The organism is Streptomyces beigongshangae, from assembly GCF_019710745.1.
In the GTDB taxonomy this organism is placed as follows: Bacteria; Actinomycetota; Actinomycetes; order Streptomycetales; family Streptomycetaceae; genus Streptomyces; species Streptomyces beigongshangae.
On the sequence record NZ_JAHKJW010000009.1, the window covers coordinates 1 to 57,671 of the forward strand.

Sequence of the window (57,671 nt, forward strand, 5' to 3'; positions counted from 1 at the left end):
GGGCGCCCGCGACCTCGGCCGCGTCCGGGCCGGTCAGGTCGCCGCCGGGCAGCAGCCAGCCGGCCAGCGCCAGGCAGGGCGCGACCAGCAGGGCGAGCACGGTCGCGGAGAGGCGGTCGCCGACCGCGCGGCTGGCCGAGCCCGCGCCCGCGAGGAGCAGCAGTCCCGTCACGGCCGCGAAGGCGACCTGGAGGCGGCCGGAGGCGGTCGCCCCTGGCCAGAGCACCAGGGCGAGGGCGGCCGCCACGGTCGCCGCCGCGGTGCCCGCCAGCAGTCCGCGGGCCGCCCCCGGGTGCCAGGTGTGCAGCTTGCGGCCCGCGGTGTCGGCTATCCCGTCCACCAGGTCGTCGAGCCGGGCCTCGGGCAGCGCCTCGGTGTGCGGGCGCAGGTAGAGCACGGCGCCGTCGAAGAGCCCGGCGCGGGCGAGGGTGGTCTCCTCGTCGAGCGGGGCGTCACCGAGCTGCTGGAGCACCCAGCCGGCATGGTCGAGACCGGCCTCCTCGGCCTCCTCGCCGACGTAGCGGAGCAGGGTGGGCAGGAGATCGGCGACCGGCACGTCGGCCGGCACGGCCAGATCGACGGAGACGCTCGGCGCACGTACGGTCAGGCGGCACAACTCGGCCACCGCACTGTCGGTCATCAGCTGAACACTCGTCTTCCGTGGGGGCTTTGACAGGAGGACTTCCCCGGGAGAGGGGACCAGCGAAGAGTACGGAAGGCCGACGCGTTCCGGAACGGGGGGTACCGGGAAAGTGGAATATGGGGTCCGCGCGGCCGGCGGCCGCCTCTTCCGCATGGACAGGCCGTGTTCCGTGAATGCAGACTACTGCCTGAGCCCGACGGATCGCGCTGCGGACCGGACTCGTCGTCCGGCATGGAGTTGTCCTTCGCGGGAGTTCACCGTCGCCGCTGTCCGCCCGAAACATTCACCCCGGCGTTCACCGCGTCACGCGGCACCCGGAGAATCAGCTCGGCGCGGCCTTTTCCGCCGCCGGGCGTGCCGGTATTCGGCGCGGGCCGGAAAGCCAGTGAAACCGGAGGTTCTGTTCCTTGAGCGTGGTGCTGTTTCGCCGGCCGGCCCGCAGACGCGGACCGGAGATGCCCGAGGGTCAATTGACCCTGCAGGAGCCACCGGTCCTCGCCGAGACGGTGCCCGACACCTCGGCGATATGGACCTATCTGCCGATGGCGCTGATGTCGGTGTCGATGATGCTGATGTTCCTGCGCCCCGGTGGCGGGAACGGCGTCTTCATGTACCTGGCGATGGGCGTCATGGCGCTCTCCGCCGGTGCGATGCTGCTGGGGCAGCTGATGCGCCGCTCCAGCGAGCGCAAGCAGCGCCTGAAGGGCGAGCGCCGCGACTACCTCCGCTATCTGGCGCAGACCCGCAAGCGGGTCCGGTCCACCATCGTGGAGCAGCAGCGCGCCCTCGCCTGGCGCCATCCGGACCCCGCCTCGCTGCGCTCCCTGGCCCGCACCTCGCGGCTGTGGGAACGCCGCCCGGCCGACGAGGACTTCGGCGAGGCCCGGCTCGCGGTCGGCGAGCAGCAGCTCGCGCTCACCCTGCAGCCGGTCTCCACCCGTCCGGTGGAGGACCTGGAGCCGCTCTGCGCGCACGCCCTGCGCCGCTTCATCCGCGCCTACTCGACCGTCCCGGAACAGCCTCTGGGCCTCTACCTGCGCTCCTCCGCCCGGATCCTGCTGCGCCCCGAGGAGGCCGCCGCTCCGGCGTCCGCCGAGCCGGGTGTCCCCGCGCACGGGGAGCAAGGCGGGGCGGGCGCCCCGGCCCAGGACCCGACCGACGCCGTACGCGCCCTCGTGCGCGCCGCGCTGGCGCAGCTCGCGGTGTTCCACGCGCCCGAGGAGCTGTGGCTCGCGGTCTGCGTCAGCGACGAGCGGCGGCCCGACTGGGAGTGGGTCAAGTGGCTGCCGCACGCGCTGCATCCGCAGGAGGAGGACGGCGCGGGCCAGGTCCGCCGGATCACCGCCGACCTCACCGAGCTGGACGACCTGCTCGGCGCCGAGTTCGCCGAGCGCCCCGGCTTCGACCCGGACGCCCGCCCCGGCCGTGACGAGCCCTACACCGTGATCGTCCTGGACGGTGTCACCGTGCCCGAGGGTCACCGCTGGGAGGGGCACGGCTACCGCAACGCCGTGGTCCTCGACGTCTCCGGGTCGCTGCGCTGGCGGCCCGGCCGCAACACGCTGCGGCTGACCGCCGGTCCCGACCGGGTGAGCCTGGTGCGCACCGACCGCAGCCGCAAGGAGCGCTCCGTGCCGCTCGGCCGTCCGGACCGGCTCGGCCCGCTCGGCGCCGAGTCGCTGGCCCGGCTGCTCACGGCCCGCCGGATCAGCCTGGGCACCGACATCGCGCAGCCGCTGGACGCGGACGTCGAACTGACCACCCTGCTCGGCATTCCCGACCTCCACCGGCACGACCCGGCCACCCTGTTCGCCCGGCACACCGGCTCCGCCCGGCTGCGGGTCCCGGTCGCGGTCGGCGTGGACGGCCGCCCGGTGGAACTCGACATCAAGGAGTCCGCGCAGGGCGGCATGGGGCCGCACGGCATGCTCATCGGGGCCACCGGCTCCGGCAAGAGCGAGCTGCTGCGCACCCTGGTCCTCGGCCTGGCCCTGACCAACTCCTCGGAGACCCTCAACTTCGTCCTGGTCGACTTCAAGGGCGGCGCCACCTTCCTGGGCCTGGAGGAACTCCCGCACACCTCCGCCGTCATCACCAACCTCGCCGACGAGGTGGCCCTGGTGGAACGCATGCAGGACGCCCTGCACGGCGAGCTCATGCGCCGCCAGGAGCTGCTGCGCGCCGCCGGCAACTACACCTCCGCCCTGGAGTACGAGCGGGCCCGCGCGGCGGGGGCCGATCTCACCCCGCTGCCCAGCCTGTTCGTGGTGGTCGACGAGTTCAGCGAGCTGCTGTCCACGCACCGGGAGTTCATGGACCTGTTCGTGATGATCGGCCGTCTGGGCCGCTCCCTGGGGGTGCACCTGCTGCTCGCCTCGCAGCGCCTGGACGAGGGCCGTATGCACCAGCTGGAGAGCCATCTGTCGTACCGGATCGGCCTGCGCACCTTCTCCGCCATGGAGAGCCGCGGTGTGCTCGGCGTGCCGGACGCCTACGAGCTGCCGGCCCAGCCCGGCAGCGGCTACCTGAAGTCCGGTGTGGAGGCCCTGACGCGCTTCCGGGCCGCCTACTCCTCGGGTACCTACCGGCGGCGTACCGGCGCGGTGGTGCAGGCCCGGGTGGCCAGCCAGGTGGTGCCGTGGACCAGCGGCTGGGTGGTGCCCCGCACGCTGGAGGCGGCACCGGAGCCGGAGCCGGAGCCGGAGACCGACGAGGACGAGGAGACCCTGCTCGCCGTGGCCCTGGACCGGCTGCGCGGCTCGGGCCCCGACGCCCACCAGGTGTGGCTGCCGCCGCTGGACGAGCCGTCCCCGCTGGACGCCCTGCTGCCCGGCGTCGCGCCCGACCCCGAGCGCGGCCTGACCGCCACCGGCTGGGCCGGCACCGGCAGGCTGCGGGTCCCGGTCGGCCTGGTGGACAAACCCTTCGAGCAGCGCCGCGACCCGCTGGTCGTGGACCTGTCCGGGGCCGGCGGCCATGTCGCCATCGCGGGTGGCTCGCAGAGCGGCAAGTCCACGCTCACCCGCACCCTGATCGGTGCCCTCGCGCTCACCCACACCCCCGCCGAGATCCAGTTCTACTGCCTGGACTTCGGCGGCGGCGGACTCTCGCAGCTCGCCGCGCTGCCGCACGTCGGCGGTGTCGCGGCGCGGCTCAACCCGGAGCGGGTGCACCGCGCGGTCGCCGAGGTGATGACGCTCCTGGCCCGGCGCGAGCAGTTCTTCGTCGACCACACCGTCGACTCCATGCAGTCCTACCGCCGCCGCCGGGCCGCCGGGGAGTTCCCCGACGAGCCGTTCGGCGACGTGTTCATGGTGGTCGACGGCTGGTCCACGGTCCGCCAGGACTACGACGACCTGATCCCGAAGTTCAACGAACTGGCCGCCCGCGGCCTCAACTACGGCATCCACCTGCTCATCACCACCACCCGCTGGGTGGAGCTGTCCGCGCAGGTCCGCGACCAGTCCGCCACCCGCCTGGAGCTGCGGATGGGCGACCCGATGGACTCCGAGATCGACACCCGCAAGGCCCGCTCGGTGCCGCGCAGCGGCGGTCGCGGCATCACCGCCGACAGCAAGATGCACTTCCTCGCCGGCCTGCCCCGCCTCGACGGCAGCGGTTCCCTGGAGGACCTCGGCGAGGGGGTCGCCCACCTGGTCTCCGAGGTCGCCCGGCACTGGCCCGGCGCGCCCGCCCCGCAGGTGCGGATGCTGCCGCACCGGCTCCCGCTCGCCGAGCTGCCCGCCCCCGAGGCCACCGAGGGCGGCGGCATGCGCCTGCCGCTCGGCATCGACCAGGACGCCCTGGAACCGGTCTGGCACGACTTCAGCCGCACCCCGCACCTGATCGTGGTCGGCGACACCGAGAGCGGCAAGACCAACCTGCTGCGCGGCATCACGGCGGGCATCACCGCCCGCTACTCCCCCGCCGAGGCGAAGATCATCGTGGTGGACTACCGCCGTACCCTGGTGGACACCGTTCCCGAGGAGTACCGCATCGGGCACGTGATCTCCCTGGACAACCTCAAGGAGACCATCGAGGGCGCGTCCCGGGCGCTGAAGACCCGGGTCCCCGGGGCCGACATCGCGCCCGGCCGCATGCGCAAGTGCGACTGGTGGACCGGCCCGCGGCTGTTCATCCTGGTCGACGACTACGACATGGTCTCCGGCAGCTCGTTCCAGAGCCCCATGGAGCCCCTCTTCGAGTACCTGACCCTCGGCTTCGAGATGGGTCTGCACCTGGTGGTCGCCCGCAGCGCGATGGGCGCGGGCCGCGGTCTCAGCGACGGCCTGATCCGGCGCCTGGACGAGGCCAACAACCCGGCCGTCCTGCTCTCCTGCCCGCCCACGGAGGGCCGCCTGTTCGGCAACGCGAAGCCCCGCAACCTTCCGCCGGGCCGGGCGCTGCACATCGCCCGCCGCCGGGCGAGGCTGATGCAGACGGCACTGGTGGAGGAGACCGGCTGAGGGAACGTACGGAAGCGGCGGTGGGGGCCACCTCCGGGTGGCCCCCACCGCCGCTTCCCGAGGGGCGCGGGGAAACGCGCGACAGGCCGCGACGCTCCCGCACCCGCCCGACGGCCGCGCGCCTCAGTCCTTGCCGGCTCCCGGGTCCGCGACCGGGCCCGCGCCCGCCGGGCGCCAGCCCCGTGCGCGGGCCCGCGGAAGGACGAAAGCGCCCCACAGGACGGCGAGGACGCCGCCGGTGCCGAGGAGGACGAAGACCACGGCCCGGTCGGTGGCCCGGTCTGCGGCGGAGGTGTCGCGGACGGCCACGGGCTGCGCGGCGCGCCCGGCACCGGCAGCCGTACGCGAGTCGCCGAGGACCGTGGTGACGGCGGCGTACGGGTCCAGCTGGGGGATGTCCGCCGGATAGGCGGTGGCGGTCAGCCGGCGTGCGACGGCGTCGGGCGAGTCGCCGGGGCGGACGGACCGGACCGCCGCGGCGGCCCCGGCGGCGTAGGCGGCGGCCACCGAGGCGCCCGCGCCGAGGTAGTGTCCGTCGCCGCGCGGGCCGGTTCCGACGACCCCGGCGCCGGGGGCGACGAGGTCGATGCCGCCGGTGGGCAGGGCGTCGTCCGGGCGGACGCCGGCGGGCAGCATGTCGGCGACCGAGAGGACGCCGGGTTCACCGGCCGGCCAGTAGGTGCGGGAGGGGATCTCGCCGGTGGCGCCGCGCGGCGGGTCCGGGGTGGCCGCGGCGACCACCAGCGCGCCGGCGCGGCGGGCGTCGGCGACCGCACGGGTCAGTTCCGCGTCACGGGCCGGCAGGGCCGCCGCGACCGCGATCACGCCGGCCTTCGCCGCGGTCGCCTCGCGCAGCGCCTGCGCGACCAGCGCGGCGCTCGCCCGCCCGCGCTCGTCGGTGCCGCGCAGGGCCAGGATCTTCGCCTCCGGGGCGACACCGGTCAGGCGCGGGGCGCCCTCGCCGGTCCCGGCGATCAGCCCGGCCAGGAAGGTGCCGTGCCCGACGCAGTCCACGGCGGCCGTGGACTGCGCCGTGACCCGGTCGTCCAGCCCGGCGGCGTCCGGGACGACACCGGTGCCGATCAGGGCCACGGTCACGTCCGCGCCGGTGCTGTACCGGTGCAGCCGGTCCAGGTCGAGGCGCTGGCGCGACCAGTCCTGCTTCTTCGCCTTCTCGCGGGAGGCGGGGGTGCAGGTGACCGCGTCGGCGTCCGGGTCGAGCGCGGCGGGCATGCCGGGCAGTTCCTGTCCTTTCCCCCCGTCGGCCGCCGGAGGGCGCGCCGGGGGTGCCGTCGCGGGTACCGCCTGGACCGGGACGGCCGTGGGCAGCAGCAGTGCGGCGGCGAGGCCGGTGCCGGACAGCAGGCGGGCGACCCCGCGGACGGGCGTCGTCATCGGGGGACCGCCTTCGGGGCCGCGGACACGACGTCCTCGGGGAGCAGGATGCGCAGGTCGTCCAGGGTGGGCGTGGCCAGCGAACTGAGCCGCCGCGCCTGGCGGGTGACCATCGACTCGACGACCTGGCGGGCCAGGCGGGCGTTGCCGAAGGAACGGTCCCGGGGCACCGAGTCGAAGTACTCCTTGAGCAGCGGGCCGGTGCCCGCCCCGCACTCGTACCCCATGCCCGTCGCCTGGGCGCGCACGATGGTGACCAGTTCCTCGGAGGAGTAGTCCGCGAAGGAGATCCGGCGCGGGAAGCGGGAGGACAGGCCCGGGTTGGAGGCCAGGAAGCGCTCCATCTCGTCGGTGTAGCCGGCGACGATGACGACCACCTCGTCCCGGTGGTCCTCCATCAGCTTCAGCAGGGTGTCCACCGCCTCCTGCCCGAAGTCCGCGCCGGCGCCGCGCGGGGTGAGGGTGTACGCCTCGTCGATGAACAGCACGCCGCCGCGGGCCTTCTCGAAGACCTCGCGGGTGAGCTGGGCGGTGTGCCCGATGTAGCGGCCCACCAGGTCGGCGCGGGCCGCCTCGACCAGCTGACCCCGGTCGAGGATGCCGAGCTGGGTCAGGATCTCCCCGTAGAGGCGGGCGACGGTGGTCTTGCCGGTGCCGGGCGGGCCGGTGAAGACCAGGTGGTTGCTGAGGGAGGGCACCGGCAGTCCGGCGGCGGCCCGGTGGCGGGCGGTGGTGATGAGGTTGACCAGGTCCGCGACCTCGCGCTTCACCTCCTCCAGGCCGATCATGTCGCCGAGGCGGGTCAGCGGGTCGTCGGCCGGGGCCGCGGGCTGCGCGGCCTTCGTGGCGGCGGTGGCGGAGACGTCCTCCGGCAGCAGCAGCCGCAGGTCGTGCTCGCCGACCTGCGGCTGGGAGGCGAGCCGGACGGCCTGCCGGTCCACCATCTCCTCGAACACCCCGCGCGCGGCACGGCCGTTGCCGAAGCCGCTGTCGCGCGGCATCGCCTCGAAGTGCGCGGCCAGCGCCGCCGCGGTGCCCTCACCCAGCTCGTACTGGTGCTGGGCGCACATGTTCTCCATGATGGCGACCAGCTCGGGCACCGAGTAGTTCTCGAACTCGACGGTCCGCGAGAAGCGGGAGGCGAGGCCCGGGTTGGAGCCGAGGAACGCGTCCATCTCGCGGGAGTAGCCGGCCGCGACCACCACCACGTCGTCGCGGTGGTCCTCCATCAGCTTCAGCAGGGTGTCCACCGCCTCACGGCCGAAGTCGGCGCCTCCGTTGCCGCTGTCGGAGGAGAGCGTGTACGCCTCGTCGATGAACAGCACACCGCCGAGCGCCCGCTGGAAGGTCTCGGTGGTCTTGATCGCGGTACCGCCGACGACCTGCGCGACCAGGTCGGCGCGCGAGACCTCCACCAGGTGCCCGCTGCGCAGCGAACCCAGTTCGGCGAGGATCGACCCGTAGAGGCGGGCGACGGTGGTCTTGCCGGTGCCGGGCGGGCCCGCGAAGATCAGGTGCCGGCTCATCGGCGGGGCGGACATGCCGAGCTGCTCGCGGCGCTGCGCGAGCTGGGTCAGGTTGACCAGCGTACGCACCTGCTGCTTGACGTTCTCCAGGCCGATCAGCGCGTTGAGGGCGCCGAGCGGGCCGTCCGCGCGGTCCGGCGGGGGCGCGTCCGCGGCGCCGGAGCCGGCCGGGTCGGTGTTCTCCGCGCTGCCGGAGCCCCAGGCGTCCCGCTTGCCGTTGCCGGTGCTGTTCAGTCCGTCCACGGCGAGCCGGTCGCCGGGCGCGGTCTGCACCAGGCCGCCGCCCTCGTTCTCCCGGGCGAGGCAGTTCACCAGGGAGACCGGCGCGGTGGACTCCACCCGGAAGCCGTCCTGGGCGCCGCCGGACACCTCGCAGCCGCTGAGCGAGGCGAGCGCGCCCTCGCGGAGCAGGAAGCCGTGGCCCTTGGGGGCGTGCACGGTGGTGCGGTTGGCGGTCAGTTCGCCGCCCGCGGCGACGACCACGCCCTCCTCGCCGGACACCTCGACGCGGAAGTCGCGGACGGTGACGTTGCCGCCGTCCTCCACGACCAGGCCGTTGGTGGCCGTGTCGGAGACCCCGCCGCCGGCCAGGTAGAGGGTGCTGCCGGCGGCCACGCGGACGCCCGCGCCCTTCGGCCGGACGATCTCGCAGTCCTCGGCGCGGCCGCGGGCGTCCTTGGTGGCCGCGATGCCGTCGCCGTCGGGTTCCGTCAGCCGGGCCCGGCGCAGCAGCGGGTTGGCGCCGCCGCGCACCAGGATGGCGGGCGCGCCGCCGATGATCTCCAGGCGGTCCAGCTCGGGCGCCGAGTCCTCCTCCAGGAGGAGCGCGGTCTGATTGCTGTCACGGACCGTCAGGCCGGTCAGGGCCGGGGAGGCGTTCCCGGCGACCCGCAGGGCCGCGCCCTGCGCGCCGTCCACCCAGCAGTCCTCGAAGGTGCCGCGCGCCCGGTCGGTGACCAGTACGCCGTGGCCGCGGGTGCGCGAGACGCGGCAGCGGCGCAGCACGGGGTCGGTGCCCTGGGCCAGCGTGATCCCGTTCCCGGACGCCCCGGTGACGCGCACGTCCTCCAGCGTCGTGCGGCCAGCGCTGCTCAGGTGCACACCGGTGCTGGTGTCGTGCACCACGGTGCGGACCACCGAGAGGGAGCAGTTCTGCTCCAGGGCGATGGAGGGCTTGTCGGTGGAGGAGATGTCGCAGTCCTCGACGGTGCCGCGGGTCTCGCCGTTGGCGAGCAGGCCGTTGCCGCGGGCGTCGCGTACCGTGCAGCCGCGGATGCGCGCCTCGCCCTGCTCGGCGAGGACCAGGCCGCTGGTGCCCAGGTGCTCGAAGGTGCAGGACTCCACGGTGGTGGGGGTGGTCGAGGTGACCACGATGCCCGCGCCCTGCGGATTGCTCACGCGGCACTCGCGCAGCGCCAGTGAGCCCGTTCCGCCGGCCAGCATCGCCGTCCAGGCGGCGCCGATGATCTCGCAGCCGTCGAGCGCGGCCTGTCCGCGCCGCACGTCCACGGCCGGCAGTTCGGCGTCGCCGCCGCGCAGCGTCAGTTCGGAGAGCATCACGGCGTCGGCGCGCAGCGCTATCACGCTGCCCGAACGCGGCCGGATCTCCACGGTTCCCCGCCCTTCGGCGGCGGTGAGGGTGACCCTGGTGCTGATGACCAGGTTCTCCGCATATGTCCCGGGCCGGACGCTGATGAGTGCGCCGGTACGGGCGACCGCGAGTGCCTCGCCGATCGTCCGGTAGCGGTCCCGGTCCCCCGGACCGACGGTCAGTACCTGGCGCGACACGCACCAACCTCCTTGCCACAGGGGCGTCTTCAGTGGGGCGCCCCCTCACCCGGGGGCGCGTGCCGGCGAGCCGACAAGTCACATCATGCCTCGTCCGCGGGGCGGGACCGATGGCGGGAGCGGTGCTCCGCCGTCCAGGGGCGTCCTGCCGGACTCCCGTGCGGGCGTCCTGCCGGACGTTCCGTGCGGGCGTCCTCCGCGGGCGTCCTGTCAGACACCCCGTTCCCGGCCGTCGGTCCCCGCGCCGCCCCGGAGCCGCGACCGGGTTCCGCCGTCCTGGTCGCCGTCCTCGGCGGTGTCGGGGCCGGCGGCGAGCCGGGCTCCGGACCCGCTCTCCGTCGCGACCCCGACCGGGGCCTGCGCCCCGGCATCCGCCCCGACACCCGCCCCGGCGCCCGGCGTACGTACCGGACCGCCGGTGTCCGGTGGACGTACGGGGCCGTCGGCGTCCGGCGTACGCACGGGGGCGAGGAGGCTGTCCGCCGGGACGAGCAGGGGGGCCGCGGCTCCGGCGTTGGCCAGCAGCCGGGTACCCGAACCGCTCAGCGACCGGGCCAGTTCGCGCGCCGGGAGCCTGCCGTGCCGAAGCGTCTCGGACAGGAACTCATGGACCGGTGAGGTGAACACGAGCACCACCGGCGCCCCGTCCCGGCCGGTGGCCGTGAGCGGTCCGCCGTCCGCCGCGCGCACCACGGTGACCTCCGCCTCCGCGAGCGCCTCGATCGCCTCGTCCACCGGGCCGTAGCCGGTGGCGGCCCGCTGGGCCGCCGCGTCCACCGGGTCGGTGGGCTCCGGCCAGCCGAGCACCCGGGCGGAGGGACGGTACGCCGGGTTGGCGCGGTAGTTCCCCACGCCTCCGTCGTCGTCCGACTGCCACTCCCCCACCACGGCCCACTCCGGCGGCGTGCGCTCCTCGGTCCACTCCGGATCGACCATCCCGATCCAGTGCCCCGGCGCCCGGCGCGCGGCGGCCCGTACGGCTTCGGGTATCCCGGGCAGGTCGGCGGCCTCGGGGGCGGACGGGGCGTCGCGCCCGCCCTCTTGCCGTTCTCCGGGCCGCATCTCCACCTGAACTCTTCGGTCCGTACGGATGCCGGGGCGCCGCACGACATGCGTGCACACCGGCATCGACCAGAGCTGCCAGGATGCCACACGAGCCGAATCCGCGGACGGCCGGACCGGGTCCGCGTCGGACCCCGACGGGCCCGTTCACCTCGCGTTCCGGGAACTTTTGGGGAGCAGTAAGGCGTGGAGGGACAAAGCAGTGGGACGGTTGGGACAAGGGGTGCTGCTGTTGCCCCCGTGACGGGCTAAGTTGGGTATGCCATCGAACCCGTCGGGCCCGTCCACCCGACAAGTGCCTTCCGCCCGGACGTCCGGACCAGGGCCGCACGGAACCCGGCGGCCCGAACGGCAGCCGGTCCGGACCGGCTGCCGTTCGGGCCCGTGCCCGTCACCGACAGCTCCGCCACCGAGGAGTACCGCATGTCCCCCCAGCACGAGACCCCCGGCGCGAACGCGGAGGCGAAGCCCGCCGCCCGCGCGGAGGCGGCGGAGACCGGGTCCGCACCCGGGACCTCGACACCGGACGGGCCACCGGCACCGGGCCCCGCCGCGGTCCCGGGGGCGAAGCCCGCCACAGCCCCGGAGGCTGAGTCCGGGGAGGCCGCTGTCACCCCCGAGGGGAAGTCCACCGCGTCTCCCCCGGCAAAGGCGGGCGCCGCCCCCGAGCCGGAACCCTCCGCCGGATCCCCCGAGTCCGGGGAGGCCACCGCCCCGCCCCGGTCCTCCCCCGGGACCGCCGAGGAGCCCGAGGGGCGGGTCGCCGTGGCGGCAGCCGCCGTGGCGCCGCCGGGCATCAAAGCCGGCACCGGCGTCGGCACCGGACGTCCCCGCAAGCCGGTCCTGGCGGGGGCCGCGATCGCCGGCGCCGTCCTGATCGCCATACCGCTGCTGCTGGCCGGCAGCGCGAACGACGAGCGGCCCGACTCCGCCAAGGGGCTGGCCGCGGACGCCGACACCGTCCTGAACGCGACCTCCGCCCCCGCCGCGCTCGGGGACTACGTGGCCGAGAAGCCCAAGTCGTCGCCGAGCAAGGCCGAGCCGAAGAAGAAGACCGAGGCCCCGAAGGTCGCCGTCGCCCAGCCCGTCGCGCCCTCGCCGGAACCGGAGGCGAGCAGCTCGCCCGAGAAGAAGCCGAAGGTCGAACCCAAGCCGAAGCCCGAGCCGAAGCCGAAGGCGTCGGCGAAACCGGTCTGGGGCACCAGGACCGTCTACGCGAACAGTGTCCTGCGGGTGCAGCAGTCCTGGTCCACCAACCGCATCCGCATGGTCATGCAGGCCGACGGCAACCTCGTGGTCTACAACGAGGAGGACAAGCCCGTCTGGGCCTCCATGACCTTCGGCACCGACCACCGGGCGATCTTCCAGCAGGACGGCAACCTCGTCATCCACAACGGCGACGACCGCCCCATCTGGGCCTCCAAGACCCACGGTCACGAGAACGCCCAGCTGGTCCTGCGGGCGGACGGCAAGGTGGTCGTCCTGCACAACGGCGGGGTCATCTGGTCGACCTGACCCCGGGTCCTGGGCCCAGGCGGTGCCGGGCGGTGCCGCAAGGTGCTTGTGCGGGCGGCAGGAGGGCATTCCCCGGGAGGGGAGCGGGGACGGCATCCGGGCCGGCCTCCAGATCGGGGTGGCCGCCCTGGTCACCGGACTGCTGGTGTCGTCGGGCGGGCCCGAGGCGGTCGCCTCCTGGTGGGACCGGATCTGGCGCACGGTGTCCTCCCGGCGGGGCGGAAAGGGGTCAGCCGTGCGCGCGTCCACCGGTCACCGGACGGCCGGGCCGCGCTTCAGCCGGGCGCCCACCGGACTAGACCAGCGTGGTCCTGCCGGTGCCACCCGTTTCCCACGCTGCCGCGAGGCTGTCGCCCGGTTCGGGCTCACGCGGGACGGAGACGAACGCGACGCCGGGCAGATCAAGGAGGTCCGGGCTTGTGACGCGGGGGCAGAGAGCGCACGTTTCCCGGGCGTCACGCCCCCATGGGGCGGCTGCGGTGGTCCTCGGCGGTCCGGGCCCTGGTCATCGACCGGTTCCGGGCTGAGGCCGTGGTCACGGAACCGGCCGCTGTGCCGGCCGGCAGCTCCGCATCGGAGCCGCCTCGCGACCGACGAGCCGTACACGGCCGCAGGAGGCCACCGCCCGGCGAACCCGTCAGGCGGTGTTCCCGGCACGCCCTGAAGCGAGCAGCTGCGTCTCCCAGCCGAAGGCGATGCCGGTGGCGCCCCCGTGCTGGAGCAGGACCTCGGTCATGTCCGGGAAGGTCTTCTCGCGGGCCCAGTCGCGCTGCCACTCCGCCGCGACGGCCTGCCAGGTGATCGGCACCACGCCCGCCTGAACCATGCGATGCACGGCCATCTCGTGAGCTTCCTTCGAGGCGCCGCCCGAGGCGTCGGTGACGACGAACACCTCGAAGCCCTCACCCGCCGCCTGTATCGCCGGCATCGCGACACAGATCTCCGTCCACAGACCGGCGATGATCAGCTTCTTGCGGCCGGTCGCCTTGACGGCGTCGACGACACGCTCGTCCTCCCAGGTGTTGATGAACGTGCGGTCGATCGGCTTCTGCTCGGGGAACACATCCTGCAGCCCTTTGACGAGGTAGCCGCCACGCTCCTCCAACACGGTCGTCAAAAGAGTCGGGACGTCGAACGCCTTGGCGGCCTTGGCGAGCCCGACGACGTTGTTCACGATCATCGTGGGCTCGTGGCTGTTCAGGTTGGCGAACTGAAACGGCTGGTGGTCGATCAGGACGACGACGCTCTCCTCGGGCGTCAGCAGTGCCTGCAGTCCGGACTTCGTTTCCTTGCTCATGGGATCCCTTTCCGGGTACTTGTCCTCGCGTGCTCGGGAGGCTCGGACGGACGCCGTCGATCTCGATGCCGGAATACGGCCGTACACGTCCGCGCAGGTGGCTCTGGGACCGAGTCGGCCGACCACCGCGCCGAAGCGGTCGGTGTCGCACCCCGGACAGACTCCGCTTCCGCAGCGGCACGGTCACGGCACCTAGGTCGGCCTGCTCGATCAAGTAGTTGACTCGTCACCCACATTAGCAGCGACGGTGGACGTGTCAACTAGCTACCCGGCGGGCGAAGTTCACCCTTTCGCGGCCCCGCGGCCGTACGCGTGGAGGCACACCTGGTCCGCCGGATGAAGGAGCGGTGGATCACGCCGCCCTCGGCGATCACCGGGAGACGGTCGTCCCGGGGTCTTGCCGCCCCGGACACGGCGGGCCCTGCCCCGCCGGGGGCGCCCCACCGGCCCCTGCACGCGGACGACCGACAGACGCCCTCGTTGAACTGCTTCCATGGACGCACCGCCGCGCCGGCTCGCCGGCTCGCCGGGGAAGAGAAAGCCGCCTGGGACAACTTCATCCGCATGCAGGAGAAGCTCATCGGACGGTTGTCCCGCCACGTCCGGTCCGAATCCGGAATGTCCGCATCCGACTACGTCGTGCTCGCCGGCCTCACCGAAAGGGGCGGCGGGCGGATACGCTTGCTGGATCTGGCCAGGAAGGAATGCCCCGACGACGGACGCGGCGCATTCATCGTCGCCACCCCGGCCGGCCACCAGGCGACCACAGAGGCCGCGGGCCATCACGTCGAGCACGTCCGCCGACTGTTCATCGATGCCCTGACACCAAGTCAACTCAAGGCACTCGCCCGCATCTCCGAGCACGTCCTGGCGCACATGGAGAAGCAGTCGGACTGACCGGGTGAGGGGACGCGCTCGAGCCCGGCCGGGGCGAGGCACGGACCACGCCCACGCAGCGTTCCGGCACCGAGGACGAACGGGGCCTACGGGGCGCCGGGGCTTGGGGCACCGGGGCGGGGATCCGTCGATCGAGCGGCTCTTCCGGGACTTTCACAGACGGTTGTTGTGCGCACGTCGACCGTCCGGACGTCACCGGACGGGACCGTCGTACGTACTCCTGCGACTCTCCCCCCGCCCTCACCTGCTACCGGGGCCGTACGGCCGGGCCGCTGCTCCGGGGCGAGCGTGTCGGCATCCTATCCGAGGAAGCTCAACCGCACCTGACGGTCGGGATTGTCCTTGTTGGTGTCCACCAACCTCCGTTAAGACAACCTGAGAGTAGCTCGCGCAACAAAGAGAGGCTGCTCCGATCCTTGCTCCTACGGGAAGCCTCCACTGCTGACCTACGTAGCACGGGTATGTTCCAGCTTCCACCCAACGTCCCGCGTTCGACGTAATTTGTCGCTTCCTGGAGGCACGAAGTGCCCGCTGAACTGCAAACTCTCCACCTGCGGCTCGAATCGCCCATTTCTCTAGACATAGAGAAACGGGCAGGTCAGCGGCCTGGCCAATCGGGCCAGCGGCCCAACAATGGGCACAACAACAGTGGAGGCAAACCCTTCTGAAGCGGGGCAAGTTGACGGCTGCGGGGCGAGGTCCGTGATCGGGGCTCTATCGTCGATCGCGGGGCGGCTTGGAGACGATGTCGGCCCAGGCCCTCAGAGAGCGCACCCGAGAGCCTCGCCACCTGCGGAATCGCGAGCACCTAGAGAAACGACCTGCGGCAGCCGAGAAGGTGCAGCCGCAGGCCAGCGGGTGCGCCGTTGCTCCAGAGGCTCCGAATTACGTCGCACCCAGGACCGTGCTAACCGTCTTTGCCAAGCGCCAGGGCCTTGGTGGAACCATCGCGCACAGGCAACCCAGCCAGCGCCGCGTACGGGTTCAACTCAGCGGTCGGAGTCGGCCAGCGACGATACGGGTGCGGTAGCGCAAGAGCGGCTCACGCCGCATGAGACGCCAGGCGGCCTCGGCTCGCCTGAACAACCGACTCTGTCCGTGCTCATGCTGCTTCAAGCGCAAAGAGCACGGCTGCAATGACTTCTACCCTCAGCACCGCCACACATAGGGCACGCTTAGCACACAGAGACATATCGACCCGGAGGAACCATATGCGGTCATATTTAAGATTCACCACATATCACGTGGACGTCCTCCCTCACAGATCTGTTGTTACGTCTGATCACCCCCAAGCACGATTCGTAGTATCTTGTCTGCTTCAGCTTTAGGAATGGCCTTGCCGCAACTAGGCGTATGGTGTGCAGCCCTTGGTGCGGTGAGAGCGATGGGGGGACATCGTGGGTGCCGCGCCGCGTTTCATGGCCGCGAAGGCTCGTCCGTTACCGGTACTTGTACTGGCGGACGTGAGCGGAAGCATGGGGGAACCCCGGGAGAAGATCGATGTACTCAACGAGTGCATCCGCCACATGCTCGACGATTTCGCTACCGCCGATGTCGGGCGAGGCGCCATCCACGTCGGCGTGATCGCCTTCAGCCAGAACCGGGCCGAATTGCATCAAGATATGGTGCCCGCGGCCGAGGCTTCCTGGAGCGACATGGAAGCCCAGGGGGGCACCCCGCTCGGCGCGGCTCTCGGACTCGCCGACGAGGTGCTGCGCGACGAGTCAGCCGTCCCGGCCCGCTCCTTCTCTCCCACTCTCGTTCTCGTCTCCGACGGAATGCCCACTGACGAGTGGGAAGAGGCCCTCGACCGTTTGCTTGACTCCCCCAAGGGTTCTCGAGCCAACCGGCTGGCTGTCGCTATCGGTCCCGACATGACTGAACAGGCGAAGGCCGTACTGCGCCGTTTCGTCAGCGACGAGGCCAACGGCGTGTTCGAGGCACATGACGTCGGACGTATTCAGCAATACTTCCGCTGGGTCACGGTCACCGTCACTCAACAGGCCCGAAGCACTCGTCCGGACCGGGCACCGGTATTGCGCCCCGACGATCTGTCCGACTTCGGCGCCTGACCCTGTCGAAGAACGCAGCGAGAGGAAGCACCCGTGGCATCGCGCTGGGATCTCGGCGGTCTGCTGCGGCCCATCGAGGACGAGTACCACCAGCTGTGGCCGCTGTCCCACTCGATAGGTGCCGGTGGCCAGGGCGAGGTGTGGCTGGCCCGTGGCGGACGTACCGCCATCAAGATGATCGCTGCTCCGACTCAGGAAGCAGCGGACGCCGTTCACACTCGGCTGCGCCGCATCCAGCGTCTGCCGCTGGACGGCGTTCCGTTGGCCGGCGTCCTCGCCCTGCTCGCTCCGCCGAAGCTCGGTTATGTGATGGAACTCGCCGACGAGATGGTCCCGCTGGACACCTTGTGTGTGCCCGACGAGGAAGACCTCGCGGCCTGGTACCTGCGCACCGGCGGCCTGGAACGCCGACTGCGGCTGCTCGCCAAACTCGCGGATGCCGTCGCCCGGCTTCACTCACGCGCCATCGTGTACCAGGACCTGTCGCCCTCGAACGTGCTGGTCTCCGCAGCTCCCGAGCAGCAGGAGATCCGCCTTATCGACGTGGACAATCTCGGCCTTGTCTCGGCTGTCGCATCTGCGCCGGTGCACACCCCGGGATACGGGGCACCAGAAATCGTGTCGGGACGCAGTGGGGCCACGACGCTGGCCGACGCGCACGCACTCGCCGTCCTGATCTTCGAGACCCTCACGGCAAGCCACCCGTTCCGGGGCGACGAGGTTCTGGACTCCGATCCCGCCTACCAACAGGAGTACGCGGACTGCTTCCGCCTCCCCTGGATCGACCATCCCACTGACCGCACCAACGAGTGCACCTTGGGCATCACGCCGCGGGAAGAGGTGTTGTCCGGTCAGCTGTGGGGCCTGGCCACCCGGTGCTTCGTGGGCGCCGTGACCGATCCTTTGGTCCGGCCGTCGGCTGCCCGGTGGGCCGCGGCACTGCACTCCGCAGCGGGACAGACAGTCGAGTGCCCGGAGTGTCGCTGGAGCTACCGTGCCGCCGCCTCCTCCTGCCTGGCCTGCGGAAAGCCCCGAGACCGGGTCTGGCTGCTGCGCCACGGACTGACCGGCCCGGTCGGTACCGAGCCGGGAGACCGGTCAGGGAATGATGACGACCCTCCCCTTGTAGAGCTAGCGGAGGTGCCTCTGCCCGACTTCACCGTACTGCGCCCCGATAGCGAGACGACACTGACCGCCCGTCACACCTCTCCTGCTCCGGACCGACTCGATGCGGTGGTCGCGCAGTTGCGGTGCCAGGGCCGGGACGTGACTGTGTCGAACCTCTCGCGCAACAGTCTCTGGCTCGACCACCAGGACGGTCGGCCGTGGCGTGAGATCGGCCAGGGAAGCCAGGCAACTGTGCCGGTCGACGGCCGTTCCTGGACACTTCACTTCGGCAGACAGGGTGTGATCCATCGCTGGGTACGTCTGATGGCGCTGGAGGCGAGCAGGTGAGCGCGCGCCCCAAACAGCCAGCCATGCCGGCCCGTATGCCGGGCGAACCCGTGCTCGTGTCCTTCCTCTGGCATCGAGTACCACAGGGGTTCACCGACCAGGTGATCCCCGACGGCAGCGAGGTCCGCCTCTATCACCGGCCCACAGGCCAACTGGACCTGGTCACCGATTCCGCTACGTTCGGGATCAAGCCAGCGACTCCGGAGGACGAGCGGAAACTCGATCGGGTCCAGGCGGCCGGAACCACTTGTGTGACAGTCACCGCACATCCGGTCCGCCCGCAGCCGCCCACGCCCGTCCCGTCGCCTCGACGCCGTACCGGAAACCCGCATCAGTCCTCGTCGGCGGCCGACAGTCCTTTCACCTTGCGGGTTCACATCTACGCCCCTGCCGCAGGACTCGCGGTACCGCTCACCACCGGGCTGCTCCTCGATGTCGATGACGCCGTGCTGGAGGACGCGACCAAGTACGCGGACCGCACGGACAACGTCAACGTCGGTTCACTCATGGAGTTCATGGCACGCGAACTCCTCCTGGAGCCCCGTCCCGGGGCTCCAGCGGACGCAAGGCGCATGGTGGTCTCGGCCGGACCGGCCGGAAGCTTCGCAGCCGGCTTCCGGGTGCACGGACCAGGGCTCATGGCTGATGTCGAGAAACACAGTGCCGGCTACCGCATCGTCCGCTTGCTCAGATCGGTCCACGATCGGCACGGCACCGTTCAGAAGGCACTGGCCGTCGGGTCCATCGAGTTCCGCGACATGACCGCCAGGCAGCGGGACCGCGAGAGGATACAGCAGGGCCTCGACCTGGTGGCCAGCCAGAACGGCTACCTGGCCATGTGGGACAGGTACCAGGAGCTGGAGGCGCGCCACATCAGGAGACGCCTCCGTGACTTCGGAACCATCCGCTACACCGACGTCAAGGTCGAGTCCGACGGCCGCTGCGCATTCACTGTGGACCTCAGCCGGGCCCTGCCCCGTACCCGAGCCGCGTTAGAGAACACAGCTGCGGCCGAACGCGTCGAGCTCGAGGCTGCTGAGAGACTTCCGGCCTCCGTGACGGACACCGCGATGACCGACCGGGAGTGGCTCGTCGCATCCCGCGCGCAGAAGGTGAAGGCCTGGGTCGGTGAACCGCTCGGATACGACAGTGTCACCGAGGTCCTGAGGCTCACTGCGACCCTCAACAACCAGCAGGACCCGCCCCCTCAAGGGTGGCTCTACCTGGCGCACCGCGGTGATCAGCGTCGGCTCGACCGGCGCGAAAAGGCCATGCAGCAATTGCGCACCGACGGAACGCACATTCCTGCGCTACCGACTCTCCTGGAGGGAGGTGCCTGGCCGCAGTCGGCACGACAGCGGATCACAAAGCTCTCCCCTTCCGCACTCAGCTGCTTCGCTCCTCACGGACCGACGCCGGCCCAGCGGGAGGCGGTACTCACCGCCCTCAACACTCCAGACGTCGCGATCATCCAAGGACCACCGGGCACCGGCAAGACTCAGGTGATCGCTGCCCTGGTCAACCAGCTGGGCGACCTCGCCCAGGGAGGAGATGTGGCCGGGAGCACCCTGTTGACGAGTTTCCAGCATGCGGCGGTGGACCACCTCGTCACTCGTGGCTGGGTCTTCGGGCTTCCACCGCTCAAGGTGGATTCCCGCGGCCGGGGGAGCAAAGTGGCACTGGATACCTGGCGTATCGAGGCAGCCCGCGCTGCCGACCTGCGGTTGCGTGAGCGCCCGGCAGGGCCTCATCTGGCTGCTCGGCGAGCCGCCACCGAGCTGGCCGCCACCTATCGGGCGGCACCGGTCCCGCCCGAGTTCCTGCCGCGCTTCCTGGACCAGGTGCTCACCCAGGTCGGGGACATCGCCGAACCGTCCCTGGTCGGTGAATTCCGCAGTCACAGGGATCGGGCCGAACAGCAACGCATGCGAGCCGCCGCCATGGCCGACCCCGACGTGCGCGCGGATCTGCTGCCTTACATCCGGTCGCTGCGCTGCACCGTAACCGGATTCCACGATGACGGGCCCCGCACAGCCCGGGCGCTGTTGACACGGCTAGAACTCGCCGACAGTCCGCTGTTCGACGGCATCTCGTACCAGGAACCCCTGCGCGCAGCGATCGGCGCCACCACACCACATACCGAACTGCTCAACGCGCTTACCGCGTTGCGCGACGCCCTAGTCGACCGTCTCACCGCGCGCATCCGGCTTCCAGAGGTTACCGTGGCCGATCCCACGATCGTCGACCTCCTCGACCGGCTCGCAGCACAGCTCGCGGAGGCGGTGACCCGGTCACCCGATGCCATAGCCGCGGCACTGCTGGATTACCGGGATGATCTGCGCAGCGATCCAGAAGGTGTCGACGACACACTCCGCGCCTACACCGTCTCGCTGGCCTCGACCTGCCAGCAGGCCGTTTCCAAAGCCATGGTCGATGTCGGCGGTCGGGATGGAGCGTTCGAGTCGGTCGTCGTCGACGAGGCAGCGAGGGCCAACCCGCTGGATCTCCTCATCCCCCTCGCCCAGGCCCGCCGCCGGATCGTGCTGGTCGGCGACCACGCCCAGCTTCCCCACATGCTGGAGCCCGACGTGGAGCGCGAGCTGAGTTCGCTCGGAGACGACGTCCGTGACCGGCTACAGGAGAGTCTGTTCCAACGACTGGCCCGTCAGTGGGAGCACGGCTCATCCGATGGACACTCCCGGTTCGTCCGCCTCGACACCCAGTTCCGCATGCATCCGGTACTCGGCAACTTCGTCAGCGACAACTTCTACCAGGGACAATTGCGCAACGGCCGTGAGGCGAGTGACTTCACCCACGGGATCGAACGGTACGGTGAAGTTCCCGCAGTATGGCTTCCCGTGCCGCAGTCCGTCGGCGGTGAGACCCAACGGGGAACGAGCCGTGCCCGTCGCGCCGAAGCCGTCGTCATCGCCGCGGAGATAGCCGCGCTGATCGAGCGATACCCGAGGATGACCTTCGGTGTCATCTCGTTCTACGCCGCACAGGTCACCGAGGTATGGAAGGAGCTGAAGAAGGCCGGGCTCGCCGAGTTCACCGATGCGGGCGGGTGGCGCCCCGTGCCCCGGCTCAGCCGTGATGAGGACGGCACACCGCTCGACCGATTGCGGGTCGGCACCGTCGATGCCTTCCAGGGCATGGAGTTCTCGGTCACCTATCTGTCCACTGTGCGCAGCTGTGCACCAGCCGCACGGACCGACGCCAAGCGCGCTTACGGGCACCTGACCGTCGCCAACCGACTGTGCGTGGCGATGAGCCGCCAGCAGCGGGTGCTGGCCGTGGTGGGCGACGACGACATGTTCGGCCCCGGCAGTCCGGAGGCGGTCAAGCCTCTTGCCGCGTTCCTGGAGCTGTGCCGGAAGGGAGTGGACGGCTGTGTCATTCGACCGTGAGACCCCTGTCTTCCAGCTGGCCCTCCCGCCCCGCCAACGGTACCGGCCTGTTCTGCTGCCCGTGTGGGTTCACCAGGCAACGGCACCGACCGGCTACTCCCGGACACTGGATGTCTTCCAGACCGTGGTGCTGCGCCTGTGTGCCGCCGGGGTCCGAGACGTCAGTGACCTGTCCCGGTTGATCGGGCTGGACACTGCCCTGTGCCGCACGGTGACTGCCCGGCTCGTGGAGGGGCAGCTGATGGCACAAGGGCTGCAGCTGACCGAGGCGGGGCGGCGCACCGTGGCCGAAGGCGAAGTCGCAGAGACGGAGCCCCGGCTCGTCCGTGTCTTCCAGGACCCGGCCACCGGAATGCTGTTGCCTCGTATCCTGGTCGCCGATCCCGTACGCGCTGACCTGCGAGCGCATCGCGGCCGCTGGGTCACCATCCAGTTCGGTACTGCTGGTGCCTCCCGGGAAGTCAGCGCGCTGACGCTCCGGGCCGACGGCTCCTGGATGCGTCCGTCGGAACGTGATGTCCTCGAAGCCTGCAAGAGTCACGATCTGGCGGCGCGGGGCCTGCTCGGTGCTTCCCGCGATCCGGCCGGCTCCGTGGGGGCGGCCCGACGGATCGGATTTCACGGTACGGCGAACCCAGCCCATGTCGTGTGCTATGTCGTCGAGGGCAACGACGGGTCCGGGCGTATGTGGACCGTAGAGGACCCGTTCGCGGTGGGCGACGGACGTTTCTTCGCAGATCTTTTGGCCGCCCGTGCAGAGGCTGACGAGCAGTTGACCCGGCTGATCGACGACATGCTCGGAAAGGGCCGCCGCGACCGGACCACCGCCGCGCGCAAGGTCGACCGGGAGCTCGCCGAGGATGCCCGCGCCGACGTGGTACGTATGCTCGGCGAGGAGGTCCGGAATCACTCGGAAGTGTTGACCCACCTCGCGGACATCGAGCTGGCGCTGCTGAAGGACACTGCGCGGGAACGGGAGAACGCCGCACGCAACGCCATTCGCGTCTTCGAGTGCATACTCCCCGAACTCAACGAACGATTCCCCGCCCGGATCCCACCGTCCAGGGAGCCGGGGGTGCGGGAGCGCACGTTCGTACTGACCGCCCAGCGCCTGGGCGCCACATCCGTGCCGCCGGAGATGCGCAAGTACTGCTCCAGACCGGCCGGCGGGCTGGCCGGAGACATCATTAGAGCCGTCTGGGCGGCCGGGGAGAACGCGCAGCATCCGTTCGCCGCGTTCATCCGCGAGCGCCCCACCCTTCTGGAGGATCTCGACCGGTCACGCATCCTGCGCAACAACGCGACGCACGGACCGACCGGCGCCCCGGCCCCTGATGAGCTGGAGCACATCCGAGCTCTCGCTTACGACGCAGCCCGCCACTTGCTCGGTCTGAGCAGCGGCCGAACCACAATCAGCAAGAGGGTGAACTGACAACATGGGGAAGAGGCAGACACGACCGCGTCAGAAGGGCAAGGGGACGGTCTGGCCGGGGCAGCCGCCCGCTCCTAAGCGCACCGAGGCCGCCCATGCCCGTCAGCCGGCCCCGATGGCTTCCCCCACCGGCCCAAAGAGCGCCGACGACACGGCGGCGCTGCTGGCGGAGATACAGCAGGTCGCGAACGAGGCCCAAGTGGTGGTCGCGGCGGGGGCCGGGTCCGACGGCGCGAGCTCCGACCTCGCGTCGGCCTGGCAGCAGTACCGTGCACTCGCCGAGCACCAGGCAGACGCAACGAACGCGTTGTCGGTGCAGGCGGAGGCGCTCCGTGCCGAGCAGGAGGAACTCACTGCCGCGGCCGCCCTACGGGCCGAGGAAGCCGCAGCCCTGCAGGAGAGGAGTGCCGCGCTGGATGCCCGCGCGGAACTCCTCGACCGCAAGGAACGCGATCTGTCCGACCGCGAGCAAGCGGCCGAAGCGGTATTCACCGAACGCCGCCTGGAGGCAGGCCGAGAGCTGGAGGCCTGGCTGACGGAGCAGCGCCGAACGGCAGTGGCCGCCATCGACACCGAACGCCAGGACCGACAGGCACGGTGGAGCGAGGAGCAGCGTCGCCTGGCCGACACGCAGACGGCCCTGGACCAGCGGGAGAGTGAACTCGCCCAGCGCGAGAGAGATCTGCGATCCGCCCGGCTCCGGCTGGACGACGAACGTGAGGACATCGCCCACCTCAAGGCCGCCCTCAAGGAGCAGCAGGCCACCCGTGCGGAACGGTTCGAACATGAGGTGACGAGCCGCACCGGCCAGTTGCTTCAGCAGATGGAGGAGAGCCGGCGCAAGATTGCTGTCCTCACCGAGGGGAGCGAACGTCTGAGCGCCCGACTCAACAAGTACGACGGCGCACTGGCGTGCCTGGGGGGCATGACCCTGGAGCAGGTCGTCGAGCGCCTGACCGAGCTTCGCGCCGAGAACGCCCGTCTCCTGGAGGAGAACGCCGCCGCGCCACAAGCCGACGCCCTCCTGCTCGAGCAATTGCGGCAGCGAGTCACGCGCCTCGCCGCCGATAACGAAGAGCTGGTGCGGGAGCGCGGGGAACTGGAGTCCGCGCTCCAACGTGATCGCATCGCGGTCAACGAGCGTCAGAATTACGTCGAACACAACAACTGGTTGCGCGCTGCCAACGACCAACTGCAGCAACTGCTCAACGAGGAAGCAGCCAAACTCCGAGCCACGGCCCAGGTCGGCAAGGAAGGTCAGGCTTTTCCGGCCTGCTCGTACATGGACCGGGAGTTCGGCACACCCCGGCCCTTCGACACACGTACGCCGGCTATGCCCGAGCTGGTGCACCAGATGCAGGCGGTCATCCGCCGGCAGACCGGACTCTCCTACCGCCTGTCCGACCTGCGCCTGGCCCTGGCGGGCATGGCGATGAGCCGTCTCCATCTCTTCCAGGGCATCAGCGGGATCGGGAAAACCGGTCTGGCCCGCGCGCTTGCCGTCGCCTTCGGGAGTGACACCAGTGCCGCCGTGGTGCCCGTCCAGGCCGGCTGGCGCGACCCGCAGGACCTCATGGGCTACTACAACAGCTTCGACCGGATCTTCTACGAATCCGAGTTCACCAAGGCTCTTTACCGTGCCCAGTGCCCCGCTTTCAAGGACCGGCCCTTCTTCATCGTCCTCGACGAGATGAACCTCTCCCATCCCGAACAATACTTCAGCGGAGTACTGTCGGCCCTGGCCATCAAGGATCGGCCCAGTCTGGCACTGACCACGGCACCGGTCAGAAACCCTGCCAACCTGATCATCGGCGGAACGCACATAGCCGTCCCGGACAACGTCTGGTTCATCGGTACCGCCAATCACGACGAGACAACCGTCGGCTTCGCCGACAAGACCTACGACCGGGCCTTCGTCCTGGAGCTGCCCTGGCAGCACCCGGACGTGCCGGAGACGGCACCCGTATTCCCGGAACCGCTCGGCCATCAGGGTCTCACCCAGTCCTTCGACAAGGCACAGGCCACCTACGGCGCGCAAGCCGACGGCATCATCGAATTCCTCGACACCCACTGGCGCGGTCGCCTCGCGGAGGAACTGCGCATCGGGTGGGGCAACCGGCTTGAGAGGCAGATCAGGCAGTTCGCACCCGTCGTGGTCGCCGCCGGAGGCAGTCCGGGTGAGGCATTGGACCATCTTCTGGCCACACGCATCCTGCGCTCGGTCCGCGGACGGTACGACATCCATACCGACACCCTCGACACACTGCGCACCAACCTCGTCGAAAGCCTTATGCGGTTCGACAGCGCTCACGAACCGGCGGCGACGCGACGGCTGCTGGACGACGAGCTCCGCTCGCGTGGTCGGCAATGAAGCGGGAAGCAGTCGAGCCAGAACTCGACTCCCTCCTCGTCCGCCATCTTCTAGCCCTCTCGGCGCGTCTCAGCGAAGCCACCACGCTCGGCGACTGGCTGGCCATGTCGCCGATCATCCTCGATGTCACCGAGGAGGCAGATGCCTTGCCGCTGGAGGACACCTTCGAGCGCGAGTCCGGTGCGCTGCGCGCGGTCTGCCACCGCCCGTACACGCGTCTGCGCACAGTGGAGGAGGTGGTGCCGACGTCTCGGGCCCGCTCGATCGCTTCCGGCGCTGCGGCGCGCCTGGCTTCCCGGCCCGAGGACTGGGCCTCGCACACGCTCGCCGGCGTGCGCCCCAGCCGTCTGCTAGCCCGGCGCAGCGAGGAGGACGCCGACATCTACGAGAACCGAGTCGCTGTGGCTGTCCTCAATGTAATGCGGTCGCATCTGCAGCAGCGGATCGCCCAGCTCAGGGACCTCAGCAGGATGGTGGACGATGTACACGGTCTGCTCATGACCTCGGAGGAGACCTCCTGGCGTGCCCGGTGGGACCTGGCCGGGCTGCTGAGAAACATCGAGGACTCCGGTCGGCAACGGGCGGCCGCGGGAACGCGCCTGCGGACACTGGAATCGCTGCTTGCGGTAGTGGAGATCATGCTGAGTTCGCCGTTGGCGCGCGCGGTCGACCACCGCTCCGCACCACCCCGCGAACTGCATCCCACGAATTTGCTCAGCAGCGACCCGCACTACCGCAGGGTGGCCTCGCTCTGGCAGGCCTGCATCACCATCGCCACCGTACGCCCCGGAGAGGCCGAGACCGCCCGGCGCCGCCAAGAGATCCGCGTCGCCTTCGAACGGTTCACCGGTCTCCTGCTGCTCCTCGCCTGCACACTGCTCCAGGCGACCCCGGACGCCCATCAGCCGGCCCCTGCTCCCGGCCGGACCACCCGCTTCCGCATGCGCGGTGAGCAGTTGACGGTCACCTGGTCCCGGACAGGCGACTTCACCCTTCACTGGCGTGACCGCCAGGCGCTGCGCGTCATTCCGCTCACGACCGACCTGTGCACGGCTCCCGACGCAGCCTCCATCGCCATGTCGATCTCAGGCGTCCGCCGAGAACGGCCGGCCACTGAGTGCGACGACCTCATCGTCCATCCGGGATTGCTCCGGGAACGCCAGGAAGCAGACCCCAACGTCGCCGGGGCCGCGTATCGGATCGGGCACGGCGACGGCGATGCGTCCGGGCAGCATGTCGGCGTTGCCCCGCTGTCCCCACTGGACATCTTCAGCGTCAGCCGTCTGGTGCGGGCCGTCCAATGGGCCACCTTAGGCGCCGACGCGCGCCGCTACCCTCTCACCGTCTCCATGCCCGCTGGCATGCGTTCCACTGTGGCGAACTGTGACTGGCTCAAGCCTCGTCCTGACGGTGTGGCGGTCGTGCGCGCCCCAAGCTCGGGGGAGCTGGAGCAGTTCTCCGTCCTGCTCAAGACGGCCCAAGGGCGGCACGGCAGTAGTCGAGCAGCGGAGCACGACGTCCAGCGACTGCGGACTGTTTCCGAGACGTTGAAGGACGCAGCCGTCCAGGCCGAACTGCTCGAAGTGTGCCCGGTGTGTGCCAAGACCGGCTCTCAGCGCCAGACCGTGTTCGAGCCCCGCGAAGGCGGCCTGTTCGCAGCACTCTGCTCCGCGTGCCGCACCCGATGGGAGCTCCGCCGCTGCCTGGCCTGTAGACAGACCTTCCCTCTACTGGAACCGGATGGCTCCGCCGCTACCGGAGCCCCCGAGTCCGACCTCGATGGCCGTCTCGGTGGCGCTTTCCTGGCAGTCCCGTGCTGGGCATCGCAGGGCACCGGTCAGTTCATCTGCCCAGCGTGCAGCACCTGCGGCCAGGCGACTCGAGCCGTTTCCTGCCCACGCGGATGTTCAACTCCGGCACCACGCTAACTGAGCGTTTGGGCTTTTTCGTTGCAGCCAGTTGGGATTGGCAGGCGTGTCGGCTCGGGACTGAAGAGGCTGCTGAGTCGACCGGTGCGGGATCCGGCGGGAGAGGACCGTCTCGTCCTGACATCTCCTGTCTCCCAGGACGACGCGATGCTGCCCCCTTCTGCCCCCTCGCCAGCCGGCCGCCGCGCAGTACATCGAAGACGTGACTCCCGCGACGGGCACCCCAGCGATTTGTCCGACTACAGTGCCCCGGGATGCGGAGCTATCTCCTCGAAGGTGGGTGCGTCGGCCAGACGCGCAGGTGAGTCCGTGAACATGCACCGGGCCCGGATCGCAGCCGGGGTCGAGGAGGGTGGAGAACTCATCCGTCTACCGGCCGTGTCCGTCCAGTGTCACAACCGCGAGGGACAGGACTTGGTCCCGGCCGAGCCTCAACCCGGAGGTCTCCACGGCCACCGACGCCCAATCATGGAAATACTCGGGCAGCGTGGTCCACTTCGGGCTCGCTAACAGCAGGCTATCTCGGGCTCCCCTCCCGGTGCGGCAAGCGGCACACAGCGCTCTCGCGCTCATGATCGCCGGGCGGATTTTCCATGTACAGGGCACTCTTGCGGCGGGAACTCGCAAGGAGCTCCGCCACCGCTCGGGGCAACACCCGTCCGTCGGACTACCGATCCCAGTGGCCCACTTCGCCTGCGAGGGAGCTGGGGCGGTGGTTCGTCAGCCGGGCGAGGCCAAGGGGCGAATAAGGGCCGCACCACGACCGCACATCGGGGCGGAGCCGGGAAGAGCGTGAGTACCCGGTGCGGCCGCGCACCACGGCCCCTGACAGTTGGTGCGGCCGGACATGGCCCATACAGTCATGCCTCGCCGACGCCCCTCAGGAACGACAACCGGACTTGACGGTCGGCATTGTCGATGTTCGTGTCGACCAGGCACACCGACTGCCACGTCCCCAGTTCCAGCCGGCCGCCGATCACCGGCAGTGTCGCGTGCGGCGGCACGATCGCCGGGAGGACGTGGTCGCGGCCGTGGCCGGGGCGCCCGTGGCGGTGCTGCCAGCGGTCGTCCGCCGGGAGGAGGGTGTGGAGGGCCGCGAGCAGGTCCTCGTCGCTGCCGGATCCCGTCTCCAGGACCGCCACGCCGGCTGTCGCGTGGGGCACGAAGACGTTGAGCAGGCCGTCGCGGCCGCCCGCCGCTTCCCGGAGGAATGCCTCGCACTCACGGGTGAGGTCGACGACCGTCTCCTCCGATCCGGAGGTGATGTTCAGGACACGGGTGGTGAAGGCATCGGACATGGAACAATCCTCGCCCATCCACCGGGTTTCACACCCGCTTCCACACCGGCTTCCCCGCTCGCGGTGCCCGCGTGGCGGTGGTCACCGGACCGGGCCGTACCGGGAAGATCCGTGCTTGCGGCGGAGTTGGTAGAAGTGTGAACGACATCGGAGCGCAGGTGCGGGAAGTCGACGTCGTCGTCGTGGGTGCCGGCCAGGCGGGTCTGTCCAGTGCCTACCACCTGAGGCGCACCGGCCATGAGCCGGAGCGGGACTTCGTGGTCCTGGACCACGCGCCGCGGCCGGGCGGTGCCTGGCAGTTCCGGTGGCCGTCCCTCACGTACGGCAAGGTGCACGGCATGCACGCCCTGCCGGGCATGCGGCTGACGGACGCGGATCCGCGGCGGCCCTCCTCCGAGGTCGTCGCCGAGTACTTCGACACGTACGAGCGCGCCTTCGGCCTGCGCGTACGGCGGCCGGTCGACGTGCGGGCCGTGCGCGAGGGCGACGCGGGCCGGTTGCTCGTGGAGACCACGGACGGTACGTGGTCGGCGCGGGCGCTGATCAACGCGACGGGCACCTGGGACCGGCCGTTCTGGCCGCGCTACCCCGGCCAGGAGACCTTCCGCGGCCGGCAGCTGCACACCGCCCAGTACTCCGGCCCGCAGGACTTCGCCGGCCGGCGCGTCGTCGTGGTGGGCGGGGGCGCCTCCGGTACGCAGCATCTGCTGGAGATCGCGCCGTACGCCGCCGGGACCACCTGGGTGACACGGCGGCCGCCGGTCTTCCGGGAGGGGCCGTTCACCGAGGACGTGGGCCGGGAGGCGGTCGCCCTGGTCGAGGAGCGGGTCCGCCGGGGGCTGCCGCCGAGGAGCGTCGTCTCGGTGACCGGGCTGCCGCTCGACGACGCGGTCCGGCAGGGCATCGCGGACGGCGTGCTGGACCGGCTGCCGATGTTCGACCGGATCACCCCGGACGGCGTGGAGTGGGACGACGGGCGCCGGGTCGCGGCCGACGTCATCCTCTGGGCGACCGGTTTCCGCGCGGCGGTCGACCATCTGGCCCCGCTGCGGCTGCGCGAGCCGGGTGGCGGCATCCGTGTCGAGGGGACCCGGGCGGTCGCCGATCCGCGGATCCACCTGGTCGGGTACGGGCCCTCGGCCAGCACCATCGGCGCCAACCGCGCGGGACGGGCGGCCGTACGGGACATCAGGCGGCTGCTGGCGGAGGCACCACGGACCGCGCCCGCCCCGGTGGAGGCGAGTGGCTGACGGCACGGGCGGGCCACGGGCGGGGGAGCGCGCGTCCGGCGGAGCGGCAGGACGGCGCTCACCCGTACCCCGGCTCAGCCCGGTGACGGCGGGGCGCTCCTGGCGACGCGGTTGAACTCGGCGATGTTCCTCCTGTGCTCCTCGTAGTCGGCCGTGAAGCGCGTGTCGCCCCGTTTGACGGTCACGAAGTACAGCCAGTCGCCCCGGGGCGGCGTGACCGCGGCGCGCACGGCCTTCTCGCCCGGGTTCGCGATCGGCGTCGGCGGCAGCCCCATCCGCGCGTACGTGTTGTACGGGCTCTCCAACTGGGCGTCGCGCCGGCTGGTGCGGAGCGTGCCGCGGTTCAGGGCGTAGTTGATGGTGGAGTCCATCTGCAGCGGCATGCCCCGGTCGAGCCGGTTGTAGATCACCCGGGCCACCTTGCCCATGTCCGCCTCGGTGGCGGCCTCCGCCTGGACGATGCTCGCGACGGTGACCGTCTGGTAGGCGTTCATCGCGTTGCGCTCGGCCCCGGCCGTGACCGTGCCACCGGTGAACTTCTTGTTCGCCGTCCCGACCATGCGGGAGAGCAGGGCCTCGGGCGTCGACCTCCCGTCGATGGGATAGGCCGCCGGGAAGAGGTACCCCTCGGGGTTGCCGCCCGCGTCCTCCGGCAGCTTGAGGCGCGCCTTGCGCAAGGACTTCCTGCTGGTGCCCGCGGGCAGCGCGAGTGCCTTGTCCATGGCCTCGTACACCTGGCCGGAGCGCCAGCCCTCGGGGACGACCAGGACCGGGGGGTCCTTCTGGGCGTCCGTGCTCAGCAGCGGTACCGCGACCGCGGTGGCGGCCACGACGGCTCCGGTCGCGATGAGGGCGGTCCGGCCCCGGCGCGTCAGCCGGACCGTTCCCCGGGGCGGAGTGGGGGGAGTGTGGGTCTGCATGCGGGCACGGTAACCCGCATATCGTCACAAGATCGGCATATCTTTACGGTGTCGGCTCCAGTTGGGTGTCCCTGCGGACCAGGGCGGCGTACCGGCCGTCCTGCCGCAGCAGCTCCTCGTGCGTGCCGCGTTCGACCGGCCGGCCGCGGTCGAGGACCACGATCTGGTCGGCGCCCCGGACGGTGGACAGCCGGTGTGCGATGGTGAGCGTCGTCCGGTTGGCCGACAGCGCGTCGACGGCCTCCTGGACGGCCCGCTCGGTGCGGGTGTCCAGGGCGCTGGTCGCCTCGTCGAGGATCAGCACCGGCGGGTCCCGGAGGATGGTGCGGGCGAGGGCCAGACGCTGCTTCTCACCGCCGGAGAACCGGTGCCCGCGCTCCCCCACCACCGTGTCGTACCCGTCGGGCAGGGAGACGATGTGGTCGTGGATCTGCGCGGCCCTCGCGGCGGCGCGCAGCTCCTCGTCGGTGGCGTCCGGCTTGGCGAACCGCAGGTTGTCGGCGACCGTGGCGTGGAAGAGGTACGTCTCCTGGGAGACGACGCCGATCCCCCGCGCGAGGGTGTCGAAGTCCAGGTCGCGCACGTCCACCCCGTCGAGGGTGACACGGCCGGCCGTGACGTCGTACAGGCGCGGCACCAGATGGCCGAGCGTGGACTTTCCGGCGCCGGTCCGGCCGACCACGGCGAGACTGCTGCCGGCGGGCACGGTGAGGTCGATGCCGTCGAGGACCGGGCCGCCCTTGTCGTCGTAGCGGAACCCGACGCCCTCGAAGCGCACTTCGCCCCTGACCCGGTCGAGGTGAACCGGGTGCTCGGGCTCGGTGATGTCGACGGGCAGGTCCAGGTACTCGAAGATGCGCTGGAAGAGCGCGAGCGATGCCTGTATCTGGACGCCGGTGGAGAGCAGGCTGACGGCCGGCCGGAACAGTCCCTGCTGGAGCGAGACGAAGGCGACCAGGGTGCCGAGGGAGACCGAGGGCCCGCCGAACCGGAGGGCCAGGCCGGCGGTCCAGTAGATGACGGCCGGCATGGCGGCCATGACGATGCCGATGACGGCCATCCGCCAGCGCCCCGCCATGTTCGACCGGACCTCCAGGTCGACGAGGCTCTCGGACTCCTCGGCGAAGGAGCGGGTGAGCGAGTCGGAGCGGCCCATCGTGCGGCCGAGCAGGATGCCGCTCACGGAGAGCGACTCGGTGACCGTGGCGGCCATGACCGCCATCTGTTTCTGGCGCTGGGTGGTGATCTTCTTGCGTTCGTCGCCGACCCGGCGGCTGATCCACACGAACACCGGCAGCAGGAGCAGCGAGACGACGGTCAGGCGCCAGTCGAGGGCGACCATCGCGACGACCGTGGCGACGACACCGGTGAGGTTGGAGACCAGCGAGGTGGCGGTCGAGGTGACCGTCGCCTGCATCCCCCCGATGTCGTTGGCGATGCGCGACTGGACCTCGCCGGTGCGCGTCCGGGTGAAGAAGGCGAGGGACATGCGCTGCAGCCGGTCGTAGACGGCGGTGCGCAGGTCGTGCATGACGCGCTGGCCGACCGTCGTGGAGATCAGCGTCTGCAGGACGCCGAAGACCCCGCCGAGGACGGCGCTGAGGATCATGCCCGACGCGAGCAGGGTCAGCAGCCCGGTGCGGCCCTGCGGGATCGCGGTGTCCAGGATCTCCTTGAGCAGGAAGGGCGTGGCGACCGAGACCAGGGACGCGGCACCGACGAGCAGGCCGACGACGGCCAGCCGCCCGCGGTAGGGACGGAAGAGGGCGAGGATGCGGCGCACCTGCCGGGGCTGTCCGGCCCCGACGGGCGGTGGCGTCCAGGTGATGTCGTCGTGGCGCATGGGCTCCTACGGGAGGTGAGAGGGCGGGCGGGAGGTGCGGGGGCCGGGACCGACGGAGGACAGCTCATTGTTACCTATACTCATAGTGAACTGCATCCTGATATTGTTCCCGTCATGGACACCCCCGACGCCGACGGCCCGCTCGCCGAGCAGTTGCTGCGGCTGACCCGCCGTGTGCACCGCATCCAGAAGCGCCATCTGGAAACACGGGGGCTGGGCGTCACACCGGCCCAGTCACGGCTGCTGCGCACCCTCGCCCACTACGACGCCCCGCCGCGCATGGCCGACCTGGCCCAGCGGCTGGAGGTCGTGCCGCGGGCCGTGACCACCCTGGTCGACGGCCTGGAGGCGAGCGGCAAGGTACGGCGGGTCCCGGACCCCACCAACCGGCGGGTCATCCGCATCGAGCTGACGGACGACGGCCGGCTGACCCTGCGGGAACTGCACGGTGCGCGCCGTGCGGCCGCCGAGGACATCCTGGCCCCCCTCACGGAGGACCAGCGCACGGTACTGGGCGGACTGCTGGACACCCTGGTCGACGGGGCGGGCACGGCGGCCGGCGGAACGTCCTCGGAGGTGCGCGGGGCGGATCCGACCCGGGAGCCGGAGCACGGCTGCTGACCGGAGTCCGGGACGGCTGCCGACCGGAGTCCGGGACAACTGCCGGTCGAGGCCCATGCATGTACGGCTGCCGGTCGAGGCCCGTGCATGTACGGCTGCCGGTGCAAGTCCGGGCACGGCCGCGCACCGGGCACGGGGCCCGGAGCGTTCCCGGGCGGCGGCCCGGCTGTGGCCGCCGGGGCACCGGAGCCGGGGCGCCGGTGGACACCGGACCGACCGCTCTCGCACCCGTGCCCGCCGTCGCCCCAGGGGCGGAACCACGCTCGGCGTGCCCTTCCGGGGACGCGGCGGGCGATCCCGGACTTCAGCCGCGGGCCGCGGAGGAGGGAGCGGCCCGGCAGGGACTCCCGCCCCCGGAGACCGCGGGGCGGTCGGGGGTCGTGAGGACGCCCTGGACGGTCACCAGGCGCCGGTCGTAGCACCCGTCCGAGCCGTACAGCCGGTAACGCCCGCTCGTCGTCGCGACGGCGTGCCGCTGGTCGCGCGGTACGTTCGCGGTGTAGGTCGCGTCGCCCGTGTAGCCGTCGTCGAGCCGGTACCACGCGGTGCGCCGGCCGCCGCGCGTCTCCACCGCGTCCGCCCGGTCCCCCAGTGACAGCACGGTCCGCAGCCGGTCGCCCGTGCCGAGCGTCGTGGTGCCGTCCATGGTGTACGTGCGGTCCGTGCGGGTCGTCACGGCGGGTCCGCGTCCGTCCACCGTGACCCTCTCGTCGTCGGTCCAGGTCCCCTTGAGCGCGTCCGTCTCCTCGCCTTCGGTCCAGCGGTGCACGGACGTGTGGGCCAGCTCGCGCCCGACCGTGGTCGTGACACGGCCGTGCGAGGTGTCGACGTACCCGGACACGCTCAGCCGGTGACCGGCCGCGGTGTCGAGGCGGTGTTCCCGACCGGGGGTGTGGGTGGCGGAGTTCGCGGGGGCGCCGGCCTCGTGGGCGGTGAGCCTCCCGGTGACGTGCGCGCTCTTCGCGTCCTGCCAGACGAGGACGTTGACCGGGGTGCTCCAGCCGCTCTGTCCCTCGGGAACGCCCGCCACGGAGACGTCGATCCGGTGCGGGCGGCCGTCGTTGAGCAGCCCGGCGAACGGCGTCAGGTCGTACTCGACGGGCTTGACGTCGAAAGCGCGCGGGCCCGGGATCACGTACCAGAGGAAGGGGTTGGACCAGCCTCCGGTCCACACGGTCGGGAACGGCGCGGCGATGCCCGCGAGTTCGCCGTCGACCTTGATCTGGACCTCGCGGTAGGGGCCGCCGGACGCCTTGCAGGAGTAGGGAGCGGCGTCGGGCACCGTCAGGTACCAGTACTCCTCGCAGCCGCCGCCCGACCCCGTGGCGTACACCTCGGCGACGATGCGTTCGCTGTTGCGGGGCGTGGTGAGGGCGCCGTCCCGGAGGCTGAGCACACGGTCGGGGACGGCGGCCTTCACGGCCCCGGCCCGCGGCTCCGTGGCCGCGGCCCGCTGCTCCGTGGCCCCGGCCCGCCCTCCGGCCGCGTAGAAGGTCAGGGTCACCTTGACGTCGAGGACGCCCGTGTAGGTGTCGTCGACGACGTTGCCGATCAGCATCTCGACGTCGTGACGCCCGCGGAACGTGTCGCTGTAGCGCGTGACGTCCTTCTCCACCGACCACTCGATGCCGTCGGGCGAGGGCTGCGGGGTGGAGGTGCGGAAGATCTCGACACCGCCGACGTGCAGGTGGCCGAGGCGGTCGTACTGCCGTCCCGCGACCTTGCCGTCGAGCCGCAGCACGACCTTGCTCCAGCGGTCGCCGCAGCCGCGCGGTGGTGCGTACGCGCCCCTGTAGGGCGTGAAGTCACGGAACTGCGCCTCGGCGACCGTCACTTCGCAGGACCGGCCCGCGGGCCTGGTGACGGGCGGGGCTGCGGTGAGGGGGTCGTGCCAGTCGGTGCCGAACTCGGCGGGCGGGTCGGCGGGCCGGGCGGCCGACGCCTGGCCCGTTCCGAGGAGGGTGCTCGCCATGAGGGTCGCTCCGGCGAGCATGGACATGATAATCCGTCTTCTCATGAGCGGTGTTCTACGGGGAGTCGGCCCGTCCCGCAATGCGGCCCCGGCCCTCAGGCCCTCAGGCCCTCGGGCCCTCATGCCCTCATGCCTTCAGGTGCGCCTTGTCCCCCATCACCACGACCGGGTCACGGTCCGGGTCGAGGGTGCGGAGCAAGTACTCCATCCCCGACTCGGACAGGCTCACGCACGCCGACGTACCGCTGCCGTGGTCCATGTGCAGCCAGATGCTGCCGCCCTTGGACCGGCCCTCGGGACGGGTCGGGTCGTTGGGCGAGGTGCCCTTGACGCGGTTGTAGTCGATGGCGATGACGTGATCGAAGTCGTGCCAGTGGGACTTGGCCCAGTGGTGCGGGGCCTGGAAGCCTGCTGACTGCGTGTAGGGGAGTTCGGTTCCGGGGTCGGCCAGGACGCCGCCGGCGTCGCTGAGCGTGAAGACCCCCACGGGGCTGCGCTTGTCGCCCTCGCGGTGGTCGGTCGTCCAGCCCTTCTTGCCGTTGTGCCCCTTCCAGCTGCGGGTCCTGTCCCAGGTGGAGCCGGACTTCGTGTAGAGGACGATCGTGGAGTCCGCCGAGTCCTCGCCCTGTCCGTAGACCGCGACGACCTGACGGGAGCCGGCGGGAATCTGCCTCTGCAGCCTGTCCCCCACGCCGGGGATGCGCTTGAGGTCGACGGTGCGCGCCTGTTCGGGCCGCGCTCCCCCGCCGGCCCGCCCGTCGCTCTTCTTCCCGTCTCCGCCGTCCGGACCGCCGCAGGCCGCCAGGGGCATCACCAGGGCACCCAGGACCGCGGCCACGGCCGTCGTGCGTTTCGCACCGCGTATTGGCATGCCGTCCATCGTCGCACCGTGACCCGCGCGGTCGCGTCCGCCCCTCGGCTTCCCTGCCGGTTCCGGGCGTTGCGGGCCGAATCTTTGCCCCCTGACGGAAAACCGTTTGCCTGCGGACACGCTGCGACGCGAACCTTGCACGGTTTGTTGCCCCCGCTCCGTACTCCGAGCTCCGTACCCCGAGCCCTTTGGGACGTCATGCAGATTCAAGACCTTCCGTACCCCGACCCGGGTGTGCCGGACGCACGCTCGGGGCCCAGGTTCCTGCTGTGGCTCGGCCGGAATCAGCTCGGCGGGCAGGTGAAGGCCCTGCTCTGGGGGCTGTTGCACTTCGCGTCCGTGTCCACACTGCCCTTCTGCGTCGGCTTCGCCGTCCAGGCCGTCGTGGAGCGTTCCGGTGCGCGGCTGGGTCTCGCGGGCGGACTGATCGTCCTGTGCGGAGCCGCCATCGCGCTGGGCGACAGCATGCTGCACCGGGCGGCGGTCACCAACTGGATCACCGCCGCCGCGCGCGTCCAGCAGCTGCTGGCCCGCAGGACCGCCCTGCTGGGCTCCGCGCTGACGCGACGGGTCGCCGCCGGCGAGGTCGTCGCGGTCTCCACAGGTGACGTGGAGAAGATCGGCTGGTTCGTGGAGGCCCTGTCACGGTTCACCGCCGCCGCGGTGACGATCGTGCTCGTCTGCGCCGCCCTGGTCGTCTACCAGCCGGCGCTCGGTGTCGTCGTCGCCGTGGGCATGCCCGTCCTGGCGCTGTCGGTGCTGCCTCTGCTGCCCCGCGCCACCCGCCGCGCGGACTTCCAGCGGGAGAAGGCGGGGCACGCCACCGAGCTGGCCTCGGACACCGTCGCCGGCCTGCGCGTACTGCGCGGCATCGGCGGCGAGGAACTCTTCCTGGACCGCTACCGCCGCGCCTCGCAGGAGGTCCGCCACGCCGCCGTGCGCAGTGCCCGGATGTGGTCGCTGATCTCCGCGGTCCAGGTCCTGCTGCCCGGTCTGCTGCTGATCGCGGTCGTCTGGCACGGCGTGAACCTGGCCCGCCAGGGCCGGATCACCGTCGGCGAGATGGTCACCGTGTACAGCGCGGTCATGATCCTCAGCTATCCGCTGCGGCTCTTCACCGAGATCGCCATGGCCTACTCCTTCTCCCAGCCGTCCGCCAGGCGCGCGGCACGGGTGCTGTCGCTGGAACGGGCCACGGACGGCGAGGGGACGCGCGAGGCCGTCGTACCGGCCGGGGACCTGTACGACCCCGCGACCGGGCTGCTCGCACCCGAGGGGCGCCTCACCGCCGTGGTGTGCGGCGACCCGGACACCGGGGGCGAACTGGCCGAGCGGCTCGGCGGTCATCCGGCGGACTCCTCGGAGCTGCCGTCGGTACTGGTCGGAGGGGTGCCGCTCGACGAGCTGCCCCTCGCGTCCGCCCGCAGCGCCGTCCTCGTCCAGGACAAGGATCCGGTCCTGCTCTCCGGAACGCTGCGCGAGCTGCTCGACGTACCCGCCTCGGGAGACGTCAGTCCCCAGGAGGCCCTGTCCGCGGCACAGTGCGGCGACGTCCTGGACGCGCTCGCCCAGGGGGCCCTGGACGCCGACGACCCGATGGACGCCCGCATCACCGAACGCGGCCGCTCCCTGTCGGGCGGCCAGCGCCAGCGTCTGGCGCTGGCGCGTTCGCTGGTCACCGCACCGGGCGTGCTGGTCCTGGACGAACCGACGTCCGCGGTCGACTCGCACACCGAGGCGCGGATCGCCGACGGGCTCCGGGCCCTGCGGCAGGGGCGCACGACGGTGGTCCTCACCTCGTCGCCGCTGCTCCTGGACCGCGCGGACCGGGTCGTGCTCGTCCACGAGGGTGAGGTGGCGGCGGTCGGCGTGCACCGCGAACTGCTGCACACCGACGCGCGGTACCGCGCGGTGGTGACCCGTGAGACCGACGACGAGGCCGCCGCGCACGAACTGGCCCGCCTGAAGGAACTCGAAGCACTGGAAGAGCTGGACGAACTGGACGAACTGGAAAAGCTGGAAGAGATCGAGGAGACGGCATGATCGGCGTGGCGCCACCGGCCTACGACCCGGCGGCCCCGACGACGGCGGAGACCCTGCCCGTCGGAGCCCCCGCGACCGTACGCGCCTACGTGGCCGAACTGTTCCGACGGCACCGCCGTGCCTTCCTGGTGCTCGTCGCCGTCAACACCGTCGCCGTCGTCTCCTCGATGGTCGGCCCCTATCTGCTGGGTTCCCTCGTCCGGCACGTCTCCGACGGCGCGGCGGCCGCGCACGAGGTGCACATCGAGCGCACCGCCGCGCTGTTCGCCGTCGCCCTCGTCGTCCAGGCGTTCTTCGTACGCCAGGTGCAGCTGCGCGGGGCCGTGCTCGGCGAGCGGATGCTGGCCGACCTGCGCGAGGACTTCCTCGTACGGGCGGTGGGGCTGCCGCCCGGCGTCCTGGAACGGGCCGGCACCGGAGATCTGCTGTCCCGGATCACCACGGACATCGACCGGCTGGCCAACGCCATGCGCGAGGCCGTGCCGCAGCTGTCCATCGGTGTGGTGTGGGTGGCGCTGCTGCTGGGCGGACTCGTCGTGACCGCGCCGCCGCTCGCGCCCGCGGTGCTGGTCGCCGTCCCGCTCCTGGTGGTCGGCTGCCGCTGGTACTTCAGACGCGCGCCGTCCGCCTACCGCTCCGAGGCCGCGGGTTACGCCGCCGTCGCCGCCGTGCTCGCCGAGACCGTGGACGCCGGACGCACCGTCGAGGCGCACCGGCTGGGCGCGCGCCGCATCGACCTCTCGGACCGGCGGGTCAGGGAGTGGACCGCCTGGGAGCGGTACACCCTCTGGCTGCGCTCGGTGCTCTTCCCGGTGGTCAGTGCCACGCACGTCACGGTCCTCGGCTCGGTCCTGATGATCGGCGGGTACTTCGTCCTCCGGGGCTGGATCGATGTGGGCCAGCTGACGACCGGCGCCCTGATCGCGCAGATGCTCGTCGACCCGGTGGGCCTGATCCTGCGCTGGTACGACGAGCTGCAGGTGGCGCATGTGTCGCTGGCCCGGCTGGTGGGCGTCCGCGACATCGAGCCGGACGCGGGCGACGGGTCGCTGGCCCCCGACGGGCGGGACGTGCACGCACAGGACGTGCACTTCGGCTACCGGGCCGGCGTCGACGTGCTGCGCGAGGTCTCCCTGGAGGTCCCGCCCGGCACCCGGCTGGCCCTGGTCGGCCCGTCCGGTGCCGGCAAGTCCACGCTGGGCCGGCTGCTCGCCGGTATCTACGCGCCGCGCTCCGGCACGGTCGCACTGGGCGGCGCCGAACTGTCCCGGATGTCCGCGGAACGGGTCCGCTCCCACGTGGCGCTGGTCAACCAGGAGCACCACGTGTTCGTGGGCGCCCTGCGCGACAACCTGCTCCTCGCCCGCACGGACGCCGACGACGCCGAGTTGTGGGCCGCCCTGGGGGCGGTCGGCGCCGACGGCTGGGCACGGGCGCTGGACGACGGTCTCGACACCGAGGTCGGCTCGGGCGGGGTCGCGCTCACGCCCGCTCAGGCCCAGCAGATCGCGCTCGCCCGCCTGGTGCTCGCCGACCCGCACACACTGGTCCTGGACGAGGCCACCTCGCTCCTCGACCCTCGGGCGGCCCGGCACCTGGAGCGCTCCCTGGCCCGCGTCCTGGAGGGCCGCACCGTGGTCGCCATCGCCCACCGGCTGCACACCGCCCACGACGCGGACGTCATCGCCGTCGTCGAGAACGGCCGCATCACCGAACTCGGCAGCCACGACGACCTGGTCGCCGCGGATGGCGCGTACGCGGCGCTGTGGAGGTCCTGGCACGGGTGAGAACACGGCGCGTCGATGTCGGGCGGGCCGCCGACCGGTGGGCCGCCCGACCACCGGGTCGGCCTCGGGCCGGCGCACTCGGGCGGACAGCGTGCCGTTGCGCGGTGCCGAAAAGGGGTGGAAGTCTGGAGATCGGCACCGGTCCGGTTCGGGGAGCGCCCGGGAACCACCCGGTTCCGTGCCTCCGTGCACTCCGCGCGTTCCGTGCGGGCGGCTCGACCATGCGGCCCGCGCGCCCGTCGACCACGATGGCAGCAGGCCGGCCCGCATCACCTGGAGGTACTGGAGGTACTTGTGAGAGCACCGACGGACAGGAGGGCGGACCGGTCGCCACCGACGCGGTCGCCGGCCCTGTCCGCCCGTCCGTGCACCTCTCTCCATGAGCAAGGAGTCCTCATGCAACAGGACAAGCACCCCGACTACCACTCCGTGGTCTTCCGCGACCGCGCCGCCGGGTACGCCTTCCTGACCCGGTCCACCGCGACCAGCGACCGGACGATCGAGTGGGACGACGGCCGGACGTACCCCGTCGTGGATGTGGAGATCTCCTCGGAGAGCCACCCCTTCTACACGGGCAAGGCCAGGACCGTCGACACCGAGGGGCGCGTCGCCCAGTTCGAGAAGCGGTACGGCACCGGGAGCCGGAGCGACCCGTCGGGCGGAAGCAACCCGTCGGGCGGAGCCGACGCGACGTGATCCCGCCGGGGCGGGGTACGCCCGGACCGCAGACGGCAGACGGCCGGCAGCGGTGTCCGTCCCCTCGGCGCGGCCCGTCAGATGAAGTTGAGCGCGGCCGCGCCACCCAACCCGCCCAGCACCATGAACGCGGGCATCAGCACCTTCAGCTCCACCCAGCTGCCCGCCCTGAACCGCAGCGCCTTGGGCGGCCCCAGGGGGTACCAGCGCTTGCGGCCGATCGGTATCGGCCACAGGATCGGGCAGCCCGACACCGTCAGCGCGTCCCCGATGTCGTGCACCAGTGCCCCGAGGACGATCGGCAGTCCGAGCCACAGGTACTCCTGGCCGGGGGCCGTGAACAGCCAGCCGGCCCCATTGCCCGGATCGTCCAGTATGTCCCCGATGATCCATGTGCTGGTCGCGGCGAGCAGCCAGACCAGGACGTCGGAGCTGGACCCGCGCGTCGCCCGCCAGAGCAGCCCTTCGATGGCCAGCACCATGTGCACGAACAGGATGGCCAGAACCGCCCAGCGACCTCCCTCGACCGCACCGACCGAGGCTCCCGCACCGATCAGCACCGCCCACACCCAGGTGTGGGTGAGGGTGCGGTGCCCACCGGAGCGGCTCGGGTCGCCGGGCTTCTTCGTCCCCTTGTAGACGGCGTACGAGAGTTTGTCCACGATCTCGCACAGGCCCCGCGAGACGGGTCCGAAGGACCGCGAGATGGTGGCGGCCTTGTGGTCCAGATCCGGGGCGAGCGCCGCACCCGCGCAGACCAGCGCGCCGGCCAGGAGGACCGGCCAGGGCATCGTGTGTCCGGAGGCGGACGCCGCTGCTCCGACACCGAGCCAGGCCGCCGCCCCGGACAGTGAGTGTGCTGGTCCCATCATGGCCGCGCCCCGCCTCGTTCCTCTTGTACCGGCTGCCGGTTGCCCGTGTACGCCGACACCCGGCCGGCGACACAGCGTAGCGTTCATGATCTTCGGCCCCGCATCCGATTCCCTCATCGGGGGCGATGCCAGGCAAGATGGAGTCGTGACCCTTATCGATCAGCTGCCGCAGACCGCAGATCCCGACGCCCTCTACGAAGCCTTCGAGTCGTGGGCCGGGGAACGCGGTCTCACGCTCTACCCCCATCAGGAGGAGGCGCTGATCGAGGTGGTCTCGGGTGCGAACGTGATCGTGTCGACCCCGACCGGGTCCGGCAAGAGCATGATCGCTGCGGGTGCGCACTTCGCGGCGCTCGCCCGGGACGAGGTCACCTTCTACACGGCGCCCATCAAGGCGCTCGTCTCGGAGAAGTTCTTCGAACTGTGCAAGATCTTCGGCACCGAGAACGTCGGCATGCTGACCGGCGACGCGTCCGTGAACGCCGACGCCCCGGTCATCTGCTGCACCGCCGAGGTCCTCGCGTCCATCGCGCTGCGCGACGGCAAGCGGGCCGACGTCGGCCAGGTCGTGATGGACGAGTTCCACTTCTACGCCGAGGCCGACCGCGGCTGGGCCTGGCAGATCCCGATCCTGGAACTGCCGCAGGCCCAGTTCATCCTGATGTCGGCGACACTCGGCGACGTCTCCATGTTCGAGACGGACCTGACCCGGCGGACGGGCCGGCCCACCTCGGTGGTCCGCTCGGCGACCCGGCCTGTCCCCCTCTCCTACGAGTACAAGCTGACGCCGCTCACCGAGACGCTCACCGAGCTCCTGGAGACGAAGCAGGCACCCGTCTACATCGTGCACTTCACGCAGGCGCAGGCCGTGGAGCGGGCGCAGGCGCTGATGAGCATCAACATGTGCACGCGTGAGGAGAAGGACCAGATCGCCGAGCTGATCGGCAACTTCCGTTTCACCACCAAGTTCGGCCGCAACCTCTCCCGCTACGTACGCCACGGCATCGGCGTGCACCACGCCGGCATGCTGCCGAAGTACCGCCGCCTGGTGGAGAAACTCGCGCAGGCCGGTCTCCTGAAGGTCATCTGCGGCACGGACACCCTCGGTGTCGGCGTGAACGTGCCCATCCGCACGGTGCTGTTCACCGCCCTGGCCAAGTACGACGGCACCCGTGTGCGGACGCTGCGGGCGCGGGAGTTCCACCAGATCGCGGGCCGGGCCGGCCGGGCCGGCTTCGACACGGCGGGGTTCGTCGTGGCGCAGGCTCCCGAGCACGTCGTGGAGAACGAGAAGGCCCTCGCCAAGGCGGGCGACGATCCGAAGAAGCGCCGCAAGGTGGTGCGCAAGAAGGCGCCGGAGGGCTTCGTCGGCTGGACGGACAGCACGTTCGAGAAGCTGATCTCGTCCGATCCGGAGCCGCTGACCTCGCGCTTCCGCGTCACGCACACCATGCTTCTGTCGGTGATCGCACGGCCGGGCAACGCCTTCGCCGCGATGCGTCATCTGCTGGAGGACAACCACGAACCGCGCAAGCAGCAGCTGCGGCACATCAGGCGGGCGATCGCCATCTACCGCTCGCTCCTCGACGGCGGCGTCGTGGAGAAACTCGGCACCCCGGACGCCGAGGGCCGCATCGTGCGTCTCACGGTCGACCTGCAGCAGGACTTCGCCCTCAACCAGCCGCTGTCGACCTTCGCGCTCGCCGCGTTCGAGCTCCTGGACCCCGAGTCCCCCTCGTACGCCCTGGACATGGTGTCCGTCGTGGAGTCCACGCTGGACGACCCGCGGCAGATCCTCGCCGCCCAGCAGAACAAGGCGCGCGGCGAGGCCGTGGGAGCGATGAAGGCGGACGGGGTCGAGTACGAGGAGCGCATGGAGCGGCTCCAGGACGTGTCGTACCCCAAGCCGCTGGAGGAGCTGCTCTTCCACGCGTACAACACCTACCGCAAGAGCCATCCCTGGGTGGGTGACCATCCGCTCTCCCCGAAGTCCGTCATCCGCGACATGTACGAACGGGCCATGTCCTTCACGGAGTTCGTGTCCCACTACGAACTCGCCCGCACCGAGGGCATCGTGCTGCGCTACCTGGCGAGCGCCTACAAGGCTCTCGACCACACGGTCCCGGACGACCTGAAGTCGGAGGACCTGGAGGATCTGATCGCCTGGCTCGGCGAGATGGTGCGCCAGGTCGACTCCAGCCTCCTCGACGAGTGGGAGCAGCTCGCCAACCCCGAGGTGATGACCGCCGAGGAGGCCCAGGAGAAGGCCGACCAGGTCAAGCCGGTCACGGCCAACGCGCGCGCCTTCCGGGTCCTCGTCCGCAACGCCATGTTCCGGCGCGTCGAGCTCGCCGCCCTCGACAACGTCTCGGAACTCGGCGAGATGGACGCCGAGTCCGGCTGGGACGCCGACGCCTGGGGTGAGGCGATGGACGACTACTGGGACGAGTACGACGATCTCGGCACCGGTCCCGACGCACGCGGTCCCAAGCTCCTGCGCATCGAGGAGGAGCCGCAGAACGGACTGTGGCGGGTGCGGCAGACCTTCGCCGACCCGAACGGCGACCACGACTGGGGCATCAGCGCGGAGGTCGACCTCGTGGCCTCCGACGCCGAAGGGCGTGCCGTCGTCAAGGTCACCGCCGTCGGCCAGTTGTGAGCACAGGAGAACCCGACACATGACGAACCCAGCCGAGAGACTCGTCGACCTGCTCGACCTGGAGCAGATCGAGGTCAACATCTTCCGTGGCCGCAGCCCGCAGGAATCCCTGCAGCGGGTCTTCGGCGGGCAGGTGGCGGGCCAGGCCCTCGTCGCCGCCGGCCGCACCACCGACGCGGAGCGTCCCGTGCACTCGCTGCACGCGTACTTCCTGCGCCCGGGCCGGCCGGGCGTGCCCATCGTGTACCAGGTCGAACGGGTCAGGGACGGGCGGTCGTTCACCACACGCCGCGTCACCGCCGTGCAGCAGGGCCGCACGATCTTCAATCTGACCGCCTCCTTTCACAAGCCCGAGGAAGGGAGCTTCGAGCACCAGCTGCCGCCGGCCCGCGAGGTCCCGGATCCCGAATCGCTCCCGAGCGTCGCCCAAGAGGTCAAGGAGCATCTGGGCGCACTCCCCGAGACACTGGAGCGCATGGCCCGGCGCCAGCCCTTCGACATCCGCTACGCGGACCGGTTGCGCTGGACTCCCGAGGAGATCGAGCACGCCGAGCCGCGCAGTGCGGTGTGGATGCGCGCCGTCGGCCCCCTGGGCGACGATCCCCTGATCCACACCTGCGCGCTCACCTACGCGAGCGACATGACCCTCCTGGACGCCGTCCGCATCCCGGTGGAGCCGCTGTGGGGAAGGCGCGGTTTCGACATGGCCTCCCTCGATCACGCCATGTGGTTCCACCGGCCGTTCCGCGCGGACGAGTGGTTCCTGTACGACCAGGAGTCCCCGATCGCGACGGGCGGCCGGGGTCTGGCCCGGGGCCGTATCTACGACGTGGAGGGGCGTCTGCTCGTGTCCGTCGTCCAGGAGGGGCTGTTCCGCAGGCTCGAAAGCTGACGAGCCTGCGGATCCGGCGCTTTGGCACTTCGACGCCTCGACGCTCCGGCACTTCGGCTATGCGGCAAGCCGGTGAGTCGCTGAGCCCGCGAGCCGAGGCGGAGGTCAGGGATTTCTGCGGCGCAGCCGGCTCAGGATGCCCTTGGGGCGCCCTGGTTCATCGGCCGTGTGCCGCACCTCGACCGGATGCCGTGCCCCGGCCGGTCGCCGCCGGGTCGGGTGCCTCGCCTCATTCGGCTGCGGTGTGCCGGCCGGTCGCGCGTCCCCGGCCGGGTGCCGCGGCAGCACGGTCCGCCGCGGCTCGGCGGGCCGGCGGTACCCGGTCGGCAGCCGGTGCTCCGCGAACGGGACCGGCCGGACACGGCCCGTGCGCCGGACCTCGTGCTCCGTCGCCGGGCGCGGGGCGGGCCGATGGGCACGTGCCTCCTTCAGGCCGTTCGCCAGATCGGCGCGGAGCCAGCTGATCTCGTCCGGGTCCGCCGCTGTCATGATCCGCGCGATGACGTGCGCGGCGGGGGAATCGGGCGCTTTACGAGTGCCCTGACCGGGCCGGTACCGGTCCATGTGGACACGCTCACAGGGATCCGGGACGATCTCGGCGACCTGCACGGGATCCAGCAGCGATGCCACGACCGCGGCACGTGCCCACGGGTCCTGGGTCTGCCGGAGCGAGAACCCGAGGTGCCGTCCGCGCCAGTTCCGGGGCCGCAGATCCAGTTCCATGTCCAGTTGGTCGCGCAGTCCTGCGGAAATCCGGCCGCTCAGCAGCGCCGCGTTCTCTTCGTTCGCGGCGAACTGCCGCAACTCCTCGGCCAGGTACAGCCACACCACGGCCCGATAACGGTTCAGATAGAACTTCACGGGCACGATGAGGCCCAGGCGGGCGAAGCGGGTGAACCTGCCGGTCGTGATGCCCATGAGGGCCGCGCCCTCGGATGTGCCGACCGCTTTGACGCGTTCCCGCAGAACCTCCGGGAAGCCTTCCTCGGACCGCACCCTGTCGATCTCCGCGCGGGTGACACGCCGGCCTCCACCGCCTTCGTCGGGCACCGTGCGAATACGCCCGAGCTGTACGGCGAGATCGAACTCGCCCCGCTTGAGGCCCACTTCCCGCGCGGCGCGGCTCTGTGCGAGCGTCGGTCGCGCGATGGCCCGGGTGATGGCGTCGCCGGACATGGTGGTGGTGTCGCCGGACATGGTGGTTCTCCCCCGTGCAGTGGTGTGCATTTGCGTGCGCTTGCCTCGGGAAAAACCGTAGCCGGTTTGCCGCGTCTCGCGCCGAGCCTGTGGAAAACCTCGATCGCGGCGACATCCAAGCAGGCCAGGAGCCTGTTGTTGCTTTTACTCGCGTCAGGCCGAGCAAATGATCCAGGTGATTCAGATGTCCATGGAGGACGAGTGCTCCGGCTGCCGCACATCGACGTGGAGATGCTCGCCGACCCGGTTGACGAGCAGCGTCATCTCGTACGCGACCTGCCCGATGTCCGCCTCCGCCGCGCTGAGTACGCAGAGGCAGCTGCCGGTGCCCGCCGCCGTGACGAAGAGCACCGCGTCGTCGAACTCGATCATCGTCTGGCGCACCCGGCCCGCGCCGAAGTGCCGGCCGGAACCCTTGGCCAGGCTGTGCAGGCCCGATGAGACGGCGGCGAGGTGTTCGGCGTCCTCCCGCCTCAGACCTGTGCTCGAACCGGTCACCAGCCCGTCGTTGGACAGCACCAGCGCGTGGCGTATGTGCTCGACACGCTGGGTCAGGTCGTCGAGCAGCCAGTCGAGTCCCTGGTTCTCAGGCATGATCTGTCTCCCCGTGGACGTGTGGCTCCCCCGGGCCGGAGGATCCGATCGACCAGCCTTCCCCACCGCCGCCGTCCGGGCAAGGAGGATAGGGGCATGGCACACAAGATGACCGATGAGGAATGGCGGGCGTTCGTCTCGCACGGAACCCGCACCGGCAAGCTGTCGACCGTCCGGGCCGACGGACGCCCCCATGTGGCACCGATCTGGTTTCTCCTCGACGGGGACGACCTGGTCTTCAACACGGGGAAGGACACCGTCAAGGGACGGAACCTGACGCGGGACGGCCGGGTGGCCCTGTGCGTGGACGACGACCGGCCCCCGTACGCGTACGTCGTTCTGCAGGGGCGCGCCCGGATCTCGGAGGACCTCGATGACGTCCGGCTCTGGGCCGGACGGATCGGGGGCCGTTACATGGGCGAGGAGCGTGCCGAGGAGTTCGCGGCCCGTAACGGCGTACCCGGCGAACTCCTCGTCCGGGTGCGGATCGAGAAGGTTCTCGCGGAGGCCTCGGTCTCCGACTGAACGGTGCGGTGCGCCCCGCCCGGATCGGTCGGCGGGGTCTGCGTACGAGCGGGCTCCGCGTCGCCGTTCGGCCGGGGCGCTTCGCGTGCGATGCGGGATCATGCGGTGCATGAGCGATGACCACACGCATGTCCAGGAGTTCTTCTCGTCCCGCGCGGCGGACTGGGACGAGAGGTTCCCCGACGACGGCCCGGCGTACGCGGCGGCCGTCGCCGAGCTCGGGCTGCGGGAAGGCGACCGCGTCCTCGACGCGGGGTGCGGTACGGGACGGGCCCTGCCGCCCCTCAGGGACGCCGTGGGACCTTCGGGCGTGGTCCTCGGCGCGGATCTGACGCCGGCCATGCTGGCGGCCGCGGTACGGGCGCGCCGTGACCGGGCCGGCTGCCTGCTCCTCGCCGATGTGGCGCGGCTGCCGCTGCGTGCGGAGTCGCTCCATGCCGTCTTCGCCGCCGGACTCGTCGCGCATCTTCCGGACCCCGGCGGGAATCTGCGCGAGCTGGCACGGGTCGTACGCCCCGGTGGCATCCTGGCGCTCTTCCACCCGATCGGCCGGGCCGCCCTCGCTGCGCGCCAGGGGCGGCGGCTCACATCGGCCGACCTACGCGCGGAGGGCAACCTCGGCCCGCTGCTGTCCGCCTCCGGCTGGCACATGACGTCATACGTGGACGAGGACGCCCGGTTCCTCGCCCTGGCCGAGCGCCGCCTCTGAAAGCTCTGCTCAAGCCCTCCGAGTCGCTACCGCCCTCTTCTGATGCCGAAGCTTCACATCTACGGTGAATGGAGACAGATGGGCGAAGACCGGTGAAACAGCACAGGGGAAGGTGGCCCGCATGTCCGGCACATCGGCCAGGCTCCGGAAGCTCTTCATGCGCCCGCGAACGGCCGGCCCCCAGCGCTCCGGCCCCTCGGCCGACCGTCGCCCGAAGAAGCAGGGGAAGCAGACGCACAACCTGTTCGAAGCCGCCGCGGCCTATGTGTCGGCGGGTGTCGAGGACGACCAGGAAGGGCTCGACGAGGCCGCGACCTGGGTGTCGCCGGAGGCTCTGTCCTTCGGAGTGAACGAGTTGGCGTGCCGGGCCGTCATCGCGCTCGCGCGGGAGCGCGACGAGCCACCCAGCGTCGTGGCCCGGACCCTCCTCGGCCTGCCCGCCGTCTGACCGGGACGGGGTCCTGGGCGGACTCGGCACGGCGACAGGCCACCGTCTCGCTCCCCTACGGAAACGGACGCCGTTCCCTGGGTGCCCTGGACCCGTGACAACGGCCGCGGGCGCGCATTAGGGTGCGCCGACGGATGTAGCGATGGGGAGGCTGGAATGGCCGGGACGGACAGTGAGGCCGTCGCCGCCGGGGACGACGACGCGCTGTATGTGCTGACGGCGGTGCTGTTGACACCGGCGCAGTTCCCCAGCGTGCTGGGCGACGACTACCCGGAAGCCTGCGCGGCGCTCGGTCTCGCGCCCCTCGCCGACGGATACGGCCTGGTGCTGGGCCAGGACGGGGACGGAGCCCGGTGGACCGTCGTCGTCGACGACGTCTCGCTGGTGGCCGTCGCCATCGCGTCCTGGGACTGCGGCATGGAGTACGACCTGTCGCCGGACGATCGCTCGATGGTGGCGGCGCTGCCCGGATGGCCGCTGGCCGTGGCGGTCGCGGCGCCGGGTGTGCCTGCCCCGCACGACCCCTCGCCCGAGATCACGGAGCAGACCCCGCTGTGTCCGCCGGACACGTCTGCCTGGGGTGCCGCGCAGCGCCGCCTCGGTGCGGACGAGATCGCCCTCCAGTGGGCCGCCTGGCGCGAACAGATCGACGAGACCCAGTTCGCCCGTACGACAACCGCAAAGAACGCCCCGGACGACGCGTCCGAGCAGCCCGGCGCGGACGGACGTGGTGGGCGGCAACCGCTCAGTGGCGTCCAGCGCGTCCTCGCGGAAGCGCGTTCGTACGTGGACGCGCCCCCGCCGCTCGGCCGCGTGCGCTCGTCCTTCGCCCCGGGAGACGCGCGGACCCTCCGGGCCGACGGGCCCGGCTGGTCGATGGTGGCGCGGACCGACGACATCGCCTTCGTCCTGCTCGACGAGAAGCCCGGGGAGATCCTCACGGTCGGCCGCGGTCCCGAACTGCCCGGCCTGCTGGAAGCGCTGGACAGGATGGCCGTCCGTCCCCACTGAGCCGGACGGGCCGACGCGGACGGTACGAGTCACGATGGACGACGCGAAGCACGGCGGGTGATGCGGGCCGCGGGGAACCGCAGGGGCCGGGAGTCGGGAATCCGGGCGCGCGCCGCCCCGTCGGCCCGGGTTGAGCGGTGAAGCGACCGCAGCCGCCCGTGGACCCCACCCGCCATCGGCGGGAGCGGGCCCACGAGCGGCGACGCGGTGGATCCTGCGGCTCCGGAGGAAACCGGCCGGGCGGGTGACTGGTTCAGCGGCCGAGTTCCTTACGTCCGGCGCGGCGCAGCCTGCGCCGCTGTGAGGGGTCCAGCGTCAGATACGCCGCTGCTGGAACCCCCAGGACGATCAGCAGGGCGATCCACCAGGGCAGCCAGAAGAGCAGGATGATGCCGGCCGCGACACCCCCTGCGGCTATTTTCGCGTTCCTTGACATGTGCGTACCCTCCTCAGCGGCCGCTGCCGCTCTCTGTCTTGAGAACGGACCCGTGCTCCCGGCGGTTCCAGACCGCGACCCTGATACGACCCTGAGTACGCCCCCTACTCGACCCTGAGGGGTTCCCCGACCTCGTACATGTGCCGCAGGGCCTGCCTGTAGGACTCCACGAGCCCTGTCTCCGTGTAGGAGATACCCAACTCCCGGCAGTGGGCGCGCACCAGGGGCTGGGCGAGTTTGAGGTGAGGGCGCGGCATGCTCGGGAACAGGTGGTGCTCGATCTGGTAGTTGAGACCGCCGAGGAACCAGTCGGTCAGGATCCCCCCGCGTACGTTGCGTGAGGTGAGCACCTGGCGGCGCAGGTGCCCCCATCCCTCTCCGTCGGGATCGGGCATCTCCATGCCCTTGTGGTTCGGCGCGAAGGCCATACCGAGGTGCAACCCGAAGAGCGCCTGGTGGATCGCGGCGAAGGCCAGCGCCGTGCCCAGCGGCATGGAGGTCAGCAGCAGGGCCGTGTACGCGAGGAGGTGCGTGACGAGCAGAAGGGTCTCCACCAGCCGTTCGCGAGGAGACCGCCGGCGCAGGTCCTGGAAGCCGTGGATCTTCAGGGCGACGCCTTCGAGGAGCGTGAGCGGGAAGAAGAGCCATGCCTGGTAGCGGGTGAGCCAGCGCCGGAATCCGGTACGGCCCGCCGTCTGCCCGCTGGTGAAGACCAGTACGTCGGCCTTGACGTCGGGGTCCTTGTCGATGTGGTTGGGGTTGGCGTGGTGCCGGTTGTGTTTGTCGTTCCACCAGCCGTAACTCATGCCCAGCAGCAGATTCGCGTGGACCAGCCCGATCACGCGCCCCCTCGGCCGGTTCCCGGTGATCTGGGAGTGCCCCGCGTCGTGACCTATGAAGGCCGTGCGGGCGCACAGCACCGCGAGCACCGGGGCCAGCAGCAGTACCCACCAGGAGTGACCGAGCAGGACGATGCCCGTGGCGGCGCCGGCCAGCGTGAGCGCGTTGCCGGCGATGGCGAACGCGTACCAGCCCTGCCGGCGGTCCAGGAGTCCGGCTTCTCTGACAGTGCGCAGCAGCGGGGTGAACTCACTGGTGGCAACCCTTGAGGGGGGTTCAGCGACGACTGCGGCGGTTTCGGGCACGGCAGGGTTCCGTTCTCTGGAGGGAGTGGGGTGAGGTGGGATGGGCGGGCAACGGGCCGACCTGTAGAAACGTACGGATCGACGGCCCTGGTCAGCCATGGCGCCACCACCCGGGTCCGGACGGGGGGAAAAGGCGACCGCGGGGTGGACCTGGCACCACCCCTGAAGCGGAGGCACCGGCCCCGGGGGCAGACATTTTGCACATCTCCTGCCGTGCTGTACCCTCGGCGACCCCGACGCCAAGTAGTCAAATTTGAGGAATATAGTCATCGCTGTGCAGAGGATCCCCGTCCCCAGCGTCGCCGAGATCTCCGAACTGGTTCGTTGCTGTGCCGTCTTCGTTCCCGGTGACCCGGCCCGGACCGGCGGTATCGCGTTCTGGCTGCCCGACGGCCAGGAACCGCCGGTCTTCTGCTCCGCCCCGGTCGAGGAGCTGGTAGTCGTCCTCCCCGGCGAGGACGGCGTGGAGTCGGTGCGGGTGCCGGCCGTCGTCCTGCCGACGCGGACGGCGATTCCGGTCCTCACGCGCGCGCGTGCCGCCCCGCAGGCCCATGGGGCGGCCGCCTTCTGGGGTGCCGCGGCCGTCCTGGCGCTGCACCTCACCGCGCGTGGACTGCTGCTGCCCGGCCTGAGCGCGGGCGACCACGACTCGTGGCGCGCCGGCCCTCTGGACGCCCGGGATCTGGAACGCGTCCGTGAACTGGCCGCCGCCATGCCACCCTTCGCCCACGCGGTGCCCGTCGACGGGACGGAACCGCTGCGCCTGCCCGATCCCGAACGGCTGCTGCGCGCCTTCCTCGACGCCGTTGCCGACACCCTGCCCCGCTCCCCCGCCGCGGCGCTCGCCGCCGGCAGCCCGGTCTTCGCCGCTCCCGAGCCGCACCACGTGCCCCAGCACCGTGTGTGGGCCGCCGATGTCGCGGCGGGGCACGACGCCGGTGTACGGATCTCGCTGCGCGTGGAGGTGCCGGGCCTCGCCTCAGCCGTGTCGGACGAGACCCGCCTGCCGTTCCACGTGGTGCTTCAGCTGCACAGCGTCCGCGATCCGGCCCTGCTGGCGGACGCGGCCGGGGTGTGGAGCGGACCGAGCCCGGTCTTCGGTCCGCGCGCGCGGATGGACGCCCTGCTCGCGCTGCGCCGTGCCGCACGGGCCTGGGCCCCGCTGACGCCCCTGCTGTCGGCTGCCGTGCCCGACCGGATCGAACTCGCCGACGAGGAGGCCGCGGAACTCCTGGGCGAGGGGGCACGAGCGCTCGCCGGCACCGGCGTGGAGGTGCACTGGCCGAGGGAGCTGACGCACAAGCTGACGGCCCGCGCGGTCATCGGTCCGCCGGACGACGGCCAGGGTGCGGGCGGGCCGGCCTCGGACACGCCCTCGTTCCTGTCGGCCGACGCCCTGCTGGCCTTCAACTGGCGGTTCGCACTGGGCGACCGGCAGCTGACGCGCCAGGAGCTGGACCGGCTCGCCGAGGCCGATCGCCCCATGGTGCGGTTGCGTGACCAGTGGGTCCTCGTCGATCCGCGGGAAGTGCGCCGGGCCCGGGCCCAGCAGGACCGCAAACTGACTCCCGTCGACGCGTTGGGCACCGTCCTGACGGGTTCCACTGAGGTCGACGGCCGCAGGGTCGACGTGCGGCCCACGGGATGGCTGGCGACGTTGCGGGACCGTCTGTCGGACCCGGAGGGTCAGGAGCCGGTCGGACAGCCTCCCGCCCTGGCCGCGACGCTGCGCGACTACCAGCTGCGAGGACTCGGCTGGCTGGCCCGTATGACGTCGCTGGGTCTGGGCGGTTGCCTCGCCGACGACATGGGCCTCGGTAAGACGATCACACTCATCGCCTTGCACCTGCACCGCCAGACCGACGCGTCCGCCGCGGGACCCACCCTCGTCGTCTGCCCGACCTCCCTCATGGGCAACTGGCAGCGCGAGATCGAGAGGTTCGCCCCGGGCACCCCTGTCCGCCGCTTCCACGGCGCACGGCGGCACCTGGACGGGCCGGCCGCCGGCGAGTTCGTCCTCACGACCTACGGCACCATGCGGCTCGACGCGGCACGCCTGGCGGACGTGTCGTGGGGCATGGTCGTCGCGGACGAGGCACAGCACGTGAAGAATCCGTACTCGGACACGGCCCGGCAGCTGCGGACGATCCCCGCACGCGCGCGCGTGGCGCTCACCGGCACTCCCGTGGAGAACAACCTCCTGGAACTGTGGGCCATTCTCGACTGGACCACCCCCGGTCTGCTGGGGCGCCCGGGGACCTTCCGCAGCCGGTACGCGAAGGCCGTCGAGGGCGGGCAGGACCCCGACGCGGCGGACCGGCTCGCCCGGCTGGTGCGGCCGTTCCTCCTGCGTCGCCGCAAATCCGATCCCGGTATCGCGCCCGAGCTCCCGCCGAAGACGGAGACCGACCACGCCGTGTCCCTGTCCAAGGAGCAGGCGGGTCTGTACGAGGCCGTGGTCCGCGAGACCCTCGCGGAGATCGCGGGCGCCGACGGCATGGCGCGGCGCGGACTGATCGTGAAGCTCCTCACCGGGCTGAAGCAGATCTGCAACCACCCGGCGCAGTTCCTCAAGGAGGAGCGGCCGGGCACCGCCGGGCGCTCTGGAAAACTGGAACTGCTGGACGAGTTGCTCGACACCATCCTCTCCGAGGGGGCAGGTGTCCTGGTCTTCACGCAGTACGTACGCATGGCGCGCCTGATCGAGCACCATCTGAACGCACGTGGTGTGCCCTTCCAGTTCCTGCACGGTGGTACCTCCGTGTCCGAGCGCGAGGCCATGGTCCAGCGCTTCCAGGACGGTGAAGTGCCTGTCTTCCTGCTGTCGTTGAAGGCCGCGGGCACGGGCCTGAACCTGACGCGGGCCGAGCACGTCGTGCACTACGACCGCTGGTGGAATCCGGCCGTCGAGGCCCAGGCCACCGACCGTGCGTACCGCATCGGCCAGACCCGGCCGGTCCAGGTGCACCGGCTGATCGCCGAGGGGACGGTCGAGGACCGTATCGCGGACATGCTGCTGCGCAAGCGGGAACTGGCGGACGCGGTACTGGGCTCCGGTGAGTCGGCCCTCACCGAACTGACCGACGCCCAACTGGCCGACCTGGTGGCACTGCGAGGAGGCTCCCGATGAACGATCCGCACGAGAACGCTCCGGAGGACGGGAACACTCCGGAGCGCACGTTCGCCGCCCTGCCGCCCGCACCCGGCCGCGGCTTCGCCCGGAGCTGGTGGGGGCAGGCATGGCTCAAGGCGCTGGAGGACGCCACGCTGGACTCGCGGCAGCTGCGGACGGGGCGGCGGCTCGCGCGCTCCGGAGCCGTGGGTGCCGTCTCGGTCCGGCCCGGTCGTGTCACCGCGGTCGTCCAGGACCTCGACCGCACCGCGTACCGCGCGGACGTCCTGCTGCAGGAGCTGTCCGGGGAGCAGTGGGACCGGTTGCTGGACATGACCGTCGAGCGGGCGGGGCACGTCGCGGCGCTGCTGGACCGTGAGATGCCGCCGCACCTGGTGGAGGACGCGGCGTCCGCCGGGGTCGGGCTTCTGCCCGGTCCGGGCGATCTGGAGGCGGAGTGCGGCTGCGACGCGTGGGACCACTGCGGCCACACCGCCGCGCTGTGCTACCAGATGGCGCGGCTGCTGGACCAGGATCCGTTCGTGCTGCTCCTCCTGCGCGGTCGCGGGGAGCGTGAGCTCCTCGACGAGTTGCAGAGGCGCAGCGTCCCCCGGACGGAGCCCGCCGCGGTACGGCAGGAGGTGTACGAGGGCGTGGACGCCGGCGAGGCGTACGCGGCGGCGGGCATCCTGCCGCCGCTGCCCGCGGCGCCTCCGGTGCCCGCGGAAGCGGGGGTGCCGCCCTCGCTGGACACGGAGACCGGTCCGGCGCCCGGGGTCGATCCGGCCGCGCTCGGTTTCCTGGCGGCACAGGCCGCCCGTGAGGCGCGCCGGCTGCTCGTCGACGCGCTCGGCGCGGGCCACGGGCAGCGCCCTGTGGAAATCGGTCTGTCGCCTGCTCAGGACGCCGTGCGGTTGGCGTCGGGCGGGCCCGGGGTGCCGGTGGCGGCCCGGCTCGCCGAAGGGGCGGGGCGCGACCGGGAAGGTCTGGTGCTCGCGGTCCGCGCCTGGGAGTGCGGGGGTGCGGCCGCACTGGACGTCCTCGACGGGGACCGGCCTGCGGACGCGGAAACGCTCGCACGCGCGCGTGCCGCTCTGGAGTCCGCCTGGGAGGAGGGCGAGCGGCCTGTCCTGCGCGCGTCCCGCACCCACTGGACCGTCGTCGGCGGGGAGGCGCAGCTCCGTTTGGGGCCGGACGGCCGCTGGTGGCCCTATCGCAAGGAACGGGGCCGCTGGGCCCCTGCCGGCCCGGCGTCCAAGGACCCGGCGGCGGCGCTGGCGCTGGCGGAGGGGCAGGAGTGACACCCGGCAGGCGGGAGGGGGACAGGGCCGTGGAGCAGGGCTGACAGCCGCTCGGGACCGCCCGGCGGACCCGACGGCGGCGGTGGCAGCGGCAGCAGCGGTCCTCCCCCGGCGTACCCGTCACCGTCGTGAGGCGGCGTGCTGCCCGGCGGCCGGGGAGGCAAGGGCTGCGTGGCCATACCGCCAGGAGCCGCCAGGAGTCGCCAGGAGTCGCCTCGAACTGGTCGCGAACCGGTCGCGAAGTGGCCCTCGCACAGAACTCCATACGGACCCACGGCATGAGATCCACGGCATGAATCGCATGGTTCCGGATGCTTCCGCGCAAGGGCCCTTCTCCGCCCCGGTCGATCAGCCGCGGGCCGCCAGCAGGTGGTCCATGGCCAGTTGGTCGAGGCGCTCGAACGCCATCCCGCGCGCGGCGGCCGCCTCGACGTCGAAGTCCTCGAAGGAGGCGCGGTCGGCGAGCAGTGCCTGCAGGCCGTCCGCAGCGGTGGGCTGCGCCAGTTCGTCCAGGCGCGAGGCCCGCAGGGCCTCCTGGACCTCGGGGTCGGCCCGGAAGGCGGCGGCCCGTTCGGCCAGGATCAGGTAGTTGCGCATGCAGCCGGCGGCCGAGGCCCACACGCCCTCGTAGTCCTCGGTCCGCGGCGGCTTGAAGTCGAAGTGCTTCGGGCCCGCGTAACCGGCCGTCTCCAGGAGGTCCACCAGCCAGAAGGCGGCCCGCAGATCGCCCGCTCCGAAGCGCAGGTCCTGGTCGTACTTGATGCCGTTCTGGCCGTTGAGGTCGATGTGGAAGAGCTTGCCCGCCCACAGGGCCTGGGCGATGCCGTGCGGGAAGTTCAGCCCGGCCATCTGCTCGTGGCCGACCTCGGGGTTGACGCCGTACAGCTCCGGCCGCTCCAGGCGCTCGATGAACGCCAGCGCGTGACCGACCGTCGGCAGGAGGATGTCGCCACGGGGCTCGTTCGGCTTCGGCTCGATCGCGAAGCGCAGGTCGTAGCCCTGGGAGGTCACGTACTCGCCGAGGAGGTCGAAGGCTTCCTTCATGCGGTCCAGCGCGACGCGCACGTCCTTCGCGGCGCCGGACTCGGCACCCTCGCGGCCGCCCCACGCGACATAGACCTCCGCGCCCAGTTCGGCCGCCAGGTCGATGTTGCGGATGGTCTTGCGCAGGGCGTACCGCCGCACGTCACGGTCGTTGGCGGTGAAGGCGCCGTCCTTGAAGACGGGGTGCGTGAACAGGTTCGTGGTGGCCATCGGCACGGTCATACCGGTCGTGTCGAGAGCCTGGCGGAAACGTTTGATGTGCGACTCGCGCTCGGTGGCCGAGGATCCGAAGGGGATCAGGTCGTCGTCGTGGAAGGTCACTCCGTAGGCGCCGAGTTCCGACAGGCGCTGCACCGACTCGACCGGGTCCAGGGCGGCCCGGGTGGCGTCGCCGAACGGGTCCCTCCCCTGCCAGCCGACGGTCCACAGGCCGAAGGTGAACCTGTCCTCGGGGGTGGGCTGGTAGTTCATGCCGCGGCTCCTTGCTTGCTCCGACTATTTCGTCATGGCGCTTTACAAATTAGTATGCGAAGGCATCCCTGGGAAGGGACAAGATGTTCCCGGGGAGGCGCAACGGGTGGATCCAGGGCTGTTCCGGCCCGGACGAAACCGCAGAACACCAGGTCAGATGCCGCGGAGCCGCGGAAGAGGGAGAGACCGATGTCAGCAGTTCAGGGTCCGCTCGTCGTCGGCGTGGACACCTCCACCCAGTCCACCAAGGCCCTGGTCGTGGACGTGGCCACCGGTACCGTGGTGGCGAGCGGCCAGGCGCCGCACACCGTGTCCTCCGGAGCGGGCCGCGAGAGCGATCCGCGGCAGTGGTGGGACGCGCTGCGGGAGGCCCTGCACCAGTGCGGGGCCCCGGCGCGCGAGGCCGCCGCGGTGTCCGTCGGCGGCCAGCAGCACGGACTCGTCACCCTCGACGTCCACGGCGCTCCGGTGCGCCCCGCGCTGCTCTGGAACGACGTACGGTCGGCGCCGCAGGCCCGTCGTCTCGTGGAGGAGCTGGGCGGCCCGAAGGCATGGGCCGAGCGCACCGGCAGTGTGCCGGGCCCGTCCTTCACGGTCACCAAATGGGCGTGGCTCGCCGAGCACGAGCCCGAGTCCGTCCGGGCCACCGCCGCCGTGCGGCTGCCCCACGACTACCTCACCGAGCTCCTCACGGGAG

Annotated in this window: 38 protein-coding genes and 2 pseudogenes (1 of these 40 running past the window's edge); 23 read left to right on the forward strand and 17 right to left on the reverse strand. The window is 71.2% G+C overall.

Annotation, left to right across the window (positions count from 1 at the left end; all coding sequences use genetic code 11):
* Positions 1-640, reverse strand: a 640-nt coding sequence (gene eccD, locus KM933_RS08875; RefSeq protein WP_221349979.1) for a type VII secretion integral membrane protein EccD, incomplete at its 3' end; no start/stop codon positions are given.
* Between the two features lie 458 nt (positions 641-1,098).
* On the opposite strand from eccD, the gene eccCa reads away from it, so the two are divergent.
* A complete protein-coding gene (eccCa, locus tag KM933_RS08880) occupies positions 1,099-5,109 on the forward strand; it encodes a type VII secretion protein EccCa (RefSeq protein WP_221349981.1) in 4,011 nt (1,336 codons plus the stop codon).
* Between the two features lie 123 nt (positions 5,110-5,232).
* On the opposite strand, the gene KM933_RS08885 is transcribed toward eccCa, so the two are convergent.
* From KM933_RS08885 to KM933_RS08895, 3 genes and pseudogenes are all read right to left on the reverse strand, one after another.
* A complete protein-coding gene (locus KM933_RS08885) occupies positions 5,233-6,504 on the reverse strand; it encodes a S8 family serine peptidase (protein ID WP_221349983.1) in 1,272 nt (423 codons plus the stop codon).
* A complete protein-coding gene (locus tag KM933_RS08890; RefSeq protein WP_221349985.1) occupies positions 6,501-9,818 on the reverse strand; it encodes a right-handed parallel beta-helix repeat-containing protein in 3,318 nt (1,105 codons plus the stop codon). Before KM933_RS08890 ends, KM933_RS08885 begins: the two co-directional genes overlap by 4 nt.
* Positions 9,819-10,214: 396 nt before the next feature.
* Positions 10,215-10,886: pseudogene (locus tag KM933_RS08895) on the reverse strand (type VII secretion system-associated protein); the annotation flags it as partial.
* 417 nt (positions 10,887-11,303) lie between these two features.
* On the opposite strand from KM933_RS08895, the gene KM933_RS08900 reads away from it, so the two are divergent.
* The gene (locus tag KM933_RS08900) at positions 11,304-12,395 is read left to right on the forward strand and encodes a mannose-binding protein (protein ID WP_221349987.1); all 1,092 of its coding nucleotides are present in this window, start codon (positions 11,304-11,306) and stop codon (positions 12,393-12,395) included.
* Between the two features lie 637 nt (positions 12,396-13,032).
* Here the strand turns inward: KM933_RS08900 and KM933_RS08905 are convergent.
* Positions 13,033-13,692, reverse strand: a complete 660-nt coding sequence (locus KM933_RS08905; protein ID WP_221349989.1) for a hydrolase — start codon at positions 13,690-13,692, stop codon at positions 13,033-13,035.
* Between the two features lie 480 nt (positions 13,693-14,172).
* Here KM933_RS08905 and KM933_RS08910 point away from each other — a divergent pair, with 480 nt between their 5' ends.
* The 7 genes from KM933_RS08910 (at position 14,173) to KM933_RS08940 (ending at position 27,257) form a co-directional block, all read left to right on the forward strand.
* Positions 14,173-14,589, forward strand: coding sequence for a MarR family transcriptional regulator (locus KM933_RS08910; RefSeq protein WP_221349991.1), 417 nt, complete (start codon positions 14,173-14,175; stop codon positions 14,587-14,589).
* 1,418 nt (positions 14,590-16,007) lie between these two features.
* Positions 16,008-16,661: a vWA domain-containing protein gene (locus KM933_RS08915; protein ID WP_260333291.1), complete on the forward strand. Its 654-nt coding sequence runs from the start codon at positions 16,008-16,010 to the stop codon at positions 16,659-16,661.
* Between the two features lie 33 nt (positions 16,662-16,694).
* The gene (locus tag KM933_RS08920) at positions 16,695-18,116 is read left to right on the forward strand and encodes a protein kinase domain-containing protein (protein ID WP_221349995.1); all 1,422 of its coding nucleotides are present in this window, start codon (positions 16,695-16,697) and stop codon (positions 18,114-18,116) included.
* Positions 18,113-21,526 (forward strand): DEAD/DEAH box helicase, encoded by a 3,414-nt coding sequence (locus tag KM933_RS40210; RefSeq protein ID WP_221349997.1) that lies wholly within the window; start codon positions 18,113-18,115, stop codon positions 21,524-21,526. The genes KM933_RS08920 and KM933_RS40210 overlap by 4 nt, the downstream gene beginning before the upstream one ends.
* The gene (locus tag KM933_RS08930; protein WP_221349998.1) at positions 21,510-22,958 is read left to right on the forward strand and encodes a hypothetical protein; all 1,449 of its coding nucleotides are present in this window, start codon (positions 21,510-21,512) and stop codon (positions 22,956-22,958) included. The genes KM933_RS40210 and KM933_RS08930 overlap by 17 nt, the downstream gene beginning before the upstream one ends.
* 115 nt (positions 22,959-23,073) lie before the next feature.
* Complete coding sequence (locus KM933_RS08935; protein ID WP_221350000.1) at positions 23,074-25,329, forward strand: hypothetical protein; 2,256 nt, start codon at positions 23,074-23,076, stop codon at positions 25,327-25,329.
* Positions 25,326-27,257 (forward strand): DUF2357 domain-containing protein, encoded by a 1,932-nt coding sequence (locus tag KM933_RS08940; RefSeq protein ID WP_221350002.1) that lies wholly within the window; start codon positions 25,326-25,328, stop codon positions 27,255-27,257. Before KM933_RS08935 ends, KM933_RS08940 begins: the two co-directional genes overlap by 4 nt.
* 242 nt (positions 27,258-27,499) lie before the next feature.
* On the opposite strand, the pseudogene KM933_RS40560 reads toward KM933_RS08940, so the two are convergent.
* Together KM933_RS40560 and KM933_RS08945 are read right to left on the reverse strand one after the other, a co-directional pair.
* Positions 27,500-27,830 (reverse strand): annotated as a pseudogene (locus KM933_RS40560) (exonuclease domain-containing protein); the annotation flags it as partial.
* A gap of 287 nt (positions 27,831-28,117) precedes the next feature.
* Positions 28,118-28,555: a secondary thiamine-phosphate synthase enzyme YjbQ gene (locus tag KM933_RS08945; RefSeq protein WP_221350004.1), complete on the reverse strand. Its 438-nt coding sequence runs from the start codon at positions 28,553-28,555 to the stop codon at positions 28,118-28,120.
* A gap of 137 nt (positions 28,556-28,692) precedes the next feature.
* On the opposite strand from KM933_RS08945, the gene KM933_RS08950 reads away from it, so the two are divergent.
* Positions 28,693-29,805 (forward strand): NAD(P)-binding domain-containing protein, encoded by a 1,113-nt coding sequence (locus tag KM933_RS08950; protein ID WP_308013312.1) that lies wholly within the window; start codon positions 28,693-28,695, stop codon positions 29,803-29,805.
* Positions 29,806-29,879: 74 nt separating this feature from the next.
* Here the strand turns inward: KM933_RS08950 and mltG are convergent, their stop codons facing one another.
* Together mltG and KM933_RS08960 are read right to left on the reverse strand one after the other, a co-directional pair.
* Positions 29,880-30,725 (reverse strand): endolytic transglycosylase MltG, encoded by an 846-nt coding sequence (gene mltG / locus KM933_RS08955; RefSeq protein ID WP_221350006.1) that lies wholly within the window; start codon positions 30,723-30,725, stop codon positions 29,880-29,882.
* 43 nt (positions 30,726-30,768) lie between these two features.
* A complete protein-coding gene (locus KM933_RS08960; RefSeq protein WP_221350008.1) occupies positions 30,769-32,568 on the reverse strand; it encodes an ABC transporter ATP-binding protein in 1,800 nt (599 codons plus the stop codon).
* 114 nt (positions 32,569-32,682) lie between these two features.
* Between KM933_RS08960 and KM933_RS08965 the strand changes: the two genes are divergently transcribed.
* Positions 32,683-33,189 carry a MarR family winged helix-turn-helix transcriptional regulator gene (locus KM933_RS08965; RefSeq protein ID WP_221350010.1) on the forward strand — a complete coding sequence of 169 codons (507 nt, stop codon included), beginning with the start codon at positions 32,683-32,685 and terminating at the stop codon, positions 33,187-33,189.
* Between the two features lie 304 nt (positions 33,190-33,493).
* Here the strand turns inward: KM933_RS08965 and KM933_RS08970 are convergent, their stop codons facing one another.
* Both KM933_RS08970 and KM933_RS08975 read right to left on the reverse strand, forming a co-directional pair.
* On the reverse strand, positions 33,494-35,206 hold the full coding sequence (locus KM933_RS08970; RefSeq protein WP_221350012.1) for a peptide-N4-asparagine amidase: 1,713 nt from the start codon (positions 35,204-35,206) through the stop codon (positions 33,494-33,496).
* A gap of 82 nt (positions 35,207-35,288) precedes the next feature.
* On the reverse strand, positions 35,289-36,032 hold the full coding sequence (locus KM933_RS08975; RefSeq protein ID WP_221350014.1) for a L,D-transpeptidase family protein: 744 nt from the start codon (positions 36,030-36,032) through the stop codon (positions 35,289-35,291).
* Between the two features lie 198 nt (positions 36,033-36,230).
* Here KM933_RS08975 and KM933_RS08980 point away from each other — a divergent pair, with 198 nt between their 5' ends.
* From KM933_RS08980 to KM933_RS08990, 3 genes are all read left to right on the forward strand, one after another.
* A complete protein-coding gene (locus tag KM933_RS08980) occupies positions 36,231-38,075 on the forward strand; it encodes an ABC transporter ATP-binding protein (protein ID WP_221350016.1) in 1,845 nt (614 codons plus the stop codon).
* A complete protein-coding gene (locus tag KM933_RS08985) occupies positions 38,072-39,862 on the forward strand; it encodes an ABC transporter ATP-binding protein (RefSeq protein ID WP_221350018.1) in 1,791 nt (596 codons plus the stop codon). The genes KM933_RS08980 and KM933_RS08985 overlap by 4 nt, the downstream gene beginning before the upstream one ends.
* A gap of 396 nt (positions 39,863-40,258) precedes the next feature.
* Complete coding sequence (locus tag KM933_RS08990; protein ID WP_221350020.1) at positions 40,259-40,558, forward strand: type B 50S ribosomal protein L31; 300 nt, start codon at positions 40,259-40,261, stop codon at positions 40,556-40,558.
* A 77-nt stretch (positions 40,559-40,635) separates the two neighbouring features.
* Here the strand turns inward: KM933_RS08990 and KM933_RS08995 are convergent, their stop codons facing one another.
* Positions 40,636-41,430 (reverse strand): metal-dependent hydrolase, encoded by a 795-nt coding sequence (locus tag KM933_RS08995; RefSeq protein WP_221350023.1) that lies wholly within the window; start codon positions 41,428-41,430, stop codon positions 40,636-40,638.
* Between the two features lie 145 nt (positions 41,431-41,575).
* Here KM933_RS08995 and KM933_RS09000 point away from each other — a divergent pair, with 145 nt between their 5' ends.
* Both KM933_RS09000 and KM933_RS09005 read left to right on the forward strand, forming a co-directional pair.
* Positions 41,576-44,089, forward strand: coding sequence for a DEAD/DEAH box helicase (locus KM933_RS09000; protein ID WP_221350025.1), 2,514 nt, complete (start codon positions 41,576-41,578; stop codon positions 44,087-44,089).
* A 19-nt stretch (positions 44,090-44,108) separates the two neighbouring features.
* On the forward strand, positions 44,109-44,981 hold the full coding sequence (locus tag KM933_RS09005; RefSeq protein WP_221350027.1) for an acyl-CoA thioesterase: 873 nt from the start codon (positions 44,109-44,111) through the stop codon (positions 44,979-44,981).
* Positions 44,982-45,086: 105 nt separating this feature from the next.
* On the opposite strand, the gene KM933_RS09010 is transcribed toward KM933_RS09005, so the two are convergent.
* Together KM933_RS09010 and KM933_RS09015 are read right to left on the reverse strand one after the other, a co-directional pair.
* Entirely contained in the window at positions 45,087-46,178 is a 1,092-nt protein-coding gene (locus KM933_RS09010; protein WP_430727295.1) for a DUF6397 family protein, read from the reverse strand.
* A 180-nt stretch (positions 46,179-46,358) separates the two neighbouring features.
* Entirely contained in the window at positions 46,359-46,772 is a 414-nt protein-coding gene (locus KM933_RS09015) for a roadblock/LC7 domain-containing protein (RefSeq protein ID WP_221350029.1), read from the reverse strand.
* Positions 46,773-46,868: 96 nt separating this feature from the next.
* On the opposite strand from KM933_RS09015, the gene KM933_RS09020 reads away from it, so the two are divergent.
* From KM933_RS09020 to KM933_RS09035, 4 genes are all read left to right on the forward strand, one after another.
* The gene (locus KM933_RS09020; protein ID WP_221350031.1) at positions 46,869-47,297 is read left to right on the forward strand and encodes a PPOX class F420-dependent oxidoreductase; all 429 of its coding nucleotides are present in this window, start codon (positions 46,869-46,871) and stop codon (positions 47,295-47,297) included.
* A gap of 109 nt (positions 47,298-47,406) precedes the next feature.
* Complete coding sequence (locus KM933_RS09025) at positions 47,407-48,006, forward strand: class I SAM-dependent methyltransferase (protein WP_221350033.1); 600 nt, start codon at positions 47,407-47,409, stop codon at positions 48,004-48,006.
* 121 nt (positions 48,007-48,127) lie between these two features.
* A complete protein-coding gene (locus tag KM933_RS09030) occupies positions 48,128-48,454 on the forward strand; it encodes a hypothetical protein (protein WP_221350034.1) in 327 nt (108 codons plus the stop codon).
* Positions 48,455-48,610: 156 nt separating this feature from the next.
* A complete protein-coding gene (locus KM933_RS09035; protein ID WP_221350036.1) occupies positions 48,611-49,465 on the forward strand; it encodes a hypothetical protein in 855 nt (284 codons plus the stop codon).
* Between the two features lie 253 nt (positions 49,466-49,718).
* On the opposite strand, the gene KM933_RS09040 is transcribed toward KM933_RS09035, so the two are convergent.
* Positions 49,719-49,901, reverse strand: coding sequence for a hypothetical protein (locus KM933_RS09040; RefSeq protein ID WP_221350039.1), 183 nt, complete (start codon positions 49,899-49,901; stop codon positions 49,719-49,721).
* Positions 49,902-50,005: 104 nt separating this feature from the next.
* Positions 50,006-51,046, reverse strand: coding sequence for an acyl-CoA desaturase (locus KM933_RS09045; RefSeq protein ID WP_308013313.1), 1,041 nt, complete (start codon positions 51,044-51,046; stop codon positions 50,006-50,008).
* 274 nt (positions 51,047-51,320) lie between these two features.
* On the opposite strand from KM933_RS09045, the gene KM933_RS09050 reads away from it, so the two are divergent.
* The gene (locus KM933_RS09050; RefSeq protein ID WP_221350042.1) at positions 51,321-54,176 is read left to right on the forward strand and encodes a DEAD/DEAH box helicase; all 2,856 of its coding nucleotides are present in this window, start codon (positions 51,321-51,323) and stop codon (positions 54,174-54,176) included.
* Complete coding sequence (locus tag KM933_RS09055) at positions 54,173-55,459, forward strand: SWF or SNF family helicase (RefSeq protein ID WP_221350044.1); 1,287 nt, start codon at positions 54,173-54,175, stop codon at positions 55,457-55,459. The genes KM933_RS09050 and KM933_RS09055 overlap by 4 nt, the downstream gene beginning before the upstream one ends.
* Before the next feature lie 348 nt (positions 55,460-55,807).
* Here KM933_RS09055 and xylA read toward each other — a convergent pair whose 3' ends face one another.
* Entirely contained in the window at positions 55,808-56,974 is a 1,167-nt protein-coding gene (xylA, locus tag KM933_RS09060; protein WP_221350046.1) for a xylose isomerase, read from the reverse strand.
* Positions 56,975-57,163: 189 nt separating this feature from the next.
* Between xylA and xylB the strand changes: the two genes are divergently transcribed.
* Positions 57,164-57,671: the beginning of a xylulokinase gene (gene xylB, locus KM933_RS09065; RefSeq protein WP_221350048.1), read on the forward strand. It continues 938 nt past the right edge of the window; the window shows 508 of its 1,446 coding nt (coding positions 1-508); the start codon lies at positions 57,164-57,166; its stop codon lies beyond the right edge, outside the window.

What these genes read in the sequence shown, in the direction of transcription:
- eccCa (WP_221349981.1), top strand. Translation starts at nt 1,099, where the DNA reads ATGCCCGAGGGTCAATTGACCCTGCAGGAGCCACCGGTCCTCGCCGAG.
- KM933_RS08885 (WP_221349983.1), bottom strand. Translation starts at nt 6,504, where the DNA reads ATGACGACGCCCGTCCGCGGGGTCGCCCGCCTGCTGTCCGGCACCGGC.
- KM933_RS08900 (WP_221349987.1), top strand. Translation starts at nt 11,304, where the DNA reads ATGTCCCCCCAGCACGAGACCCCCGGCGCGAACGCGGAGGCGAAGCCC.
- KM933_RS08905 (WP_221349989.1), bottom strand. Translation starts at nt 13,692, where the DNA reads ATGAGCAAGGAAACGAAGTCCGGACTGCAGGCACTGCTGACGCCCGAG.
- KM933_RS08915 (WP_260333291.1), top strand. Translation starts at nt 16,008, where the DNA reads ATGGCCGCGAAGGCTCGTCCGTTACCGGTACTTGTACTGGCGGACGTG.
- KM933_RS08935 (WP_221350000.1), top strand. Translation starts at nt 23,074, where the DNA reads ATGGCTTCCCCCACCGGCCCAAAGAGCGCCGACGACACGGCGGCGCTG.
- KM933_RS08940 (WP_221350002.1), top strand. Translation starts at nt 25,326, where the DNA reads ATGAAGCGGGAAGCAGTCGAGCCAGAACTCGACTCCCTCCTCGTCCGC.
- KM933_RS08945 (WP_221350004.1), bottom strand. Translation starts at nt 28,555, where the DNA reads ATGTCCGATGCCTTCACCACCCGTGTCCTGAACATCACCTCCGGATCG.
- mltG (WP_221350006.1), bottom strand. Translation starts at nt 30,725, where the DNA reads ATGCAGACCCACACTCCCCCCACTCCGCCCCGGGGAACGGTCCGGCTG.
- KM933_RS08960 (WP_221350008.1), bottom strand. Translation starts at nt 32,568, where the DNA reads ATGCGCCACGACGACATCACCTGGACGCCACCGCCCGTCGGGGCCGGA.
- KM933_RS08965 (WP_221350010.1), top strand. Translation starts at nt 32,683, where the DNA reads ATGGACACCCCCGACGCCGACGGCCCGCTCGCCGAGCAGTTGCTGCGG.
- KM933_RS08970 (WP_221350012.1), bottom strand. Translation starts at nt 35,206, where the DNA reads ATGAGAAGACGGATTATCATGTCCATGCTCGCCGGAGCGACCCTCATG.
- KM933_RS08975 (WP_221350014.1), bottom strand. Translation starts at nt 36,032, where the DNA reads ATGCCAATACGCGGTGCGAAACGCACGACGGCCGTGGCCGCGGTCCTG.
- KM933_RS08980 (WP_221350016.1), top strand. Translation starts at nt 36,231, where the DNA reads ATGCAGATTCAAGACCTTCCGTACCCCGACCCGGGTGTGCCGGACGCA.
- KM933_RS08985 (WP_221350018.1), top strand. Translation starts at nt 38,072, where the DNA reads ATGATCGGCGTGGCGCCACCGGCCTACGACCCGGCGGCCCCGACGACG.
- KM933_RS08990 (WP_221350020.1), top strand. Translation starts at nt 40,259, where the DNA reads ATGCAACAGGACAAGCACCCCGACTACCACTCCGTGGTCTTCCGCGAC.
- KM933_RS08995 (WP_221350023.1), bottom strand. Translation starts at nt 41,430, where the DNA reads ATGATGGGACCAGCACACTCACTGTCCGGGGCGGCGGCCTGGCTCGGT.
- KM933_RS09005 (WP_221350027.1), top strand. Translation starts at nt 44,109, where the DNA reads ATGACGAACCCAGCCGAGAGACTCGTCGACCTGCTCGACCTGGAGCAG.
- KM933_RS09010 (WP_430727295.1), bottom strand. Translation starts at nt 46,178, where the DNA reads ATGTCCGGCGACACCACCACCATGTCCGGCGACGCCATCACCCGGGCC.
- KM933_RS09015 (WP_221350029.1), bottom strand. Translation starts at nt 46,772, where the DNA reads ATGCCTGAGAACCAGGGACTCGACTGGCTGCTCGACGACCTGACCCAG.
- KM933_RS09020 (WP_221350031.1), top strand. Translation starts at nt 46,869, where the DNA reads ATGGCACACAAGATGACCGATGAGGAATGGCGGGCGTTCGTCTCGCAC.
- KM933_RS09025 (WP_221350033.1), top strand. Translation starts at nt 47,407, where the DNA reads ATGAGCGATGACCACACGCATGTCCAGGAGTTCTTCTCGTCCCGCGCG.
- KM933_RS09030 (WP_221350034.1), top strand. Translation starts at nt 48,128, where the DNA reads ATGTCCGGCACATCGGCCAGGCTCCGGAAGCTCTTCATGCGCCCGCGA.
- KM933_RS09035 (WP_221350036.1), top strand. Translation starts at nt 48,611, where the DNA reads ATGGCCGGGACGGACAGTGAGGCCGTCGCCGCCGGGGACGACGACGCG.
- KM933_RS09040 (WP_221350039.1), bottom strand. Translation starts at nt 49,901, where the DNA reads ATGTCAAGGAACGCGAAAATAGCCGCAGGGGGTGTCGCGGCCGGCATC.
- KM933_RS09055 (WP_221350044.1), top strand. Translation starts at nt 54,173, where the DNA reads ATGAACGATCCGCACGAGAACGCTCCGGAGGACGGGAACACTCCGGAG.
- xylA (WP_221350046.1), bottom strand. Translation starts at nt 56,974, where the DNA reads ATGAACTACCAGCCCACCCCCGAGGACAGGTTCACCTTCGGCCTGTGG.